Source organism: Pseudomonas sediminis, assembly GCF_002741105.1.
Lineage (GTDB): Bacteria > Pseudomonadota > Gammaproteobacteria > Pseudomonadales > Pseudomonadaceae > Aquipseudomonas > Aquipseudomonas sediminis.
This window is the reverse complement of the sequence record NZ_NIQU01000001.1, coordinates 1-55021: the sequence shown is the minus strand read 5'-3', so window position 1 is coordinate 55021 and position 55021 is coordinate 1. Positions and strand designations below refer to the sequence as shown.

The following is a 55021-nucleotide window of genomic DNA, read 5'->3' as shown; positions in this document are numbered from 1 at the left end:
CAGCCGTAGCACCTGCAGGGCAGTGACCAGCGCTACGGATAGCTGCAAGGCTTCGGCGGTCAGACACAGCTCGGTGATGCCGCCCGGCATCATGCCCAGCATCAGTGACAGATGGTCTTCGCCGGCCAGCCAGCCAAGGGCTTCGCCGAGTGCGGCAGCGGCGAGCATCGCCAGCAGGGTGAAGGCCAGCACGCGGGCGAGAAAACCCGGCGCGCTGCGGAAGAAGGCGCGGTCGAAATGACAGCCCAGGGCGCAACCGATCAGCCATTGGCCAAGCTGGCCCATGCCTTGCGGCAGTCCCAGATGCAGGTCGAAACTGGCACTGGCCACGGCGCAGGCGACCAGTGGACCAAGCATCCAGGGGTTGGGTTGTTTCAGACGTCCCCAGAGCACTGCCAGCACAGCACCAGCGGCGAGCAGACCGGCTAACCAGGTCCAGTCCACCGGTGCGCGAGGTGGTGCGCTGACGTCGGGCAGGCCCCAGGTGAACAGCGCCGGAATCAGCAGCACCACCAGCAGCAGGCGCAGACTATGCGCCGCAGCGACACGTGCGGGTTGCGCGCCGTGACGCAGGGCCAGATTGACCATCTCGCTGGCGCCGCCAGGCATGCTGGCGAAGAAGGCGGTAGCACGGTCTACGCCGGCACGGCGAAGGATGGCGATGCCGATCAGGCTTAGCAGAAGCGTGCCGAAGGCACCCATGACGATAACGGGCAAGTGGCTGAGCACCTGTTCCAGCACGTCGCTGGTGAAATGCAGGCCGATACCGCTGGCCACCAGCCACTGGCCGGCCTTGCGCCCGCCGGGCAGTTCACTGAAGGGGCGATTGGCCAGGCAGCGTACGGCGATCACCGCCAGTAATGAGCCGACCATCCACGGCAAAGGCCAGCCGGCGAGGCTGGCCAGATAGCCGCCGACCACTCCGGCCAGCGGCGTTACCCAGAGATCACGCGGCAGAGGCATCAGCCTGCGCCTTGACCTGCTTGCGTCGACGCATCCAGCGAATGCCCGGCAGAGCCAGCATCAGCGCGACCAGCGCCCACAGTACCAGGGTGATCGGGCTGCCCCAGAGGATGCCCAAGTCACCCGCGGAGATCGACAGGGCGCGACGCAGGTTGTCTTCCATCATCTCGCCCAGGACGAAGCCGAGAATCACGGCCGAGAGCGGGAAGTCCAGCTTGCGCAGGATGTAGCCGAATACGCCGAGGGCGATCATCAGTACCAGGTCGAAGGTGGTGCTGTGTACAGCGTACACGCCGACCATGCTGATCACGGTGATGGCAGGTACCAGCACCCAGTTCGGCACGCTGAGCATGCGCGAGAACAGGCCGACCAGCGGGATGTTCATGACCAGCAGGATAATGTTGCCGATGAACAGCGAGGCGATCAGACCCCAGACCACGTCGGGCTGCTGTTCGAACAGCAGCGGGCCGGGCGTGATGTTATACAGAGTCAGCGCACCGATCATCACGGCAGTGGTGCCCGAACCGGGTACGCCGAGTGTCAGCATCGGGATCAGCGAGCCGCAAGCCGACGCGTTGTTGGCCGACTCTGGCGCCGCAACACCACGCAGGTCACCGTCGCCGAACTTGCCGCTGTCACCCGCCAGGCGCTTCTCGGTCATGTAGGTCATGGCGCTGGCAATGGTGGCACCGGCGCCCGGCAGTACGCCGATGATGAAACCGGCGACCGAGCTGCGAATCATGGTCCAGAAGGTGAAGCAGTATTCCTTGAAGTTGAACAGCACGCGGCCACTGGCCTTCACGGCTTTCTGGCCGTTGTGGGTGTTTTCCAGCATCAGCAGAATCTCGCTGACACTGAAGAAACCGATCACCACGATGACGAACTGGATACCGTCGGACAGGCTGACGCTGTCGAAGGTGAAGCGGTAGACCCCGGTAGTGGAGTCGACCCCGACTGTGGCCAGTGCCAGGCCGATCAGGGCCGAGAGCAAGGTCTTGACCGGCTTGTCGCCGACCATGCCGCCGAGGCAGGCAATCGCGAAGATCATCAGTACGAAGTATTCGGCCGGGCCGAAGGCCACTGCCCATTTCGCCAGGATCGGCGCGAACAGCACCACACCGCAGGTGGCGATCATGCTGCCGGTGAAGGAGCTCACTGCCGACAGCGACAGGGCGATGCCAGCCTTGCCCTGACGTGCCAGCGGGTAGCCGTCGAGGGTGGTCATCACTGCGGCAGCGTCGCCAGGCACGTTGAGCAGAATGGCGGAAATACGGCCGCCATACTCGCAGCCCAGGTAGACGGCGGCGAGCAGAATCAGTGCGGTTTCCGGCGGCAGGCCAAGGGCGAAGGCCAATGGCAGCAGCAGGGCGACGCCGTTGATCGGGCCCAGGCCCGGCAGCAGACCGACGATGGTGCCAACGAAGGCACCGAACAGGGCAACCAGCAGGTTGGTCGGCCGGGTGGCGACGTCAAAGCCCTGCATCAGAAAATGTAATGTTTCCATCTCAGCTCTCCACCAACGCTTCGAACACGCCCAGTGGCAGCGGAACGTCTAGCGCATAATCGAACAATGCATACAGCAGCACGCCCATCAGGGCACCGCTAATCAGGCACGGCAGCACACGACCCGTGAACAGCAAGCCCAGAACGAAGGTTGCCAGTGCGGTACTCAGGACGAAGCCCAGGGGTTCGAAGAGCAGGGCGTAGGCCAACAGGGTCAGGATGCACAGGCCTGCACGCTGCAGCGCCTGGCGGCTGAGCGCCTCGGTATGCGGACCCGGCTTGAATATCAGCCAGGCGGCACCAGCAGCCATCAGTACTAGCAGCAGCAGCGGATAGGCCCTCGGGCCGACAGGGTCGTAGGCGAAGGGTGCCTGGAAACCCCAGGCGATGACTGCGAGAAAGGCGCACAACAGCAGCCAGATCGCAGCGAACAGGCGAACGTACATAGCAGTGGTCTCTTGCGTTGGGACAGGATCGAGCGGCGAGGCGCTCAACTACAGGTTCGGCGTCGGGCGACGCCGAACCTGTCGATGCACTTATTCCTGCATCAGGCCGAATTCACCGGCCAGGGTCTTGTACTCGGCAACCTGCTTGTGCACCAGGGTATTGAGGTCATCACCGGTAACCGACAATGGCAGCAGGTCGCGTTGTTCACGCAGCTTGGCGAACTCTTCGCTGGCCAGCAGGGTGTCGAACTGCTGTTTCCACCAGTTGAACTGCTCGTCGCTGACTTCCGGGCCCATGTAAAAACCGCGGATCACCGGCCAGGTGATGTCGTAGCCCTGTTCCTTGGCTGTCGGGATCTCGGCCAGCTTGCCCGGCAGGCGCTCATCGGAGAGCACGGCGAGGATGCGTACTTTCTTCGCTTCCAGTTGCGGGGTGACTTCACCCAGGCCGCTGCTGGTGACCTGTACATGGCCACCGAGCATGGCGGTGAGGGTTTCACCGCCGCCTTCGAAGGCAACATAGCGCAGGTTCTTCGGTTCGATCCCGGCCAGGCGGGCGATCAGCGCGGTCTGCATCCAGTCCTGGCCGCCGATGGTGGCGCCGGCGCCGAAGACGATGCTGGACGGATCTTTCTTCAGGGCCTGAACCAGGTCGTCGAGGTTCTTGTACGGAGAGTCGGCGCGGACGGTGATTGCGCCGTAGTCGGTACCGACTGCGGCCAGCCAGCGTACGGCGTTCTCGTCATAACGACCGAACTTGCCCTGTGCCAGGTTCAGCAGCGAGCCCGAGGAGAAGGCGGTAATGGTGCCCGGGTCCTTGGCGCGCTGGGCGACCACGGCGTTGTAGGCCACGGCGCCGACACCGCCCGGCATGTAGGTGACGCGCATTGGCGCCTTGAGCAGGCCTTCGTCTTTCAGGCCACTTTGGGCCAGTTTGCAGGTCAGGTCGAAACCACCACCGGGCTTGGCCGGGGCGATGCATTCGGGGCGCTTGGGTTCGGCCGCCAGCAGTTGGCTGGCGAAGGCCAGGCAGGCAGTCGCCAGTGCGGCGCGGTTCAGTACGGATTTCATGATGAATGATTCCTCGTGAGTCTTGTTGTTGTTTACCAAATCGGCAGGGTGTAGCCGACGATGACACGGTTCTCGTCCGCGTCGCGGGCGAAGTCGGAGCGGAAGCTGGCGTTGCGCACGCGTACGTAGAGGTCCTTGAGCGGGCCGGTTTGCACCACGTACTTGAACTCGATATCACGTTCCCATTCGCCGCCACGGTCGTCGGAGCCGGCGATACGTGCGTCGTCACCGCGGATATAGCGGGTCATGAACGTCAGGCCGGGAACCCCGATGCTGGCGAAGTTGTAATCGTAGCGGGCCTGCCAGGAACGCTCGTCCGCGTTGGCGAAGTCGTTGATCTGCACGAAGTTGACCAGAAACGGATCGCTGCCATCGATGTAGGCGAAGCCGGTGTCGCCGCTCATGTCTTGGAAGCCCAGACCGAACTTGTGCGCCCCCAGGCCGTAGCTGACCATGCCGTTGATGGCGCGGTTGTCGACCTTGCCGGCCTTGGCCGCGCCGCTGTCGCTGCTGTAGATCAGGCGCAGATCGCTGCTCAGGGTGCCAGGACCGATCTTGTGGCTGGTGAGCAAGCCGAGGAAGTGCTGACGATAGATGTCATCCAGATCGGCGAAGTAGTAGCGGCCGGTGAAACCCGGGGTGAATTTGTAGTCGACGCCGGCCAGGTCCAGATGATCGGCACTGATGCCACCGGCAAAGCGGCGGTTCTTGCTGTTCAGTACCAGGTCTTCTTCGTCGGTGGATGCGCGGTCGATGACCTTGTCCAGGCGACCACCGGTGAAGGTCAGGCCCTCGAGTTCTGAAGAGGTCAGCAAGCCACCTTCGAATACCTGCGGCAGCAGACGGCTATCGCTGGCCTTGACCACGGGCAGCTCGGGAACGTGCGAGCCATAGCGCAGCTCGGTTGCGGAGACCTTGACCTTGGCGGTCAGGCCTAGGCGGCTGAATTCGTCAGCGGAACGACCATCATCATGTACGGGCAGTAGATCGGTGCCGGTGCGGCCTCGACCGGAGTCGAGCTTGAGACCGAGCAGGCCCATGGCGTCGACACCGAAACCGACTGTGCCTTCGGTGAAGCCGGACTGCAGGTCGAGACGAAAGCCCTGACCCCATTCTTCACGTTTATTCTGGCCGGAACCTTCGCGGAAATCCCGATTGAGATAGATGTTGGTGGCAGTGAGGCTGGCGGTGCTGTCTTCGATGAAGGCGGCGTTGGCGAGGGGGGCAGCGCCGGTGGCGGCGATTGCCAGGCAGAGCAGGCGTACAGGCGGCAGTGCCTGGCGTGAGGCTGCGAGCATCATGTGGTCTCCGTTTTTGTTCTTGTCGCCACCTGGCACCACTGCCAGGTCGCTTGAGCAGGTGGATCGAGCCACCTTTTAACGATGCTATGTGGGCAAGCTTTCACTAGGCTTTCATGGAAAAAAGTTTTTCCGGTGTGGTCAATTAAGGTCAGGCAAGGTCGCCCGGATACCGTTTCGTTTGCCGCTTTGGCATTTGGGCAATTCACAGCAGCCGTAGCGGCGCTAAACTGCGCGCCTTTGAGGATGTTGCAGCTGGAGGTGGCGGTGCGGATTCTGCTGGTCGAAGACCATCCGCAATTGGCGGAGAGCGTGGCCCAGGCGCTGAAAGGTGCCGGCTGGACGGTGGACGTGCTGCATGATGGCGTCGCTGCTGATCTGGCACTGTCCAGCGAGGAGTACGCGCTGGCGATTCTCGATATCGGCCTGCCACGCCTGGACGGATTTGCTGTGCTTGCGCGCCTGCGTGACCGTGGCCAGACCCTGCCGGTGCTGATGTTGACCGCGCGTGGCGAGGTCAAGGATCGCGTGCATGGCCTCAATCTCGGTGCTGATGACTACCTGGCCAAACCTTTCGAACTCACCGAGCTGGAGGCGCGGGTCAAGGCATTGCTGCGGCGTAGCGTGCTGGGCGGTGAGCAATTGCAGCGCTGCGGCGACCTGGTCTACGACCTTGGCGCACGTCGTTTCAGTCTCAAAGGCGAAGCGCTCAGCCTGACTGCCCGTGAACAGGCTGTGCTGGAGGCGATGATCGCCAGGCCGGGGCGGGTGATGAGCAAGGAACAACTGGCGGCGCAGGTGTTCGGCCTGGACGAGGATGCCAGCCCGGATGCCATCGAGATCTACGTCCATCGCCTGCGCAAGAAGCTCGAGGGCAGCGCCGTGCGCATCGTCACCTTCCGTGGTCTCGGCTACCTGTTGGAAGCGGTCGAGGCATGAACCGTGGTGTCAGTCTGCGTGGGCGTCTGCTGCGGCGTCTGGCGCTGCTGTTATCGTTGATCCTGTTGCTGAGCAGCTTCAGTGCCTATTGGAGTGCGCGCCGCGCAGCTGACACCGCCTATGACCGTACGTTACTGGCATCGGCGCGTGCAGTGGCCGATGGTCTCTATGCCGACGACGGTCGGCTGCTCGCCAATATTCCTTATGTGGCACTGGATACCTTTGCCTACGACAGTGCCGGACGCATCTACTACCAAGTGCTCGACCTGCAGGGCAATCAGGTTTCCGGCTATGAGGACCTGCCGCCAGCGCCAGCGGGCACGCCACGCACTGACGATTATCCGGCGCTGGCGCACTTCTACGACGCCGTGTACCGCAACCAGGGCGTGCGAGTGGTCAGCCTGCTGCAGCCGGTCAGCGAACCGCAGCTAAATGGCATCGCTGAAATTCGCGTAGCGGAGACGCAGGGCGCGCGCGAGCGCATGGCCCGTGAGCTGCTGATTGGCACCTTGTGGCGTATGGGCTTGCTTTCGTTCAGTGCACTGCTGCTGGTGTGGTTGGCCGTTAATCTGGCCTTGCGGCCACTGGAGGCGCTACGCCGGGAGGTGGCGGAAAGGGCCAGCGAAGACCTGCAGCCGTTGCCGGATAGTGGTCTGCCGCGAGAGGTGCTGCCGCTTGTGGAGGCCTTGAACCAGTTCAACGAGCGGTTGCGAGGCCTGTTCGAGCGGCAGTCGCAGTTCATTGCCGATGCCGCCCATGAGTTGCGTACGCCTCTGGCGGCGCTGAAAGCGCGTATCACCCTGGGCTTGCGTGCCGAGCAGCCCGAGCAATGGCGTAGCACGCTGGAGCAGGTAGCGCAGCAGGGCGACCGCCTGACGTTGCTGGCTAATCAACTGCTGTCGCTGGCACGTATCGAGAGTGGTGCGCGCGCCATTACCGAAGGCGGTGCTCAGCGTATCGATCTCAGTCAGCTGGCGCGTGAACTGGGGCTGGCCATGGCGCCACTGGCTCATGCCCGTGGTGTCGCGCTGGCGCTGGAGGCTGATCAGTCGGTGTGGATCGATGGCGAGCCCACGTTGCTCAACGAATTACTGAATAACCTGCTGGATAACGCATTGGCGCATACACCGGCCGGCGGCAACCTGATCATCCGCGCACTGGCGCCGTCGGTACTCGAGGTCGAGGATGACGGTCCGGGTATTCCCGAGGCCGAACATGAGAAGGTTTTCGAGCGTTTCTACCGACGTAGCAACCTCGGCAATGGCGCAGGCCTCGGCTTGGCCATCGTTGGTGAGATCTGTCGCGCCCATCAGGCTCGTATCAGCCTGCATCAAGCGCAGCCGCATGGCCTGCGGGTACGTGTCGAGTTTCCGTTATCAGTGGCTGAGGCTTAGCGGCTGCTGAATCTCCAGCAGGTACTGGGAAACCTTGCCACTGCCGCGCAATTGATTCAGGCCACGATTGAAGCGTTGCATCAGTTCGTCATTGCCCGGCACTTCGCGCGATAGCAGCAGATGCAGACTGTCGTTGCGCAGAGGCTTGCGATGAAAGCTCAGGCGCTGGCGTTCGGCAGCGCTGAATTTCTGATAGAGCAGGTCGAAGCCCACCACCTTGTCCACGGGAAACACATCGATGCGCCTGGCCAGCAACTGGCGCAGGCCCTGTTCATCACCGGTCAGGCGTACCACCTCGAGTTCTCCGGCGGCTTCGGCACGCTGAAAGGCTTCGCCGTAGTCATAGCCACGGGTACCCGCAATGCGCAGGCCGCGCAGATCCGTGACATCGCTCCAGTCAAACGCGTGGCTCTTGCGATGAAACAGGTAGTAGCCGCTTTCGACCACCGGCTCGCTGATGTGAAAGTGTTGTTCGCGTTCGGGGTTGGCAAGCCAGACGGCGCTGCCGTCGCGCGTGCCTTGTTCGGCCATTTTCAGCGAGCGTGCCCACGGGTGAAATTCCCATTGCACTTCGACGCCTTGCAGCGCAAATGCCTCGGCAACGATGCGTGAGGCCACGCCATGGTGGGGCAGGGTTTCGCCGAGGTACGGCGGCCATTCGCCGTTGGTCAGGCGCACCTGCTCGGCCGCCTGCGCGCTGCCGAGCATCAGGACGAGCAGGAGAAATGCGTAACGCATGGCTCTACTTCCTCAAGCGGATGGCTCGAGTGTAGAGGCATTTTGCCATCCGTGGCGAGATGCTTTTATTGCAGCATGCCCATGGCTGCTTCCATGGCGGCGGAGAGGTCTTCGTCGGCCTGCATGTCGACCTGCGGGTCCAGGCCAAGTTTGGAGAATGCCGGCACTTTGCTCCAGTCCAGCTGGGTGTAGGGGTGCTCGCTACCCAGGTAGCTTTGCAGCGTGGCGACCTGAACGATATCGACGTAATCGACCTTGGCCGAGTCGCGCGTGAAATCCAGGTACTGGCTCGGCACGATGGCGATCGGCTCGGGAAACTCCCAGGTACGCAGGATCTTGTCGCCGATGATCGGGTGAATCTGCTCGATCACGTGATTGAGGCTGATGGAGTCGGCCAGCAGTTCGTTGTGTTCTTCGGCGTAGGTGAGGATCGGCAGCACGCCGATCTGGTGCACCAGGCCGGCGAGGGTGGCCTGGTCCGGCATCAGGCGGGTGTAGTGACGGCACAACACGTGACAGATACCGGCGATCTCGGTGCTCTTGTTCCACACCTCGCGCATCTTGCGGTCGACCACATCGCTGGTGGCCTGGAACATCTGCTCCATGGCCAGGCCGGTTGCCAGGTTGCAGGTGTAATTGATGCCCAGACGGCTAACGGCCATCTGCAGATCGGTGATTTCCTTGTTGCTGCGCAGCAGCGGGCTGTTGACCACCTTGATGATGCGCGCGGTGAGGGCAGCGTCGTTACCGATTACCTTGCTGATCTGCGGAATACCGACGTCCGGGTCTTCCGCTGCTTCACGCACCCGCAACGCCACCTCGGGCAGGGTGGGCAGTACCAGCTCATCGTTCTCGATGGCGTGGATCAGTTCCTGTTGGACTTTTTCGGCAAGCTTGCTCATGAAATAGCTCTCTTAGGCGATCCGATGCGGCGCCGGGGAAGTTTAGTCAGCGCTGGATTTCCTGGTCGGCATCCAGCTGATAGGGCAGATCGAGCAGGTTCAGCGTCGGGCCTTCACTGCTGCCGAGGTGAATGCGGCCGTCGTTCACGGCATCTTCCTGCAGCACGGCGAGCAACTCGATGGCGTCGCCGGCCTGGGCCGCCAGCACCACTTCGCCAACGCTGGAACCATGCACCGGGGAGAACAATTCTACGCCGACGGCCGGCAGCTCGGAGCCGACTAGGCGCAGGCGCTGCAAGCGGCGCTTGAGCTTGCCCAGGTACTGCATGCGCGCGACGATTTCCTGGCCGGTGTAGCAGCCCTTCTTGAAGCTTACGCCGCCGAGGGCCTGCAGGTTGATCATCTGCGGAATGAACAGCTCACGTGTGGCGCCGAACACCTGGCCCACGCCGGCACGAACCTGAGCCAGTAGCCAGTCGTTCAGCGGCGCTTGCAGCAGCGCCGCGGCCAGGCGGCCTTGCAGTTGTTCTGTTTCGGCGGCCGGAGCCCACAGCTCGGCACGGCCATCGCTCAGGCGCACGGCAATTAACGGTCCAGCGCTGGTGATGGAGTCGCTGGCAGAGCCCAATTGCAGGCCAAGCTCGCCGAGCACGGCGTCGCCGCCGGCCAGGCCGAAACGGACCCAGGCGGCGCTTTCATCGCTGAGCTTGGATTTGGAGAACACCGCATATTTCTGCAGATCGGCCTGCTGTGACTCGATCAGTTCGCGCGCCATGGCCAGCAGATAGCCGTCTTCCACCGGGACGATGCGAAAGCTCGACAACATGCGGCCCTTGGGCGTGCAGCGGGCGCCAAGGCTGGATTGGCTGGCGCTGAGGTAATTGAGGTTGCAGGTCACTTGGCCCTGCAGGAACTTGGCTGCGTCCACGCCGCGAATGGCGAGCAGGCCTTCGTGATCGAGGAGGGTGAAGTAAGCGCTATCGGCCATGATGCAAATCGAATCGCTGAATAAAGGTCAGGGGCATCATCATAGTGGGCAGGGCAGGGCCTTGTCAGCGCAATTGCGCAGTGTCGCGGTGAACAGCGACGCAATTCGCCGTTATACTGCCGGCCTCGTTCGAGGAGTCCGTTGCATGGTTGAGCAAAGTGAACTGAATCGCCTGTTCTGGCATAGCCGCCGTGGCATGCTGGAGCTGGATGTGCTGCTGGTACCTTTCGTCAAGGAGGTGTACCCGAGCCTGGATGCCGAGAACCAGGCGCGCTATCGCAAGCTGCTGGAGTGCGAGGATCAGGACATGTTCGGCTGGTTCATGCAGCGCGGCGAGCCCGAGGATGCCGACCTGCGCCACATCGTGCGCATGATCCTGGATCGTGTCCAACCCAAGTGATGTTTTCGAGTGCCGTTGGCAGCCTTCACGCCGGCTGCTGAGGCTCTATCTGTCGGTCCTGGCGTTGGCCTCGCTGGCGCCGTGGCTGGCCGACATTCCCACCTGGTCGAAGCTGCTGTCATTCGTGGCGTGCCTTGCGCATGCCGCCTGGGTGCTGCCGCGACACGTTCTGCTGACGGCGCCGAAGGCCATCACCGGACTGCGTCGTGATGGATTCGGCTGGCATCTATACAGCGCTGCAACTGGCTGGCAGGCGGTGCAGCTACGTCCTGACAGCCTGGCCTTGCCGCTGGTCGTGGTGCTGCGCTATCGCTTGCCAGGCCAGCGTTTCAGTCGCGGCTCGTGCATTCCGTGTGACGCGTTGGCGCCGGAGCAGCACCGGCGCCTGCGTTTGCGTCTGAAGTTCAGCCGGCGGCGCTGGGCTGAGCCTGGGGCGTCGGCGTCAGGATAGTGTCGCGTGCTTCGGCCAGTTGCTCGGGATAGTCGAGGGTGTAGTGCAGCCCGCGGCTCTCATGGCGTTGCATGGCCGAGCTGATCATCAGCTCGGCGACCAGGGCGAGGTTGCGCAGTTCGATCAGGTCGCGACTGACCTTGTAGTTCGAGTAGAACTCATCGATCTCGTCCTGCAGCAGGCGCACGCGGTGTTGCGCGCGCTGCAGGCGCTTGTTGGTGCGCACGATGCCGACGTAGTCCCACATGAAGCGGCGCAGCTCGTCCCAGTTGTGGGCGATGATCACGTCCTCGTCCGAGTCGGTCACCTGGCTGGCGTCCCAGTCCGGCAGGTCGCTGGGCATTTCGATAGTGTTCAACTGCTCGGTGATATCCGCGCAGGCCGAGCGCGCATAGACGAAGCATTCGAGCAGCGAATTGCTGGCCATGCGGTTGGCGCCATGCAGGCCGGTAAAGCTGGTTTCGCCGATGGCATACAAGCCTGGTACGTCGGTACGGCCATGTTGATCGACCACCACACCGCCGCAGGTGTAATGCGCTGCGGGGACGACCGGGATGGCCTGCTTGGTGATGTCGATGCCAAAGCCCAGGCAGCGCTCGTAGACAGTGGGGAAGTGACTCTTGATGAACTCGGCGGGCTTGTGACTGATGTCCAGGTAGACACAGTCGACACCTAGGCGCTTCATTTCATGGTCGATGGCGCGGGCGACGATGTCGCGCGGTGCCAGTTCGGCGCGCTCGTCGAAGCGCTGCATGAAGCGTTCGCCATTGGGCAGCTTGAGCAAGCCGCCTTCGCCACGCACAGCTTCGGTAACCAGGAAGCTCTTGGCTTGTGGGTGATACAGACAGGTGGGGTGGAACTGGTTGAACTCCAGATTGCCGACGCGGCAGCCGGCACGCCAGGCCATGGCAATGCCGTCGCCACAGGCGCCGTCCGGGTTGCTGGTATAGAGGTAGACCTTGGCTGCGCCGCCGGTGGCGAGAATCACGAAGCGCGCGCTGAAGGTGTCCACTTCACCGCGAGCACGATCCAGTACGTAAGCCCCCAGACAGCGCTCACCATCCAGGCCGAGCCTGCGTTCGGTGATCAGGTCGACGGCGACGCGTTGTTCCAGTAGTTCGATGTTCGAGCGTTGCCGGGCCTGCTCCAGCAGCGTATTGAAGATCGCTGCACCGGTAGCGTCGGCTGCGTGAATGATGCGTCGATGGCTATGGCCACCTTCGCGGGTCAGGTGGAACTCGAAACCGCCATCCTCGCGCGCGGTTTCATCGTCGCGGGTAAAAGGCACGCCCTGGTCGATCAGCCACTGGATGGCCTCGCGGCTGTGTTCTACCGTGAATCGCACTGCGTCTTCGCGGCACAGGCCGGCGCCTGCGTCGAGGGTGTCGGCGACGTGGGATTCGACTGTGTCGGTGTCGTCCAGTACTGCCGCTACACCACCTTGCGCCCAGTAGGTCGAGCCATTGGCGAGATTGCCTTTGCTCAAGACCGCGATGCGCAAGTGGCTTGGAAGGGTGAGGGCGAGGGTCAGGCCGGCGGCACCGCTGCCGATAACCAGAACGTCGTGCTGGAAGTGTTGGCTCATGTCCGAGTTCCGCGTGAAAGCGAGCCCTAGTATATAGAGAGGGGCAGCGGCACAATAGGTGGCTTATGACCGACCGTGGTGCTCGGGAACTTTCTTAGTCATTAAGGTTCCATAGAGGGTCGCCCATATAAGGGAGAGCGCTTGCGCGTGCCTGCATCTGAAGTCAGTGGAGGGTGTGGGAGATGAGCGGCGATAAGATTATTTGCGCGAGCGGAAAGGTTCCGCTGACGCCATTCCCAGCAGAGAAAAGCAATCTCTGCGGGAAGCTTGCTTGGAGGGGAGAACTTTTGCGTAAGACCCGAGTCTATCTTGGCAAGCTGATTCGCTTACGGGCGCAAGCCTCCTCCAAGCCTCATGAGGAGAGTGCATGCTAACCCAGGAAGATGATCAGCAACTGGTCGAGCGAGTGCAGCGTGGTGACAAGCGTGCCTTCGATCTGTTGGTGCTGAAGTATCAGCACAAGATCCTCGGTTTGATCGTGCGATTCGTGCACGACACCCACGAGGCTCAGGATGTCGCTCAGGAGGCGTTCGTAAAAGCCTATCGAGCGCTTGGAAACTTTCGCGGTGACAGCGCGTTCTATACATGGCTGTACCGCATCGCCATCAACACGGCGAAGAATTATCTGGTGTCCCGCGGTCGGCGGCCGCCGGATAGTGATGTCAGTAGCGATGACGCGGAGTTCTACGATGGCGATCACGGCCTCAAGGACATCGAGTCACCGGAGCGGGCATTGCTGCGCGACGAGATCGAAGCCACCGTGCATCGAACCATCGCCCAGTTGCCAGATGACCTGCGCACGGCTCTGACCTTGCGTGAGTTTGAAGGTCTGAGTTACGAGGACATTGCCGGCGTCATGCAGTGCCCGGTAGGAACAGTGCGTTCACGGATCTTCCGTGCACGTGAGGCAATTGATAAATCCCTGCAGCCTCTGCTGCAGGAAACCTAAGGCAGCGGCGACAGCCAAGAGAGGAACACCATGAGTCGTGAAACCCTGCAGGAATCGCTGTCCGCGGTGATGGATAACGAAGCGGACGAACTGGAATTGCGGCGCGTGCTCGCAGCCAGCGATAATGGCGAGTTGCGTGGTACCTGGTCGCGTTACCAGGTCGCCCGTGCAGCCATGCATCGTGAGCTGTTGGTGCCGCAGCTGGACATCGCATCCGCCGTGTCTGCGGCGCTGGCCGACGAAGCCGTTCCAACACGCAAAGCACCCATCTGGCGTAGCGTCGGGCGTGTAGCCGTAGCAGCGTCGGTGACTGTTGCAGTGCTGGCTGGTGTGCGCTTCTACAACCAGGATGACCTGAGCGGGGCCCAATTGGCCCAGCAGGAATCCTCTCCGGTACTTTCGGTACCTCAGGTGCAAGGTCCTGCATTGCTCGCTGGTTACAACAGCAGCGAGGAAGTCGGCGAACCCGCTGAAGCTGGCACTGCCAGTTGGCATGAGCAGCGTCTGCCGAACTACCTGCGTCAACATGCGCAGGAAGCTGTGATGGGTGCCGGTGAAACCGCTCTGCCTTATGCTCGGGCTGCAAGTCTGGAAAACCGCTAAGCGCTAAGGAGTCACATGCGCGCGATTCCCCTCTACCTTCTCGGCGGTCTGCTGGCTCTGCCGGTTCAGGCCTCCGAGGTGCAGGACTTGCTCGGACGCCTCGCTGCGGCGGAGCGCCAGCAAAGCTTCCAGGGTACGTTCATCTATGAGCGCAATGGGAGTTTTTCCACCCATGCCGTGTGGCATCAGGTGGAGGAAGGGGGCGAAGTTCGCGAGCGCCTTCTGCAGCTCGATGGTCCTGCCCAGGAAGTATTCAAGGTCGATGGTCAGGCTCAGTGCGTCAGTGGCGCGTTGGCCGATCAGGTCAGTGAGGGGCAAGCCTGGCCTGCCCGTCAGTTGGATGCCGAGCAACTGAGCAACTGGTACGACATTCGTGTCGCCGGTCAGTCGCGCATCGCCAATCGTCCTGCCGACGTTCTGGTGTTGGCGCCCAAGGATCAGCACCGTTACGGCTTCGAGTTGCACCTGGATCGAGAAACCGGCCTGCCGTTGAAGTCCCTGCTCTTGAACGAGCGCGGTCAGCTTCTGGAGCGATTCCAATTCGCCCAGCTAGATACCTCCGCCCCCGTAGCGAGCGCCATGCAACCGAGTTCGGGATGTCGTCCGGTACGTTTGCGTGCTGCCGACAGCATGGCCGAAGGCAGCTGGCGTTCGGACTGGTTGCCTCCAGGCTTTACCTTGACTGCCGCGCAGCTGCGTCGTGATCCTTCTTCTGATAACTCTGTCGCCTACATGATGTACGGCGATGGTCTGGCACGATTCTCGGTTTTCCTTGAGCCCTTGAAAGGCAGCGTTGTTGATGATGCGCGCAGCCAGCTGGGGCCGACCGTTGCCGTTTCGCGGCGCATGAGCACCGATGCAGGTGACGTGATGGTTACCGTGGTCGGTGAGATTCCTTTGGGTACTGCCGAGCGTATCGCCCTGTCCATGCGTGCCGGGGTGCCTGAACAGGCTAGCCAATGATCGAAGAGCAGGGGCGTGTAGTGGCGCTCGAGCCCGGCGCTGTCTGGGTCGAGACGCTACGCAAGAGCACCTGCTCGAGTTGTTCGGCCAATGCGGCGTGCGGTCAGGGGTTGATGGATCGTCTCGGCGTAGGTCGGCAGCGCGGTTACGTGCGCGCCCTCAGTCAAACGCCGCTGGCCGTCGGCGACACCGTGATCATCGGTGTGCGCGAAGATCTGCTGGTGCGCAGTTCTCTTCTGGTTTATCTGCTTCCTCTTCTGGGTCTGTTCGCCGCTGCGCTGCTGGCGGACGGTCTGGGTCTGTCCGAGCCTCTGGTGATCTTCGCCGGCCTGAGTGGTCTGCTTGCCAGTTGGCTATTGGTTCGCTGGCGCGCTGCTCGCGTTGCCGAGAACCCCTTATTACAGCCCGTTGTCCTACGTGCGCTGCTGGTGCCTGTACCAGCGGCGGGTTGAGAGTGTCCGAGTTTTACATGGGGAGTCGTAGTTCGATGAGAAAACTCAAGTCCATTGCGCCGCTGCTGGCGGTTGCCTTGCTCTGGGGGCAAAGTCTGTTCGCTCAGGCCAGCCTGCCAGACTTCACCAATCTGGTAGAGGAAGCTTCGCCCGCGGTCGTCAATATCAGTACCCGCCAGAAGATGCCCGAGCGCGCCGTTGCCGGGCAGCCAGGGATGCCTGATCTGGAAGGTCTGCCGCCGATGTTCCGCGAGTTCTTCGAGCGCAGCATCCCGCAGGCTCCGCGCAACCCGGGCGGCCGCCAGCGCGAGGCGCAGTCGCTGGGCTCTGGTTTCATCATCTCGCCGGATGGCTACATCATGACTAACAATCATGTGGTCGCCGATGCTGACGAGATCATCGTGCGTCTCTCCGATCGCAGCGAGCTGGAAGCCAAGTTGATTGGCGCCGATCCGCGCAGCGATGTCGCGCTGCTCAAGGTCGAGGGCAAGGATTTGCCTGTGGTGCGTCTGGGCAAGTCCGATGAGCTGAAGGTCGGCGAGTGGGTGCTGGCCATCGGTTCACCGTTCGGCTTCGACCACTCGGTGACCGCCGGGATCGTCAGCGCCAAGGGGCGTAACCTGCCGAGCGACAGCTACGTGCCGTTCATCCAGACCGACGTGGCGATCAACCCGGGTAACTCCGGCGGCCCGCTGTTCAATCTGCAAGGCGAAGTAGTGGGTATCAACTCGCAGATCTTCACCCGTTCCGGCGGTTTCATGGGGCTGTCCTTCGCCATTCCGATGGAGGTGGCCATGCAGGTCGCCGACCAGCTCAAGGCCGACGGCAAAGTCACTCGCGGCTGGCTCGGTGTGGTGATTCAGGAAGTGAACAAGGATCTGGCCGAATCCTTCGGTCTGGACAAGCCCGCTGGCGCGCTGGTCGCGCAGGTGCTGGAAGACGGCCCGGCGGACAAGGGCGGCCTGCAGGTGGGTGACGTCATTCTCAACCTTAACGGCAAGCCGATCATCATGTCGGCCGACCTGCCGCATCTGGTTGGCGGACTGAAGCCGGGCGAGAAGGCCGAGCTGGATGTGGTGCGCGATGGCTCGCGCAAGAAGCTCAGCGTTACGATCGGCACGCTGCCGGAAGAAGGTCAGGAACTGGCGTCGTCCGGTTCGGAGCAGGGTGGCGAGCGTAGCAATAACCGCCTGGGCGTCACGGTGGTGGAGTTGACCGCCGAGCAAAAGAAAGGTCTCGACCTCAAAGGCGGGGTTGTCGTGAAGGAAGTGCTCAACGGCCCGGCAGCGATGATTGGCCTGCGTCCGGGCGACGTGATCACTCACCTGAACAATCAGGCCATCGATTCAACCAGCACCTTCACCCAAGTGGCGCAGGAACTGCCGAAGAATCGTTCGGTGTCCATGCGAGTGCTACGTCAGGGGCGTGCCAGCTTCATCACGTTCAAGCTGGCTGAATAAGCCGGGTACGTTGAAAAGGGCGCTTTCGGGCGCCCTTTTTCGTATCTGCACCAGCGCTGTGCAGACGTGACGCGGTCGCGAGGGATCGGGTACAATCCGCGGCTATTTTCGGCAAGCGTCTTGCCTGTGCCTTCTTTGAGTGTTGATCTGTGAGTGACCTGAGTCATATCCGCAATTTTTCCATCATTGCCCACATTGACCACGGCAAGTCCACCTTGGCTGACCGTTTCATCCAGATGTGCGGCGGTCTCACCGCGCGTGAAATGGAGGCTCAGGTTCTGGACTCCATGGACCTGGAGCGTGAGCGCGGCATCACCATCAAGGCCCACAGCGTCACCCTTCACTACAAGGCTAATGACGGCAAGACCTACCAGCTGAACTTCATCGATACGCCCGGCCACGTCGACTTCACCTACGAAGTCTCGCGCTCGTTGGCTGCGTGCGAGGGCGCGCTGCTGGTGGTGGATGCCGGTCAGGGCGTCGAGGCGCAGTCGGTTGCCAACTGCTACACCGCCATCGAGCAGGGGCTGGAAGTAATGCCCGTGCTGAACAAGATGGACCTGCCGCAGGCCGACCCGGACCGCGTCAAGGACGAGATCGAGAAGATCATCGGCATCGACGCCACCGACGCCGTGGCCTGCAGTGCCAAGAGCGGCATGGGCGTTGACGAGGTACTCGAGCGTCTGGTGCAGACCATCCCTGCGCCCGAGGGCGAAATCGATGCTCCGCTGCAGGCGCTGATCATCGACTCCTGGTTCGATAATTACCTCGGCGTCGTGTCCCTGGTGCGTGTGCGCCAAGGCCGCGTGAAGAAGGGCGACAAGATTCTGGTCAAGTCCACCGGCAAGGTGCACCTGGTCGACAGCGTGGGTGTCTTCACCCCGAAACACACCGCCACTGCGGATCTGAAAGCCGGTGAAGTGGGCTTCATCATCGCCAGCATCAAGGATATTCACGGTGCGCCGGTGGGTGACACCCTGACCCTCTCTTCGACCCCAGAGGTCGAAGTGCTGCCCGGCTTCAAGAAAATCCAGCCGCAGGTCTACGCCGGCTTGTTCCCGGTCAGCTCCGATGACTTCGAGGATTTCCGCGACGCTCTGCAGAAGCTGACGCTGAACGACTCTTCGCTGCAATACATGCCGGAAAGCTCCGATGCCCTGGGCTTCGGTTTCCGTTGCGGCTTCCTCGGCATGCTGCACATGGAGATCATCCAGGAGCGCCTGGAGCGCGAGTACGACCTCGATCTGATCACCACCGCGCCGAGCGTGATCTACGAGCTGGAGCTCAAGACCGGTGAAACCATTGTCGTCGACAACCCCTCCAAGCTACCGGACGTTTCTTCGGTAACCGATTTCCGCGAGCCGATCGTCGACGCGACCATCCTGGTGCCGCAGGAGCACCTGGGTAACGTCATTACTCTGTGCATCGAGAAGCGTGGCGTGCAGCGCGACATGCAATTTCTCGGCTCGCAGGTTCAGGTTCGCTACGACATGCCGATGAACGAAGTGGTACTGGACTTCTTCGACAAGCTCAAGTCCACCAGCCGCGGTTATGCGTCGCTGGATTATCATTTCGATCGCTACCAGTCTGCCAACCTGGTCAAGCTGGATGTACTGATCAACGGCGACAAGGTCGATGCCCTGGCATTGATCGTGCACCGTGATAACGCGGCCTATAAAGGCCGTGCGTTGACCGAGAAGATGAAGGAACTGATTCCTCGGCAGATGTTCGATGTGGCGATTCAGGCAGCCATTGGCGGCCAGATCATCGCCCGGACCACTGTCAAGGCGCTCAGAAAGAACGTACTGGCCAAGTGTTACGGTGGCGACGTGAGCCGTAAGAAGAAGCTGCTCGAGAAGCAGAAGGCCGGTAAGAAACGCATGAAGCAGGTCGGTAACGTGGAGATTCCACAAGAAGCCTTCCTCGCCGTGCTCAGGTTGGATAGCTAAGGCTCTATGTCGATCAATTTCCCGCTCCTGTTGGTTATCGCGGTCGCCGTTTGCGGCTTTCTGGCCCTGGTCGATCTGATTCTGCTGGCTCCGCGCCGCCGTGCGGCAATTGCGGCGTACCAGGGGCGGGTCGACGATCCCGACGACAGGGTGCTGGAGCGCCTGAGCAAGGAGCCCTTGCTGGTCGAGTACGGCAAATCCTTCTTTCCGGTGCTGGCTATCGTGCTGGTACTGCGCTCGTTTCTGGTCGAGCCATTCCAGATTCCATCCGGGTCGATGAAGCCGACCCTGGAAGTGGGCGATTTCATCCTGGTCAACAAGTTCGCTTACGGCATTCGCCTGCCGGTGATCGACGAGAAGATCATCGAGGTGGATAACCCGCAGCGCGGCGATGTGATGGTGTTCCGCTACCCCAGCGACCCGAGCATCAACTACATCAAGCGCGTGGTTGGTCTGCCGGGTGATCGTATCGAGTACACCCAGGGCAAGCGTCTACTGATCAATGGTGAGCCGGTGGCCGAGAAACTGATCGGCGAAGAGGCCGGTAGCCTGGGCAGTGCGACGCTCTATCAGGAGCGCCTCGGCCAGGTCGAGCACACCATCCGCAAGGAAATGACCCGCATGCGCCGCGAACCCGGCGGCCAATGGGTGGTGCCGGAAGGGCACTACTTCATGATGGGCGACAACCGTGACAACTCCAACGACAGCCGTTACTGGCGTGATCGTCATATCCCTCAGGAGCTGTGGGGCATGGTCCCGGACGACCATATCGTCGGCAAGGCCTTCGCCATCTGGATGAGCTGGCCGGAGCCCAAGACCGGCAATCTGCCCAATTTCTCTCGGGTCGGCCTGATTCATTGAGCACTGGCGCGCTGTTCAATGCAGCGCCACAGGCTATAAATAGTCTAGCCGTCAGGCTTTCCAACAAGACCGTCTATTGGGGATACACATGACTTTCGCGCGCTCGCAGCAGGGGCTTTCCATTCTGGGTTGGTTGGTGGCTCTGGCCGTGGTGGCATTTTTCGCCAGCACTGCCTTCAAGGTGATGCCGCACTATCTCGACTACATGTCGCTGGAGAAGATCATTACTTCGGTGGAAACCGACAAGGCGTCGGATGTACGCACCGTCGGTGAGTTTTACAACCATGTGAGCAAAGGCATGCAGGTCAACAACATTCGTGACCTGAACATGCGCGACGCTCTGCAGGTGAAGGTGGAGAACAACGAGTTTCTGGTCCACCTCAAGTATGAAAAACGCGAGCCGCTGATCGAGAACCTCGATCTGGTGGTGAATTTCGACAAAGAATTTCGTGTACGGATGCCGTGACTCCCAATCTGTCCCGCCTCGAGCGCAAGCTCGGCTATAGCTTCAAGGACCAGGACCTGATGGTCCTGGCTCTGACCCATCGCAGTTTCGCCGGCCGCAATAACGAGCGGCTGGAATTTCTCGGTGATGCCATCCTCAATTTCGTCGCCGGTGAGGCGCTGTTCGAGCGCTTCCCGCAAGCCCGCGAAGGCCAGCTGTCGCGCCTGCGCGCACGCCTGGTCAAGGGCGAGACGCTGGCCGTGCTGGCGCGCGGTTTCGAACTGGGTGAATACCTGCGCCTGGGCTCTGGTGAGCTGAAAAGCGGCGGCTTTCGTCGCGAGTCGATCCTGGCCGATGCCCTGGAGGCGCTGATCGGCGCCATCTATCTAGACACTGGTATGGATGCGGCACGCGAACGCGTGCTGGACTGGCTGACCGGCGAGCTGGACGGCCTGACCTTGGTCGACACCAACAAGGACCCGAAAACGCGCCTGCAGGAGTTCCTGCAATCGCGTGCCTGCGAGCTGCCTCGTTACGAGGTGGTGGACGTACAGGGCGAGCCGCACTGCCGTACCTTCATGGTCGAGTGCCAGGTTTCCCTGCTCAATGAAAAGACCCTGGGCCAGGGCGGCAGCCGGCGTATCGCCGAGCAGGTCGCTGCGGCTGCGGCGCTGATCGCCCTCGGGGTGGAGAATGGCAATGACTGATGTACCTGTGACCCGTTGCGGCTACGTCGCCATCGTCGGCCGGCCCAACGTGGGCAAGTCGACGCTGCTCAACCACATCCTCGGGCAGAAACTGGCGATCACTTCGCGTAAACCGCAGACCACCCGCCACAATATGCTCGGGATCAAGACCGAGGGCGAGATTCAGGCCGTCTACGTCGACACGCCCGGCCTGCACAAGCAAAACGACAAAGCGCTCAACCGCTACATGAACCGTAGCGCCTCCACCGCACTGAAGGACGTTGACGTCGTGGTGTTCGTGGTCGACCGCATGCGCTGGACCGACGAAGATCAACTGGTGCTGGAGAAGGTGCAGCACGTCAAATGTCCTATCCTGCTGGCGGTGAACAAATCCGACCGCCTGGAAGACAAGAGCGAGTTGTTGCCGCACCTGGGCTGGTTGGCCGAGCAATTGCCGCAGGCCGAGATCGTGCCGATCTCCGCGCTGCAGGGGCAGAACCTCGACACCCTGGAGAAGCTGGTGGGCGAGCGCCTGCCGGAGTCCGAGCATTTCTATCCGGAAGACCAGATCACCGACCGTTCCAGCCGCTTCCTGGCGGCCGAGCTGATCCGCGAGAAGATCATGCGCCAGCTCGGTGCCGAGCTGCCGTACCAGATCACCGTGGAGATCGAGGAGTTCAAGCAGGAAGGCCGTATCCTGCATATCCACGGTCTGATCCTGGTGGAACGCGACGGACAGAAGAAGATCATCATCGGCGACAAGGGCGAGCGCATCAAACGCATCGGCCAGGAAGCGCGCAAGGACATGGAAACCATGTTCGACTCCAAGGTGATGCTCAACCTCTGGGTAAAGGTCAAAGGTGGCTGGTCCGACGACGAACGCGCCCTGCGTTCGCTGGGTTACCTGGATTGATCGAGGCGCCATGCGCATCCTCGTTGTTGCTCATGGCGCATTCTGGCGGTTACTCATATGACTTCTGCCGCCTACGTTCTGCATAGCCGTCCGTACAAGGAAAGCAGCGCCCTGGTGGACTTCTTTACCGCCCAGGGGCGCGTGCGTGCCGTGCTACGCGCCGCTCGTGGCAAGGTCGGCAGCATTGCCCGGCCTTTTGCTCCGCTGGAACTGGAGCTGCGTGGGCGGGGCGAGCTGAAGACCGTCGGCCGCCTGGAAAGCGCCGGCATTCCTCTGTTGCTAACCGGCGAGGCGCTGTTCTCTGGGCTCTATCTCAACGAACTGCTGATCCGCCTGCTGCCGGCCGAAGACCCGCACCCCGTGATGCTCGAACACTATGGCCTCACCCTGCAGGCACTGGCTGCCGGTCGGGCGCTGGAGCCGCTGCTGCGCGCGTTCGAATGGCGTCTACTGGACGAGCTGGGCTATGGTTTCGCCCTGGATCGTGATCAGCACGACCAACCCATCGTTCCGACTGCACTTTACCGTTGGCAGCAGGACATAGGCCTGGTGCCGGTGGTACAACTGCAACCCGGTGTATTCCAGGGCCGCGAACTGTTGGCCATGGCCGAAGCCGACTGGCAGACCCCAGGTGCGCTGGCTGCCGCCAAGCGCCTGATGCGTCAGGCGCTGGCACCTCATCTCGGCGGCAGGCCTCTGGTCAGCCGCGAACTTTTCATGACGCTCAAGGAGTCCAAGCGTGACTGAGGCCAATCGTATTCTGCTCGGCGTGAACATCGACCACGTCGCCACCCTGCGCCAGGCTCGTGGCACGCGCTACCCGGACCCGGTCAAGGCCGCGCTGGACGCCGAAGAAGCCGGCGCCGATGGCATTACCGTGCACCTGCGTGAAGACCGCCGACACATTCAGGATCGCGACGTGCGTGTGCTGGCCGATGTGCTGCAGACGCGGATGAACTTCGAAATGGGCGTCACCGATTTCATGCTTGGTTTCGCCGAGCAGATACGTCCGGCGCATGTCTGCCTGGTACCGGAAACCCGCCAGGAGCTGACCACCGAAGGCGGTCTCGATGTGGCCGGGCAGGAGGCGCGCATCGCCGCGGCGGTGGAGCGTCTGACGCTGGCGGGTTGCGAGGTATCGTTGTTCATCGATGCCGAAGAGCTGCAGATCGAAGCGGCCATGCGCGTCGGCGCGCCGGCCATCGAACTGCACACCGGTCGCTATGCTGATGCACACACCGCAGAAGAAGCCGCGCATGAGCTTTCACGCATTCGCGATGGCGTTATCTGCGGCCTGAACCACGGGCTGATCGTCAACGCCGGTCACGGCTTGCACTACCACAACGCCGAGGCCGTCGCCGCGATTCCCGGCATCAACGAACTGAACATCGGCCACGCTATCGTCGCCCATGCGTTGTTCGTCGGTTTCAAGCAGGCCGTCGCCGAGATGAAGGCGCTGATCGTCGCCGCTGCCTACCGCGGCTAGCGTACTTTGTGGGAGGGGCTTCAGCCGCGACTTTCGATGGTCTATCGCCGCTGAAGCGCCTCCCACTTCGTTCGTTCAGTCCTGGCTGAAAGCCTGAACCATCTGCCTGGCGAGTACCTCGACGGCGTCATTGCGTTGGTGGCCGAGAATCAGTTTGATGTGGTACTCGCCAAGGGCAGGCAAGCCCTGTTCCGCACCGAGCCGGCGCAGGGGTGGTCTGACCAGACTGCGCGGGAAGGGCGCGATGGCGAGGTCGGCGGTCATTGCCGCTTCCTGGCCGGCGCACTGTTCACAGGAATAGGCGATACGGTACGCCAGCCCTTGTCGGTCCAGCGCATCGAGGGCGGTACGGCGCCAGGCGCAGCCCGGGTTGGCCAGCGCCAGTGGCAGGGGCGAGCGCTGGATGGCCAGGCCGCCGTCCCGTCCAGCCCAGACCAGCTCCTCGGAATAGATCACTTCGCCGCGTGAGTCATCCAGACTGTCATTGCCCGCGTTGATCAGGGTCAGATCCAGCTCGCCTGCATCCAGCTTGGCCACCAGATCCACGCTGCGCCCCACGTTGACCTCGACCTCCACACCCGGATGGCTGCGGGCGAACAGCATGAGTACGCCGGGCAGCACACGGTCGCCTATATCGTTCGGTGTACCGAAGCGCACGCGGCCGGTCAGCGTCGGGGTGAGAAAGCGTGCCACCGCTTCTTCGTTGAGCTTGAGCAGACGTCTGGCGTAGCCCAGCAGCAGCTCGCCTTCGGCTGTCAGTTGCACGCGCCTGGCCTCGCGGGAGAACAGGCGCTGGCCCAGTGTTTCCTCCAGACGCTTGATCTGCAGGCTGACGGCTGCCGTGCTGCGAAACACTTGCGCTGCCGTGCGGGTGAAGCTGCCGCTGTCGGCGATGGCGACGAAGGTGCGCAGCACATCGCTTTCCAGAAGCGGCAGGGCGGTGGTGGCTGTCATGTTCATGATCGTTAAATATTACTTAATTAGATGTTTGGTATTTGTCTTTTGTTTGAACGATAGGCGCGTTTCATTCTGATCGCAAGCCCGGCACACGCCGGCAGCGAAACGGAGGAAATGCCATGAACAGTTCGAGCAAGTACGACAAGTCGCGTCCGGCCATGCCCGAGTTCTACATGCCGGCCATGTGGCCGCTGGATCTGCAGTACGCCATCGTCGACTGGGTTGGCGCCTGGTTCTGGCGTCGGCGCATGCGTCGTCTGCTGGCGCAGGATGTGCAGGGGCAGATTCGCCTGGGCAGCGCGCGTGGCGTGGTAGAGCAGGGCGCCGGTGAACCGCTGCGGCTGATCGCACAGCGGCGGGCGCGTTGGCTGCGACCGTAGGACGGGTGCAACCGCCAATCGCAGTCTGGCAGGGCAGGGTGCTCCCGTCCTGCCAGAGTCGCTGTTCTTAGGGCTTGCGCGCGACCAGTACGGCGCGGGTCGGTGCCGGCAGGCCTTCGACGGTGCGGCTGTGGTCGGCCGGGTCGAGGAACTCCGGCAGCGACTGAAAGCGCATCCACTCGGTGGCACGTTGTTCTTCCACCGAGGTGGTGCTGACGTCGACGCAGCGTACGTCCTCGAAACCGGCACGGCGCAGCCAGCGCTCCAGTGCCGGCACCGAGGGCAGGAACCAGACGTTGCGCATCTGTGCGTAGCGGTCTTCCGGTACCAGCACCTGCTCACTGTCGCCCTCGACCACCAAGGTTTCCAGCACCAGTTCGCCGCCCTTGACCAAGGCATCCTTCAGATCGAGCAGGTGGTCGATGGGCGAGCGGCGGTGGTACAGCACACCCATGGAGAACACGGTGTCGAAGCCCTGCAGTTTGGTCGGCAGCTCTTCGAAGGCCAGCGGCAGGTGCCATACAGGCTGATCCGGCAGGTAGCGCTTCATCGCCAGGAATTGGCAGAGGAACAGCCAGTTGGGGTCGATGCCGACCACGCTGTCTGCGCCCGCGCCGAGCATGCGCCACATGTAGTAGCCGTTACCGCAACCGACATCGAGGATGCGCTTGCCGGCCAGGTCGAGGTGCGGGGCGACACGCTGCCATTTCCAGTCCGAGCGCCATTCGGTGTCGATATGCACACCGAACAGGTCGAACGGCCCCTTGCGCCAGGGAATCAAGCCCTGCAGGGCGGTCTTCAATTGTGCGCGGGTCGCTTCGTCGCTGGCGCCGCCAAAGGCGAAGCGCTGCACCAGCTCTACCTCGCTCACTGGCAGATCCGGCAGTGCCTGCACGGCGCCATACCAGCGCGGCAGGTCACCGTGACCGATGGCCAGTTTGGCATCGAGTTGCCCGGGCAGCTCACAAGCCCAGTCCAGCAGCGGGGTGCCGGCCAGTTGCGCCTGCAGCGCGTCGAGATCCAGGTCGCGCATCATGGCAGGGCCACCAGCGAGGCGAAGTTAAGGCACTGGAACCAGGGCACCACCTTGCTGAAGCCGGCGGCCAGCAGGCGCTCGCGGTGCTGCTGGAGGCTGTCGGGTAGCATCACCTTCTCGATGGCGCTGCGCTTCTGCGCAATCTCCAGGTCGCTGTAGCCGTTGGCGCGCTTGAAGGCGACATGCAGTTCGGTGAGTAGCTCATGCTCGGCGGCGTCTTCGAAGCGCAGTTTCTCCGAGAGGATCAGCGCGCCACCGGGCAGCAGGGCCTGGCGAATGCGTGTGAGCAGTTCCAGGCGCCGCTCCGGCGGGATGAACTGCAGGGTGAAGTTAAGCGTGACCAATGAGGTGGGCTGCAGATCGAGGGCGAGAATGTCGGCCTCGATCACCTCCACCGGCAGCAGTTCCTGGAACATGGCGTTCTGGGCATGCAGGTACTCGCTGCAGCGCGCAACCATGGCCGGCGAGTTATCCACGGCGATCACCTTGCAGCCATCGACGCGTACGTGGCGACGCAGGGCCTGGGTGACTGCACCGAGCGAGGCACCGAGGTCGTAAAGGGTGGTCTGCGGCTGGGCGAACTGACCGGCGAGCACGCCGATGTTCTCGACGATAGTCGGGTAGCCGGGGACCGAACGCTTGATCATGTCGGGGAAGACCCGTACCACATCCTCGTTGAAGGCGAAGTCGGGCACCTCGGGCAGAGGCTGGGCGAATAGGCGATCAGGTTCTTGGCTCACGGCGGTCGCAACGGGTAGCGGAAAAGGCCGGCATTTTAGGCTTTGTACGAAAAGTCGTCGAGCGATGGTCAGGCGAGGCAAAAACGGGTGAGGAAGCGGAGTTTACGAGTTGTAAATGAGCATGACTCGCTGCGCTCGCCCTCCGGGCCGCGCTGAAGCGCGTTAGCCGTAAGCGGCTTGCTGAACCAGTTTTTAACGAAGCATCACCGAGCGCAGGCACTTTTCGTACAAAGCCTAGCCAAGTGCGGGCAATAGTCAGGGCTTTCCCGATTGTTCGTCCGCCCGCTGCAACAGCTCTAGGCCTTGGTGCGTCGAAAGGCCGAGGCGGCGATGCCCCACTGGCCAAGCCAGTAGGTGAGGATGATGGCGTAGGGCGCCGCGTCGAAGCTGGTGACGAAGCGGTCGATGCCGATCAGGCTGTCGGACAGCACGAAGAGCGCCGCACCAACTGCGGCGAGACTGGTGGAGCGCGGCTGTAGGTCCGGGTGGCCGATGCGGGCCAGGGCGCGCCAGAGCATCAGGCAAATCGCGGTGGCATAGCAGGCCACCGGAATCAGCAGCTCGCCCAGACCGCTGCTGGCCAGTATGGCGAACATCGCGCCACCGGCGATCAGCGCCAGCAGCAAGGCGGGTAGGGCCGGCAGCCGGCTATCGGAGACGTAGGCGCGCAGATAGGCCAGGTGGCCGATCAGGAAGGCGCCGAGGCCGAACACGAAGAGGTCGCCAGGCCAGTCCAGAAGGATGTCGCCGGCCAGGGAAAATACCAGGCCGATGCAGATCCAGCGGCGGTAGGTGCCAGCCGGTGCCTGGCGCAGCCAGAGCAGCAGGGCGATCACCGGGATGCCCTTGGTCAGCAGGCTGAGCTGCGCATCGCCGGTGATCCGGCCATAAAGAAATACCGCAGCACCCGCCAGGCCGAGCAGCAACCAACGCATAGCAAGACTCCCTTCGTTATTGGAATGGCGCGACTATGCCCAGCGGCCGTGCGGCTGCCAATGCGAGGGGTGCCAAATCGAGTGGCGGATCGTGCCGCCCCTCGACGTCACGAGCAGTATTGGGCAACGTAGGCATTCGTCGAGGAGAAGCGCATGTCGATATCGCCACCTGTCACCGATCTGATCGCGCGGCTGTACCGCGAGGAGTCGCGTCGGGTGCTCGCCACCCTGATTCGCCTGCTCGGCGATTTCGACCTGGCCGAAGAGGCGCTGCATGAGGCCTTTCGCAGTGCGGTCGAGCAGTGGCCGCAGAGTGGTGTTCCGGACAACCCGCGCGCCTGGCTGGTCTCTGCTGGGCGCTTCAAGGCCATCGACAACCTGCGTAGGCAGCGCCGCTTTCAGCCGCTGGACGAACAGGTCGAGTTGCCAGATGAGAGTGGCGCCGAGGAGGGCGAGCTACTCGAGGACGACCGCCTGCGCCTGATCTTCACCTGCTGCCACCCGGCGCTGGCCAGCGATGCCCAGGTGGCGTTGACCCTGCGCGAGGTGTGCGACCTGACCACCGAGGAGATCGCTCGCGCCTTCCTCTCCAGTCCTTCGACCCTGGCGCAGCGCATCGTCAGGGCCAAGGCGAAGATTCGCGACGCGCGCATCCCTTACGAGGTGCCGGGGCGTAGCGAACTGCCCGAGCGCCTGGAGGCGGTGTTGCGGGTGATCTATCTGGTGTTCAACGAAGGCTACTTTGCCAGCTCCGGCGATTCACTGACCCGCAGCCAGCTGTCTGAGGAGGCGATTCGCCTGGGCCGTTTGCTGCAGGAGCTGCTGCCCGAGCCGGAGGTGCAGGGGCTGCTGGCGCTGATGCTGCTGCATGAATCGCGTCGCGCGGCACGCAGCGGGGTCGATGGCGAGGTGATCTTGCTGGAGGCGCAGGATCGCAGTGTGTGGGACCGCGAACTGATCGCCGAAGGCGAGGCCCTGGTCCTGCAGGCCCTGCATTCACGGCGTTTCGGCCCTTACAGCCTGCAGGCGGCGATTGCCGCGGTGCATGCCGAGGCGGCCAGTCTGGAAGACACCGATTGGGTGCAAATCGTCGGCCTGTACGACGAGCTGCTGCGCCTGAGTCCGTCGCCGGTGATCGAGCTCAACCGCGCCGTGGCGCTGGCCATGCGTGATGGTGAGCAGGCGGGGCTGGTGGAGATCGACCGATTGCTGGCTGCAGGCGAGTTGGACGGTTACCACCTGGCCCATGCGGCGCGGGCCGATCTGCTGCGCAGGCTGGGCCGCCGCGAGCAGGCGATTGCAGCCTACCGTCAGGCCCTGGCGCTGGCGCAACAGGGCCCGGATCGGCAGTTTCTGCAGAGGAGGCTGGAGGAGCTAGGTGACCCGTAGAGTGCGCTGTACGCACCGAAATTCTTCGGTGCACACGCTCGGTGCGCATGGCGCACCCTACGGAGCGGGCATGTTTAACCCGCTACGAGTACGCGAATCGCTTCCAGGCGCAGGGCGGCCTTGTCGAACATCGCCAGGCTCTGTTCGCGCTGCTCGCGCAGGGCGTCGATCTCGCTGTCACGTACGCTTGGGTTGACCGCGCGCAGGGCGACCAGGCGCGCCAGTTCTTCGTCCAGTTCGGCGATCAGGCGGCGTTTGGCCTCGGCGACGCGCTCGACATGGCGCGGCATGACCTTGGCTTCAGCGTCGTTTATCTGTTTGGCCAGCACGTCGCGCTGGGCCTGGACGAACTTGTTGGCGCTGGCGCGTGGCACGCTTTCGAGCTGGTCGTTGAGCGTCTCGAAACCGACCTTGGCGGCCAGGTCATTGCCATTGGCATCGAACAGGCAGCGCAATGCCGCCGGTGGCAGGAATCGACCGAGTTGTAGTTTGCGCGGGCCGACCACTTCACTGACGTAGAGCAGCTCGAGCAGCACGGTGCCGGGCTTGAGCGCCTTGTTCTTGATCAGTGCGACGGCGGTGTTGCCCATCGAACCGGACAGCACCAGGTCCATGCCGCCCTGCACCATGGGGTGTTCCCAGGTGAGGAACTGCATGTCTTCGCGAACCAGGGCCTGCTCGCGGTCGTAAGTGATGGTCACCGCTTCGTCGTCACCCAACGGGAAGCTGGCATCGAGCATCTTCTCGCTGGGGCGCAGGATCAGGGCGTTGTCGGAGTGGTCTTCGCTGTCGATGCCGAAGGCGTTGAACAGCTCTTCCATGTAGATCGGCAGGGTGAACTGGTCGTCCTGCTCGAGGATCGCCTCGACCAGCGTTTCGCCTTCACCGGCGCCGCCGGAATTGAGCTCCAGCAGGCGGTCACGGCCGCTGTGCAGCTCGCCTTCCAGGCGAATGCGCTCGGCAGTGGCTTCGTCGACCAGTTGCTGCCATTCGCCGTCGTCGGCGTTCTCCAGCATCGGCAGCAGACGCGGGCCGAACTGATGCTGCAGGGCGTTGCCGGTCGGGCAGGTGGCGAGGAAGGCATTCAGCGCCTGGTGGTACCACTGGAACAGGCGCTCCTGCGGGCTGTTCTCCAGGTAGGGCACGTGCAGCTGGATGCGGTGCTTCTGGCCGATACGGTCGAGACGACCGATGCGCTGCTCGAGCAGATCCGGGTGTGCCGGCAGGTCGAACAGCACCAGGTGATGGGCGAACTGGAAGTTGCGGCCTTCGGAACCGATCTCGGAGCAGATCAGCACCTGCGCGCCGAACTCTTCGTCGGCGAAGTAGGCCGCCGCGCGGTCGCGCTCGAGGATGCTCATGCCCTCATGGAACACCGTGGCGGGGATGCCGGAACGAACGCGCAGGGCGTCTTCCAGATCCAGCGCGGTTTCGGCGTGGGCGCAGATCACCAGCACCTTGAATTTCTTGAGCATCTTCAGGGTGTCGATCAGCCACTCGACGCGCGGGTCGATGCGCCACCAGCGTTGCTCGTCACCGACCTCTTCCTGGGCCTGATAGCTGACTTCCGGGTACAGCTCGGCATGCTCGCCCAGCGGCAGCTCCAGGTATTCGTCCGGGCTCGGCAGCGGGTAGGGGTGCAGTTCGCGCTCGGGGAAACCCTGCACGGCGGCGCGCGTGTTGCGGAACAGCAGGCGGCCGGTGCCGTGGCGATCCAGCAGTTCGCGTACCAGGCGAGCGCGGGCTTCGCTGTCGCCAGTATCGATGGCGTCGAGCAGTTTGCGGCCTTCATCGCCGAGGAAGCCGCTGATGGCATCACGGGCCTGGGCGCTGAGCCTGTCCTGATCGAGCAGTTCCTGCACGGCTTCGGCAACAGGGCGGTACTGACTGCTTTCAGCGCGGAAGGCTTGCAGGTCGTGGAAGCGGGCGGGATCGAGCAGGCGCAGGCGGGCGAAGTGGCTATCCTGGCCGAGCTGTTCCGGGGTGGCGGTGAGCAGCAGCACGCCGGGGATGACCTCGGCCAGTTGCTCGACCAGGGAATATTCGGAGCTGGCCTGTTCCGGGTGCCAGACCAGGTGGTGTGCTTCGTCGACCACCAGCAGGTCCCAGCCGGCGGCGAACAGCGCGTCCTGGGCCTTCTCGTCGTCCTTCAGCCACTCCAGGGCGACCAGCGCCAGCTGGCAATCCTCGAAGGGGTTGCTGGCGTCGCTTTCCATGAAACGCTCGGCGTCGAACAGGGCGACGTCGAGGTTGAAGCGCCGGCGCATTTCCACCAGCCACTGGTGCTGCAGGTTTTCCGGCACCAGGATCAGCACGCGGCTGGCGCGGCCGGAGAGCAGTTGGCGATGGATCACCAGGCCGGCTTCGATGGTCTTGCCCAGGCCCACTTCGTCGGCCAGCAGTACGCGCGGGGCGATGCGGTCGGCCACTTCACGGGCGATGTGCAACTGGTGGGCGATCGGTTGTGCGCGGGCGCCGCCCAGACCCCAGAGGGACGACTGCAGCAGGCGGCTGTTGTGCTCCAGGCTGTGATAGCGCAGAGCGAACCAGGGAAGGGGATCGATCTGGCCGGCGAACAGACGGTCGCTGGCCAGGCGGAACTGGATGAAGTTCGACAGCTGGGTTTCCGGCATGGTGACCGGCTGATGCTGGGCATTGAGGCCGTGGTAGACCAACAGGCCGTCGACGTCTTCGACTTCCTGCACGGTGAGCTTCCAGTTCTCGAAGTGGGTGATCTCGTCGCCCGGAGCGAAGCGTACACGGGTCAATGGGGCATTGCGCGTAGCATACTGGCGGGTTTCGCCGGTGGCCGGGTAGAGCACGGTGAGCAGGCGGCCGTCCTCGGCGAGGATGGTTCCCAGACCCAATTCCGCTTCGCTGTCACTGATCCAGCGTTGCCCCGGTTGATATTGCGCCATGCCTGTTTGTCTCCCGCGTGAAAAAGCCGGCTATGTTAACGGATGCGGCGCTGCGGCCAAAGCGGTCGTGGCACTATTGCCGTGCGGCTTAGTCGAAAGTGTAGCGAGCGCCGGCTAAAGTCGCGGCTCACGGGGCCGACAGCCTGACCAAAGGAGGTGCTGTAACGTGCTACCGCCTATCCCCCATAGCCTGGTGCCAGTCACTGCCACGCAGGACGTGATCAAGCCCAAGCCCGAGATTCCTCCGGTGACCCCGGCCGAAGGCAGCGCCAAGGAAAGTGCGCTGAGCCTGGACAAGCGTCACCCGCAGGAAACCGAGGAGTTGCTGCGCGAAGAGCAGCGCCGCCGCCAGCGACGTGGCTACACTCCGGAACAGCTGGCCGAGGCCGAGCCGGAAGAGGTAGAGCAGACCCTGGGCGATCTTCCGCGACAAGGACTTTGGGTGGATGTGGAAGTCTGAGAAACTCTTTTCATTCTTTTGTGCGTAGATCGTCATGCTGTTCGCCGACCCCTTGCCCGCACTTGCCGATGCAGAGCTGGACTACCTCCCCGGCTGGATCGACCCCGCGCTCGCCGACAGCTGGCTGCATACGCTGGTCCAGCAGACACCCTGGCAGCAGCCCGAGCTGTTCATCCATGGCCGCTATCACCGAACCCCACGGCTGACCGCCTGGTATGGCGATCCCGAGGCGCGTTACCGCTACTCGGAGAAGATACACGAGCCCTTGCCCTGGACGCCGCTGCTGAGCGAGATTCGCCAACGGCTCGAGAAAGAAGTCGGGCAACCGCTCAATGCCGTGCTGCTCAACCATTACCGCGACGGCCAGGACTCCATGGGCTGGCACAGCGATGCAGAGCCAGAGTTGGGGCGCGATCCGCTGATCGCCTCGCTCAATCTGGGCGGCAGCCGGCGTTTCGACCTGCGCCGCGTCGGTAGTACGCGCATCGAACATTCACTGACGCTGGAACACGCTTCGCTACTAGTCATGCGCGGGCCGACCCAGCATCATTGGCAGCATCAAGTGGCGAAGACGCGGCAAGCCTGCGCACCACGCCTGAACCTGACCTTTCGCCTGATTCGGTTTCCGCTATGAGCAATGACGACAAGCTGATCGACTTCGCCGCCGAGCGCGACAAGCGTATCCACGACCTCAACGACAAGCGCCTCAACGAGATGCGCGATGTCTTCGAGCAGGTTTTGCCGCTGAGCAAGGCCAAGAAGAAGCCGAAGAACAAACCCAAGAAGCGCTGAAACTCCCACCCTTTGTTCGTCATGCACGGCTGCCTGGCCGTGCTTTCCGCCTCGTACCCCCTCGATTTCTTGACCTGGGTCAGTATTCCCTCCGGCCTGGTCGCGCCTGCTCGTCAGCCATTGATCCAGATCAATTTTCCCGCCGCCAGCGCTGATAACGTGAAGCCATCCCAGACAGACAGGCACAACAGGAGGCAGCCATGTTCGTCGATACAGTGGTTCTCGCCGGAGTCGGCACCGTTCTTCTGATGGTCGCGTTTTTCGGGGGTGTTGGTTACTTCATCTGGAAGGATGCTCACAAGCGCAAGCAGAGCTAACCCTTCCAGTTCACTGGGCACGCAAGGCAATTCGGGCGACTTCGGTCGCCCTTTTTTTATTTGCATGTTGCCTGCCTGGGCGTATGGCGCCTTCTGGACATAAATGCTTAGCTAGCTAATAATTGAGTTTCGCACGGAGGCGGAACTCAATCGCTACAGCTATGTTCAGAGTTGAGATTTCTTCAGGTAGCCATCGTGCGTGATTCCTTGCTGGCGTTTCTCGCGCCAAGCTCGCAAGCCATTCAATTTGCCATCAAGACCCTGCTCGGCGGCGGTCTGGCGTTGTGGTGTGCGTTGCGTTTCGGCCTGGAGCAACCGCAGTGGGCGTTGATGACCGCGTTCATCGTCGCCCAGCCGCTGTCCGGTATGGTGGTGCAGAAGGGCCTGGCGCGGCTGCTTGGTACGCTGGTCGGCACCTTCATGGCCGTGGTGATGATGGGCCTGTTCGCCCAGGCGCCATTGCTGTTCATACTGGCGTTCGCCTTGTGGTTGGCGTTGTGTACGGCGTCCTCGACCATGTTGCGCAGCGCCTGGTCGTATTCCTTCGTGCTGGCCGGCTACACCGTAGCGATCATCGCCTTGCCGGCCATCGGCAAGCCGCATGTGGTGTTCGATGAAGCCATCGCCCGCTGCACGGAAATCTGCCTGGGCATCATCTGCGCCACCCTGAGCAGCGCCTTGCTCTGGCCGCAGCGCGTCGAGAGGCAGCTGGCGCAGCAGGCGCGCAACGCCTGGCAGGCCGGCGTCGCCGCCTCGCGCCAAGCATTGGCGGGTGAGGCCGATGCGCGGCAGGGCTTGCTGGAGGTGCTGGCGCGTATCGTCGCTGTCGATGCCCAGCGTGAGCACGCCTGGTTCGAGGGCGCGCGTGGTCGCCAGCGTGCCGTGGCGTTGCGGGTATTGAGTCGTGATCTGCTCGGCATGTTGCGCCTGGCTCGCGGGGTAGCGCGGCAGTGGCGACAGTTGAGCAGCACCGAAGCGCAGGCCGTTGCGCCCTGGCTGCAAATGGTGGATGAGCGCCTGCAGCAGGCGCAACCGGCAGGCTTGCTGGAGCTGGTGGAACAACTGCGTCAGACGGCGCTGGACGAGGAACTGAGCAGTGGCCAGCAATTGTGCCTGGAGCGGTTGATGGTGCTGCTGTTGCGCGTCGAGGATGCCAGCCGTGCCTTGCTCGCGGTCGAAGAAGGCAGGGCTCCGGCCGATGCGCCGCGTGCCTTGTCCTGGCATTACGACTGGCAGAGCGCGTTGGTGTATGGCGCGCGTAGCGCGTTGACCTTCATGACCCTGGCGGCGTTCTGGCTGGCCACAGGCTGGACCCACGCCACCGGCGCGCTGCTCCTGGCCTGTGTGGTCTGCAGCCTGTTCGCCCGGCTCGAAGCGGCGCCGCAGATCGGCATGATGTTTCTACGCGGCATCTTCTACGCGCTGCCGGTGGCGTTCTTCGTCGGCCAGATTCTGATGCCGCAGATCGATGGCTTCGTGATGCTTTGCCTGGTGCTGGGCGTGCCGCTGTTCTTTGGCGTGTTGGGCATGGCCAAGCCGGCGACGGCCGCCACGTCGACCTCGTTCTGCCTGCATTTCATCGTGCTGTGCCTGCCGGCGCCGGGTGTCGGCTACAACGTCGAGTTCTTCCTCAATGAAGCGCCCGGCATGCTGATAGGCGTGGGCTGTGCGGTGATGGCCTTCAAATTGGTGGTGCTGCGTAATCCGGTCTGGCATGGCCGTCGCCTGATGCAGGCGATCCTGGCCGATCTCGGTCGGCTGACCCGCCGCGATCTGGGGCGTGCCGAGAACTGGTTTGGCGGGCGCATGGCTGATCGTCTGATCCAGCTGGCACGGCACTATCCGGCGCGGCCGGATCAAACGCGCAGCCGCTGGGACGATGGCGTGGCCGGTCTCGACCTGGGCGACGAGTTGTTGCATCTGCGCAAGTGCCTGGCCAATGCCGATGCCGGTCTGTCTCGATCGCAGCAGCGTTTCCTGGCGCGCCTCGATGACGCGTTGGAGCGTGGTCCCGCACCAGGCCGTGAAGATGACCTGAACGCAGCGGTGGCCGAGTTGCAGGAGGCCTTGCGCGCCTGCACGCCGAGCATCGACAAGCGCCTGGCTGAGGCGGCTCTGTTGCAACTGCAGAACGGCTGGCGCCACTGGTGCCAACTAAGGGGAGGGGCTGATGGGCTTGCATGAATGGTCGCTGGGCGGCGTGTTGCTTAGCCCGATGGCGGCCTACGCGTTATTGGCGCTGCTGCTGACCGGCGTGTTGCGCCTGGGCTTGCAGCGCATCGGGCTGTCGCGCTGGATCTGGCACGAAGCCCTGTTCGATTGTGCCTTGTATGTCTGCGTGCTGGCGGCGGTAATCGCCGTCCTGGCGCATTGAGGAGAGAAAGCATGCGTTCGACCATTCGAGTCGGCATCACCCTGGCCATGGTGGCGGCGGCGATTTTCGCCGGCTCCTGGATCTGGCAGCACTACATGTATTCGCCCTGGACGCGCGACGCTCGGGTGCGCGCCGACGTGGTGACCATCGCCCCGGACGTGTCCGGCTGGGTGGTAGAGCTCAAGGTACGCGACAACCAGCAGGTCAAGGCGGGTGATCTGCTGATGAGCATCGACCGCGATCGCTATCAGGCGGCGGTGGAGAAAGCCAAGGCGGTGGTGGATATTCGCCGCCAGCACTTGAGCCTGCGCGAGCACGAAGCTTCGCGTCGCTCGCGTCTGGGTGCCCAGGCGATCAGTGCCGAGCTGCTGGAGAACGCGCAGATCAACGCCGAGATGGCGCGTAGCGAGTATCGCGAGGCGCAGGCTGATCTGCGTGTGGCCGAGCTGAATCTGGCGCGCAGCGAAGTGCATGCCCCACGTGATGGGCAGATCACCAATCTGGTGCTGGCGCAGGGTAACTACATCAATGCCGGGCAAGCAGTGATGGCGCTGGTCGATACCGAATCGTTCTACGTGCAGGCGTATTTCGAGGAGACCAAGTTGCCGCGCATACAGGTTGGCGCGCCGGTGGAAGTGTGGCTGATGGGCGGTGATCAGCAGATTCGCGGCGAGGTCGAAAGCATCAGCCGTGGCATCACCGACCGCAACGCCAGCCCGGATGGGCAACTGCTGGCCAATGTCGAACCGACCTTCAACTGGGTGCGCCTGGCGCAGCGCATTCCGGTGCGCATCAAGCTCGATCAAGTGCCCGAAGGCATGGTGCTGAGCGCCGGCATGACCGCAAGCGTGCGGGTGGAGTAGGGCGCGTGGGAGGGGCTTTAGCCGCGAGCCCTTGACAGGTTATCGCGGCTAAAGCCCCTCCCACGTTTGAGCGTCAGGCGCGCTCGATACTGGCCGGCGTACGCCGCATCAGCACCTTGCCATGGCGCACCGAAACCAGCGCGTGGCCCTGGCTGCGCACCATCTCGTAATCGTCCGGCGCCGAGAGAATCAGCAGATTGGCCGGGCGACCCACTTCCAGCCCATAACGATCACCCAATGCCAGCGCGCGCGCCGAGTTGTCGGTGATCAGATCCAGGCTGCGCTTGAGGTCTTCATAGCCGAGCATGTGGCAGATATGCAGGCCAGCTTCGAGGATGCGCAGGATGTTGCCGTTGCCCAGCGGGTACCAGGGGTCGACGATGGAATCCTGACCGAAGCAGACGTTCATCCCGGCGCGGACGATCTCCGCCACGCGGGTCAGGCCACGGCGCTTCGGGTAGCTGTCGAAGCGGCCCTGCAGGTGGATGCTTTCGGTGGGGCAGGAAATGAAGCTGATGCCGCTCATCTTCAGCAGGCGGAACAGCTTGGAGCAGTAGGCGTTGTCGTAAGAGCCCATGGCGGTGGTGTGGCTGGCGGTGACGCGCGCGCCCATGCCACGCACGCGGGCTTCCTCGGCCAGCACTTCGAGAAAGCGCGACTGCGGGTCGTCGGTTTCGTCGCAGTGCACGTCCACCAGGCAGCCTGTGCGCTCGGCCAAGTCCATGAGGAACTTGATCGACGATACGCCCTGGTCACGGGTGTTCTCGAAGTGTGGGATGCCGCCAACCACATCGGCGCCCAGCTCGATGGCTTGCTCCATCAGCGCGCGACCGTTGGCGTAGGACTCGATACCCTCCTGCGGGAAGGCGACGATCTGCAGGTCGATCAGGTGGCGGGTTTCCTCACGTACTTCGAGCATGGCCTTGAGCGCGGCCAGCGTCGGGTCGGTGACGTCGACGTGAGTGCGCACGTGCTGGATGCCGTGGTCGACCAGCATGTCGATGGTCTTCCTGGCGCGGGTCTTGGTGTCCTCATGGGTGACCAGCGCCTTGCGCTCGGCCCAGCGCTCGATGCCCTCGAACAGCGTGCCGCTCATGTTCCAGGCCGGCTCACCAGCGGTGAGGGTGGCGTCGAGATGGATATGCGGCTCGACGAAGGGCGGCACCACGAGATTACCGGCGGCGTCCAGGTCGCCCTCGGCGATGGCATGCAGGGCGTGCTGGGCCTCAATGGCGGCGATACGCTCGTCGTCCAGGGTGATGCGATGCAGGCCGTCGCGGCCGCGCAGGCGGGCATTGTGGATGATCATGGAAGTTCCTCTCAGGCAGGCGACGACAGGCGCCGGATCAACAGCGCGACGCTGATGTTCAAGCGGTCGTGCGGGTCTTCGAACGAGCAGCCGGTCAGCGCTTCGATGCGCTGTAGACGGTAGCTCAGGGTATTGCGGTGAACGTTCAGGCGTTGCGCGGCCAGGGCCAGGTTACCGTTTTCCTGGAACCAGGCTTCCAGCGTCGGCATCAGCACCGGCTGGTGACGCGAGTCGTCGCCGATCAGCGGGCCGACCACGCGCTCGACGAAGCGGTCGAGCAGGCTGCGGTCGCGGATCGCGCCGAGCAGTTCCAGCACGCCCAGCTCATTGAAACTGCACAGGCCCAGGCGCTCGGGAAAACGCTGCGCCACGGCCAGGGCTTGGCGTGCTTCACCCAGGCCCTGGGCGAAACGTGGCGCCTCGCAGCCGGCGCTGCCCAGACCGAGGAACAGCCGTAGCGGGCCGAGCTGTGGACGCAGTTCGTCGAGTAGAGCGGTCATGGCCTGGCGGTTGCGCGCTTCGGCGTGGGCATCGGGGCAAGGCAGCAGGGCGATCCAGTGGCGGCCCTGGCTGACCAGCGGCAGCGCGTCACCGAGTTCGCCGAGGCTCTGCTCCAGGCGCCGTTGCAGCAGTTGTTGGCGAGTCTGTAGCTGACGTTCGGCGTCTTCGTCCGGCAGGTCACCGAACAGTTGCTCGCTGCCATCGAGGCGCAGCAGCGCTACCTGACGCGGTACGTGTAATGCCAGGCCGAGGCTGTCGCCGCGTTGCAGCAGCACGTCGAGTGACTGGTAGTCACCGTCGAGCACCTGCTCCAGCACGTGCTGGCGCGAGCGGCCAAGCTGCTGCGCGTGAACCAGTGCGGTGCCGATGGCCTGGGTGACCACCACCATCTTCAGCGCGTAGGGCTGCTCGATCAGTGGCAGGTTCAGGCGCTCGGCCTCGGCGATGACGCTGGGCGGGATGGTCTGGATGAACTCGGCGCCGGTGAGGATGACCATGCCGGCGACCACGCGCTCATGGCCCTCGCGCACCAGGCGCAGCAGGTTGGCTTCGTCGCGCGGGTGGTTGATGCCGGTGACGAAGATCAGCTCGCCACCCATCACCCAATCGGCGATGCCTTCGTTTTCGGCCACGTAGGGCCAGCGCACGGCATTCTCGCGCCCGGCCTGGCCGGCACGCAGCTGCATGCTGGCCAGGTCGGGCAGGGCGAGTACGTCAGCGACGGTCAGACTCATGCACCGGCGACCTGCTGACGGCCGGCCAGAGCTTTATTCAGTTCGAACAGCACGACATAGGCCAGGGCAGCCACGGCGATGCCTACCAGCGGTGCGACCCAGGGCGAGAAGTAGGCGCTCAGCGCACCGATCAGGTAGGCGCCCAGGCCGACCCAGTTGAACGCTGGCAGGCGTACATCGGCCAGTTTCGGATAGCGCGCGCGGTGGCCATAGAAGAAGTCGGCCATGATCACGCCACCAATCGGCGGGATGACCGAACCGAGCAGGATCAGGAAGGGAATCAGCATCTCGTACATGCCGCCGATGGCCAGCAGCGTGCCGATGGCCGCGCCGGCCAGGGTCACGGTCTTGCGCTTGCCGGTGCGCAGCAGGTTGCAGCCGGCGGCGGCGAAGTTGTAGATGGTGTTGTCCTGAGTGGTCCACAGGTTGAGGAACAGCATGATCACGGCAGCCATGGACAGGCCCTGCAGCACCAGCACTTCGACCACGTCCGGTTGCTGATAGACGATGGCGCCATAGGCACCGGCGATGATCATCAGGCCATTGCCGATGAAGAAGCCGAACAGGCTGGCCAGCACCGCGACGCGGCCGCTCTTGGCGAAACGCGTCCAGTTGGTGGCCTGGGTGGCGCCGCTGACGAAGGTGCCGAACACCAGGGTGATGGCCACGCTCAGACTCATGCTCTCGGACGGTTCCACTGCCAGCAGTCCGGCCAGGCCGCCGATATCACGGGTGGCGATCCACAGCGAAGCCACCAGCAGCACCAGCATGGCCGGCACGGCGACGCGTGAGAGCAGATCCAGACCCTTATAGCCGACGAAGGCGGTGAGGCAGAAACCGAAGCCGAACAGCACCATCAACGGAATGGTCAGGCTTTCGGGCAGGCCAAGGATCTTCACCAGAACGATGGCGATGGTCGCCGTACCCCAGGCGTACCAGCCTATCTGGGTAAAACCGAGCAGCATGTCGGACAGCTTGCTGCCCACCTCACCGAAGCAGAAACGGCCCATCAGCACCGAGTTCAGCCCGCTGCGGCAGGCGATCAGACCCAGCACGGCGGCATAAAGACCGAGCAGCAGGTTACCGATCACTGCAGCCCAGAGCAGGGTGGTGAAGTCGAAGGCCATGCCGATCTTGCCGCCGGCGAACATGGTGGCGGTGAAGAAGGTGAAACCGAACAACAGGATGGCGGTGGAGAACAGCCCTTTGCGTGCGCCGTTGGGCACCTCGCTCAGAGGGTAATCGCTATCGGGGGTGGCGTTGCTCATGGACCTGGCTCCGGTAAGGGTGTGAAGCCTTGGCGATAGCAGGGGACGTGCCAGAAATCAGCGCAGCACGCTGCTTGGCGAGGTGATCAAAGAATTTTGTGCGAAATGCACAACGAAACGCACTTATGCGGCGCCAGGTCGCTCAAGGTTTGTGAGTGTAGAACAAAAGTGGTGCGCGACGCTGCGGTCGCGCACCAGCTTGCAGCGGATTTTTGTCGGCTGCAGGCGTTGGCTCAGCGTGCGCCCCTTGTTTGTCTAAAGTGCAAAACTACTGCGCAGAGTCCGGAGTCATCTCAGGCTCTGGTTCTTCCGGCGTATGCAGATCGGCATAGATGCTCTCTGCTAGCGCAATATCCTCATCCGTCAGGTGCTGGAATAAGCTCGTCCGTTTACGCTTGGAGACACGCCCGCTGTTCTCGTAAATCACCGCAATAAGCAGCTCAAGATCCCGATTCGACAGATCCAGCTCGCGATTCATTTGCTCTTTGAATCTATCGCGGCGGACCAGATGGTTGACCTCATCACGCATGAGTCCATCCAGGACTCGTGCAGCACTTTTATTAATCTCGCCCTGCAGGTTAGTGAAGTCCAGGTGGGCGAACAGATGGGTATGCGCCCCATCCAGTTCAGGGTCGCTGGTCAAGTCCCTCCGGTGGTACTGCGTGGCGCTAAGTAACCGCCGTGACAATGCGTCGAGCGTACCGATGTAGCTGTCCAGGTTGACCAGAAGGCCGGCGGAGATAGGCAGGATGATGCCCTGCAGCTTGAGACCTTCGTTGGCCAGAATGTCCTGCATGATGAAGCGGGACAACCTGCCGTTTCCATCCATGAAAGGATGGATGTAGATAAAGCTGTGCGCGATCGCGTTTAGCTTCACTAGCGCTGGAGCATCACTGCGCATGACGCGTTCACGCATGACGAACCATTCTTCCATCATCTCAGGCACTGTTTCCGGCGCCGGCGGGATCAGATGGATCAGATCCCCACGGCCGAGCCAATTCTGCAGGTGCCTGTATGCACCAATGGACGGATCGGGTCGCCCGGTACCGAGGGCTATCCGGTGGATGTCGAACAGAAACTCCTCATCCAGCGGGCGTTGCCCCGCTTGTTCCAGCACTCTCACAAATCGCAAGATTCGATCGGGAGCAGGCCGCTCGTGCTCGATCTCGTATGAGCTACGAGTCTCGGTCGTCAGTAGGTACTGCGCCGCTCTGGCAATTTCGGTGACCGAGAAATCAACCATCTGGTCATGCATGCGCTCGACTATTTGCGCATTCAACAAACTGTCGTCTGTCCAGCCCTGGTGGGTAATCAGCGCTGAAAGCTGAGGCGTTCCCAGGAGGTTCATCCGCACGCGATGTCTGCGCGACATCTCCTCTGGGCCGGTGAAATATTTATCCGGTGGGAGCAGGTGCTCATAGGGAATGTTCTGGGCTGCGTCAGGTAGAGGCAACTGGTGGCCTGCAATGTTCTCGCAGATATACCAGAGCCGACGCAGATAGCCGCTGGCTGGCTTCTCAGCGATTGCAGCAGCCAGGTCATCCCGGACAGCGGGAATCTGGAATGCGCGCTCCAGGACACCCAGATTCACCCCTTCGTACGAGAGCGCAAACAGCATCTGGTCGATGGGGCGATGCTCTCTGGCGTACCCCTTGGCGAAGACCTCTACTTTCACGCCGCCGGCGGACTGAGAGAGCGCTGGGCGCGAGCCTATGACACACTCATGATCAAGCGACATGCAGCGAAGATCGAGGGCGTTGATCAGCCAGCTGTATCCGGCTCGCTCAATGGGTTGCCGCATGGCAAATTTCCTATAGGAAGCGCGAGAAAACTATAGTTCACGCAGTTTCATGGGAAAAACTTATAACTGATTGCCCGTGCTAAGTGAAGGGTAGAAGAGGGGCTGGAGGATTTAACTGCCTCGCCGCATGCGCAGAAGCCAGGCTTCACTTCCCGGCCATGAATACGTCCTACCTACCAATGCAATTGGCTGGCGTACGGATGCGATTGTGCAGGAGCTCGTCAACCGGCCTCTCTTCAGATGCAGACAGCCCTTAAACCGATCCTAAGCCAGTCATGCGATTGCCCAAGGGATACCCGGTAGTTCAGCGTTTAAACACTATGCACCGACAGTCACCTGCGGCATCGGCGGCATGGTCACGGTCTGCTCAGCGCTGGGGGCGAGCACTTCGGCTTCGCCGTCGACCACTTGCTTGCCGTCCTGGTTGAACACGCGGGTGGCGATGCGCACGCGGTTCTTCGGCAGTTTTTCCAGCACTTCCAGCTTCACGGTCAGGGTGTCGCCGAGTTTTACCGGGCGGGTGAACTTGAGCTGCTGGCCGAGGTAGATGGTGCCCGGGCCGGGCAGGTTGCAGGCGATGGCGGCGCTGATCAGCGCGCCGGTGAACATGCCGTGGGCAATACGCTCCTTGAACATGGTCTCGGCGGCGAAGGCGGCGTCCAGGTGCACCGGGTTGTTGTCGCCGGATACCGCAGCGAACAGTTGCACGTCGCGCTCTTCGACCTGTTTCTCGAAGCTCGCCTGCTGGCCGACTTCGAGGGCCTCGTAGGGGATATTGGTTACCTGGGTCATGGACACTCCTTGATTGGGCTTCGACCATGGCTCAGCGCCTGCTGCAGCCAATCGATCAGGTGGGCGGTGACCTCGTCGCGATTGCTCTCGTTGAGCAGCTCATGACGGGCCTCGGGATAAATCTTCAGTTGCACGTCGCGCACGCCGGCCTCACGCAGGGCGCCCGCCAGATCACCCAGACGCTTGCCGTCGCTGACCGGGTCGCGCGAGCCGCCGATCACCAGCAGCGGCAGGTCGGCATCAATCTGCGCCAGGTTGGCCGTCGGGGTGATGTATTGCAGGCCATCGAGCAGGTCGCACCACAACTGCGTGGTGCAGACGAAACCGCACAGCGGATCGGTCACGTATTTGTCCACTTCCGCCGGGTCGCGGCTGAGCCAGTCGAAGGCCGTGCGGTTGGGCTTGAAGGCCTTGTTGAACGAGCCGAAGGAGAGGAAATCGATGACTTTGCTGCGGCCCTTGGGGCCCAGACGCCAGCGCTCGAAGCCAGCGATCAGTCGGGCTGCCTTGTACAGCACCGTCGGCTGGTAGTTGGAGCCAGACAGCACAGCACCCTGCAAGCTGCAACTGTGCCCCAGCAGGTAGGCCATGCCGATGTAGCTGCCCATGCTGTGGCCGAACAGGAAGATCGGTGCCGTCGGGTAGCGCTGACGGATATGGTGATTGAGCGAGGCCAGGTCGCCGACCACCTTGTCCCAGCCGCCTTCGTCGGCGTAGTGGCCGAGCGTGCCCTGAGCGGCACTCTGGCCGTGGCCGCGCTGGTCCAGCGCATAGAGGTCGAAGCCGGCGGCCACCAGGCTCTCGGCCAGGCGTGCATAGCGCAGACCGTGTTCGGCCATGCCGTGGGACAGCATGACCACCGCGCGTGGTGGTTGATCACCGTGCCAGTGGTTGACGTGCAGGTGCAGGCCGTCATGGGTGGCAAGGGGAAAGGCGTTGTGGCGCATGGCGAATCCTTGTGCCGGAAGTTGGCGGCATTGTGCACCTTGGTCATCAACAGGCATAGCTCCCCGGTTTTCTTCGAAGCGGTAAAGATCGGTTACGAATCACTACATTTATTGCGAAATTCAGCCCATCAATGACGCCTTCGAGCTATTTGCGGCTCGGCCCTAAGCTGCTACTTTCCGGGCAGTCAGATCACTTCAGGGGAAGAGGACAAGAACAATGCAGCCTGATTTCTGGAACGACAAACGCGCCCCTGGCGTGCCCAACGATATCGACCTGTCCAGCTACAAGTCGGTGATCGAAGTATTCGAACGCTCGTGCAAGCGCTTTGCCGACCGTCCGGCCTTCAGCAATCTCGGCGTTACGCTGACCTATGCTGAGCTAGATCGTCTCTCCGCGACCTTCGCCGCCTACCTGCAAAAGCACACCGACCTCAAGCCGGGCGATCGTATCGCGGTGCAGATGCCCAACGTGCTGCAATATCCAATTGCCGTGTTCGGCGCCATGCGCGCCGGGCTGATCGTGGTCAACACCAACCCGCTGTACACCGCGCGTGAGATGCGCCACCAGTTCAAGGACGCCGGTGTGCGTGCGCTGGTGTACCTGAACATGTTCGGCAAGCTGGTGCAGGAAGTGTTGCCGGATACCGAGATCGACTACCTGATCGAAGCCAAGATGGGCGACCTGCTGCCGAGTCTCAAGGGTTGGCTGGTCAACACCGTGGTGAAAAAGGTCAAGAAGATGGTGCCGGACTACCATCTGCCCCAGGCCATTGCCTTCAAGCAGGTGCTCAAGCAGGGCCATGGCCAGGCGCTGGCGCCGGTCAAGGCCAGCCACGACGACATCGCCGTGCTGCAGTACACCGGCGGCACCACCGGCGTAGCCAAGGGCGCGATGCTCACTCACGGCAATCTGGTGGCCAACATGCTGCAGGTCGATGCCTGCCTGTCGCAGCTCGGCCCGGACGGCACGCCGCTGATGAAGCAGGGCCAGGAGATCATGATCGCGCCGCTGCCGCTGTACCACATCTATGCATTCACCGCGAACTGCATGTGCATGATGGTCAATGGCAACCACAACGTACTGATCACCAACCCGCGCGACATCCCCGGCTTCGTCAAGGAGTTGGGCAAGTGGAAGTTCTCCGCGCTGCTGGGCCTGAACACCCTGTTTGTCGCGCTGATGGATAACCCCGAGTTTAAGAGCCTCGACTTCTCCAACCTCAAGGTCACCAACTCCGGTGGTACCGCGCTGGTCAAAGCCACCGCCGAGCGCTGGCAGCAGATGACCGGCTGCACCGTGGTCGAAGGCTATGGCCTGACCGAAACCTCGCCGGTGGCCAGTACCAACCCCTACGGTGACAAGGCGCGTCTGGGTACCGTCGGCATTCCGGTGCCGGGCACGGCGTTCAAGGTCATCGACGACGACGGCAACGAACTGCCGACGGGCGAGCGCGGCGAGCTGTGCATCAAGGGGCCGCAAGTAATGAAGGGCTACTGGCAGCGTGAAGAAGCCACCGCCGAAGTGCTCGATGCAGAAGGCTGGTTCAAGACCGGCGACATTGCCGTGATCGATGCCGACGGTTTCGTGCGTATCGTTGATCGCAAGAAGGACATGATCATCGTCTCGGGCTTCAACGTGTACCCCAACGAAATCGAGGACGTGGTCATGGCCCACCCGAAAGTCGCCAGCTGCGCCGCTATCGGTGTGCCGGACGAGAAGTCGGGGGAGGTGGTCAAGCTGTTCGTGGTGCCGCGTGACGGCGGTGTCACCGCGGAAGAACTCAAGGCCTACTGCAAGGAAAACTTCACCGGCTACAAGGTGCCCAAGCACATCGTGTTCAAGGACTCGCTGCCGATGACCCCGGTTGGCAAGATCCTGCGTCGCGAGCTGCGCGACATCGCTTGATCCAAAGCCCCTCCCCAGCTCAGGGGAGGGGCTTCCCGCCTCAGCTGCCATCGGGCAGTCCAATTGTTGTGATTTGGTAACTACCTTCGCGTGTTTCATACAACCCAGTGCTGCATCGGTGACAGAGACGAGCTAGGCTCTATGCGCTGCAATATGCGAGCTAGAGGCTTTTTGCGGGTTTGCGAAGATAAAGATTGTTTGTGACTTTGCAGTCTTTTTTGGTCACTTTAACGACTCTGCTGGCCATGGTTGGTGCTGGTCGGCCTCTGGCAAAGCTGCTACTCTCGGCGCGCTTCCGGGCCCTGGGGCCAGCGGAAAAGCGAGCTATACACACAACAAACAACCGCCTTCGCGCGGTGAAGATCAGCTGTTGCTTAGGAGTGGGCTTCCATGACCGAAAACTTCTGGAAGGACAAGTATCCCGTTGGGGTTGCTGCCGAAATCAATCCCGATCAGTACCCGAACATCCTTGCGGTACTGAAAGAGTCCTGCCAACGCTTCGCCGACAAGCCTGCTTTCAGCAACCTGGGCAAGACGCTCACCTACGGCGAGATCTACAAACTCTCCGGTGACTTCGCCGCCTACCTGCAGAAACACACCGACCTCAAGCCCGGCGACCGCATCGCCGTGCAACTGCCTAACGTGCTGCAGTACCCCGTCGTGGTATTCGGTGCCATGCGCGCCGGCCTGGTGGTGGTCAACACCAACCCGCTGTACACCGCACGGGAGCTGGAGCACCAGTTCAACGACTCCGGCGCCAAGGCGCTGATCTGCCTGGCCAACATGGCTCACCTGGCCGAGCAGGTCGTGCCCAAGACCGGCGTCAAGACCGTGATCGTCACCGAAGTTGGCGACATGCTGCCGACCTTCAAGCGCCTGCTGGTCAATGCCGTGATCAAGCACGTGAAGAAGATGGTGCCGGCCTACAACCTGCCCAAGGCGGTCAAACTCAATGACGCCCTGGCCAAGGGCCGTGGCCAGAGTTTCACCGAGGCCAGCCCGAGCAACGACGACATCGCCGTGCTGCAGTACACCGGCGGCACCACTGGCGTGGCCAAGGGCGCCATGCTCACCCATCGCAACCTGGTGGCCAACATGCTGCAGGTCAAGGAGCTGATGGGCGCCAACCTCAATGAAGGCTGTGAGGTGCTGATCGCACCGCTGCCGCTGTATCACATCTACGCGTTCACCTTTCACTGCATGGCGATGATGCTGATTGGTGGCCACAACGTCCTGCTGACCAACCCGCGCGACCTGCCGGCAGTGGTCAAGGACCTGGCCAAGTACCGCTTCACCGGCTTCGTCGGCCTCAACACCCTGTTCGTGGCCCTGTGCAATAACGAGGATTTCCGCAAGCTGGACTTCTCCAGCCTTAAAGCGACCTTCTCGGGCGGCATGGCCCTGCAGTTGGCCACCGCTGAGCGCTGGAAGGAAGTCACCGGCTGCGCCATCTGCGAAGGCTTCGGCATGACCGAGACCAGCCCGGTGGCTACGGTCAACCCGTTCAGCGCCATCCAACTCGGCACCATCGGCATTCCAGTGCCATCGACGCTGTGCAAGATCGTCAACGATGATGGTCAGGAACTGGCCATCGGCGAAATCGGCGAGCTGTGCGTGAAAGGCCCGCAGGTGATGAAGGGCTACTGGCAGCGTCAGGAAGCCACTGATGAAATCCTCGACGCCGAAGGCTGGTTGAAGACCGGCGATATCGGCCTGATCCAGGAAGATGGCTACCTGCGCATCGTCGACCGCAAGAAGGACATGATTCTGGTGTCCGGCTTCAACGTCTATCCGAACGAACTGGAAGATGTGCTGGCAACTCTGCCGGGCGTACTGCAGTGCGCCGCCATCGGCATACCGGACGAGAAATCCGGCGAGGCGATCAAGGTGTTCGTGGTGGTCAAACCAGGCGAGAGCGTGACCAAGGAGCAGGTGATGGAGCACATGCGCGCCAACCTCACCGGCTACAAGGTGCCCAAGGCCGTCGAATTCCGCGACATGCTGCCGACCACCAACGTCGGCAAGATCCTGCGCCGCGAACTGCGCGACGAAGAGCTGAAGAAGCTGGGCAAGAAGTGATTCGAGCTTGCTGATGAAAACGCCACCTTCGGGTGGCGTTTTTCATTGTGTCACCTGCCTGTGGGGTGCGCCGAGTGGCCTGGCGGACTGTTCGCTCCGCTACGAGCGGTCGGCGTCCCGATCCGCCCTACGCGCTGACGCTTTACGCCTTGGCGTCCTTCGCCCCGCGCCAGGCCACCAGCAGCACGCCGCCGACGATGCACAGCGCTGCCAGCAGCATGCTCAGGCTGCCCTGTTCGCCGAGCAGGCCGATGGCGATGGCCGCGCCGGTGATCGCCGCCACCGAGCCGATCTGGCTGAGAAACACCGTGCCGGCCAGGTTCTGCAAGACGAAGAACAGCGCATAGACCGCCGCGAACAGCAGCATCTGCAAGGCCAGCAGACCCACGGCCGCAGTACCTTGCAAACGCGGTGCGAGGTCTACGCCGAACAGGCCCAGTGGCACCAGCAGCAGTGCGCCGCCGAGCAGCATGCCGGGTGCCAGGGACAGCGGGCTGGCCCCTTGCGGCCAGTAGCGGGCACGGTAGATGTTGCCGAACGCCAGGAACACCGGCACGCAAAGCGCCGCCAGCACCCACAGCAGGGGGCTGTCACCGGCGTTGAGCTTGCCCAGCGCCAGCAGCAGGCTGCCGGCCAGACCGATGCAGATGCCCAGCAGACGAATGCGGCTCAACCCTTCCATACGTAAGGCCAGGGCCAGCAGATAAGTGATCAGGGGCGGGAAGGCCAGGCACATCGAGGCGAACCCGGCACCGACATGGCCGATGGAGCTGAACAGCAAACCATTCGGCACCGCGATGCTGAGCAGCCCCGAGGCCAGGTAGTAACCCAGCAACCCGGGGCTGATGCCGGGGCGCTCGCCGCGTATCCAGGTGAACAGCAACAGCAGCAAACCGCCGCCCAGCAAGCTCCAGAGCAGGTAGGCCATGGCCGGCCAGCCAACGTTGCCGGCCAGTTTCACCAGGATGCTGGTCAGTCCCATCAGGGCGCCGATGGTCAGCAATAGTGACAAGGCGAGAACGGGACGAAATTGGGAGCCGGGCATGCAGCTGTCTCCTGAGGGGCAATGCGCTACGATGAAAACATTCTTTTTGAAAAGTATCTTGATATCAAGATAAATCGAGGGCGATATGCAAGACCGCGCACAATTGGCTGCCGAGCAATGGCTTCGACAGCGCCCGGATCTGGATGGTTTTTCCATGGCGGTGATTGGCCGCCTGGGTGAGCTGAACCAGGTGATCAGTCGCGATCACCTGTTGCCGTTCTTCGCCGAACACGGGCTGCAGGCCGGGGAGTTCGACCTGCTCGCTACCCTGCGTCGCTCGGGTGAGCCCTATGCGTTGATGCCGACAGCGTTGTACGAGAGCGCGATGATTTCCTCGGGCGGCATGACCAGTCGTATCGATCGCCTGGAAAAAGCCGGGCTGATCGAGCGGCGCAAGCATCCCTCCGACCGCCGTGGCGTGCTGGCGGCGCTGACCCCAGCTGGCTTCGAATTGATCGACGGTATGCTCGCGGCCCATGTGGCCAATCTGCAGCGCGTGCTCACAGGATTGACCGCCGATGAGCAGCGCACGTTGCATGAGTTGCACGGCAAGTTGCTGGCAGGGGTAGCGCAGCAGGGTGCCGAGTGATTGAACTGTGGGAGGCTGTTTTCGATCTCACCCATGCTGCGTGAGTGCGCGTCCATGACGCTCCTCGTGCTGCTACCAGTACGCGGATGTTGGAGCACGTGTAGAGCGTGGAAGTGATCAAAGTGGACTTGAAGGTCGAAGCATCCGAGTTGACGCTTCAGCGTTTTGAGCCACGATCTTCTGGCGGTATAGCGAAAAGGCGCACATATGGAATCGGTCTGGATCGCTGCGGGTGTCTTCGTATGTCTGCTGTCGGCATCCCTGCTCATGATGCATTGGTATCCCAAACTCTCGGCTCGCCACCGAGACGAAGAAACCAACACGGTGGTTCGCCTGGTCGCCAACATCTTTGTGGTCATGACCTCGCTGGTGTTCGGCCTGATGATCAATTCGGCCAAGAACACTTTCGAAGCGATCGACAGCAACATGCACACCTATGCAACCAGCCTGATCATCTTCGATCGAACACTGAAGACCTACGGTGACAAGGCGCAGGACACGCGCCAGCACCTGGCCGCCTACGTGGAGCACGCTATCGCCAATCCTTATCGCGGCGATGAAGCACTGCAGCATCGAGCGAGCCCCGCTACTCAGTTTCTGGATGAGATCGGTGTGGTCCTGGCTGCCATCAAGCCCGAAACCCGTTATCAAGAAACCATGCTCAGCGACCTTCGTCAGCAGTACCACTCACTCATAGAACAGCGTTGGCGAATCGTGGAGCAGTCCGAAGGGACGATACCAATGCCGCTCATCGGCATGCTCGTCGCCTGGATGACGCTGATCTACGCCAGCTTTGGCTATCGCGCGCCGAACAACCCGATGGTGATTGGCATGTTCGCCCTGTCTGCGCTGCTGATTGCCGCTTCCGTGTACCTGGTTCTGGACATGGATATTCCCTTCCATGGGCCGATACAGATATCAGACGCGCCATTGCGCAGAGCCTTGGCGGAAATGCAGATGTAGTGCGGGTTTGCCAGGGCGAGAGTCACCAGGAAAAGCGACTGATTTATTTTCAGTGTGGCTGGTCTGATCCAGTGCTCATTCCCTTTTTTGTTAGCGGTAGGGATCGGTCGCTCTGTTCTCTACGACGAGACTAATGGAAATATGCCATGCATCTTCTACGCATCCACGCCATCGCCTTGGGCGCTATGTTTCTGATCGGCCCTGCCGCGGCACAGGTGAATATCGGTATTTGGGGCAACGGTATTCTAGGCCAGGCCGCTCTTCGGAATGCCCAGGAGGCAGCAGGCCAGAGTGCTGACGATGACGAGTCTGAAACCTCTGCGCGGGCTCGACCGGAAGAGCCTGCCGCGCTGTCCTTTACTCGTTCAGGTGATTTGAGCCGCCAGATCGAAGAGGGTGTCGCACAGCGCCTGCCCGAGATGGTCTCGGTGCAGTTCCAGATGAAAGACCCGTCATCTCTGGTAAGAACGGCAGGCACTCGCGCCATTTACCGGCAAGAGCTGAAGAAACGCGGCCTACCGGAGAATTCTCTCAGTGGCGCTACGGCGCTGTTCCTGGCCGTCGGTTGGGAGTTGGCTAACGGGCGCCCGTTGTCGGAGGCGCAAACAGCAGCCATTTTCCGGCAGACCGCTGGCGGGCTGCAGCGGTCCCCTCTGGCTCGCAAGAGTGGGCCTGAGCTCCAGCAGGAGTCCGAGATACGCTTAATAATCACCGCGCTGTGGCTGGAGGAGGCACGTGTACGTTCATCGTCATCTCGGTCGACACAGGACCTAGCCGACGCGGTCAGGAATGACCTGGAGGCGATCACTCGCAATGACATGCGCGCCTATGAGGTGACCGAGAACGGGTTCACCGGGCGCTAGTGCCTCGGTAGTAGGGCCGCCTCCAGCTCTGGCGATCGCCGCCGCCTACATCCGATGCTGTTCCACCAGGTAATCCACGAACACCCGCACCCGCGCTGGCATTGCCGGGCCGCCGATGAACACCGCATGAATCGGCTCCCGGTCGTCGGGGTTGAAGGCTTGCAGCAGCGGTACCAGATCGCCGCGCTGCAGGTCTTCTGCCACGCTGAATTCGCCGATGCGCGCGATGCCGGCGCCAACACGGGCAAATTGCGCCAGCGCTTCGCCGCTGCTGCATTCGATGTTGCCGCAGACCTTGAGCGAGAACGCCTGGCCGTCGCGGGTAAAGGGCCAGTTGGGTTCGGCGCGGCGGAAATTGAAGCGCAGGCAGTTGTGCTGCAGCAGGTCTTCCGGCTGCTGCGGCGTGCCGTGGCGTTGCAGATAGTCGGGGGAGGCCACCACCACCTGGCCGGTTTCGCCGACTTTTCGTGCGGTCAACGGGCTGTCCGGCAGATGGCCGAAGCGCACGGCCACATCAGCCTGGCCACCGAGAATGTCGACCACCTCGTCGCCCAGGCTGAGGTCGACGGTGATGTTCGGGTAACGCGCGCTGAACGCCGCCACCAGCGGCACGATGGTCATCCGCCCATGGCCGAGCGCGGCACTCACGCGCAAGCGCCCCCGTGGCACGCCCTGGTCGGCAATGGCTTCTTCGACCTCCGCCATATCGGCAAGGATGCGCCGGGCGCCACGCAGGTACGCCTCACCCTCGGCGGTTAAGGTGATCGCGCGGGTGGTGCGCAGCAGCAGGCGCGTGCCGAGGCGTTGCTCGGTGCGCGCGATGATCCGACTGACCGCCGAAGGTGTCAGCCCCAGTGCGCGAGCAGCGGCCGACAGGCTGCCTTCCTCCGCCACGGTGGCGAACACCACCATGTCGCCTGACCTGCCGCCTATGTCCATTTGTGCTCCGTAAGCAAAGGTGTTTGCCAGAAAAGCCATCTACCGCAGTCAAGGTTTGGATCCTAGCATTCGCGGCATAGATGAGGAGACTTTCCATGCGTATCAATCCACCCCTTGTTGCACTCTCCATCGGTGCCTTCGGCATCGGCGTTACCGAGTTCGCCCCCATGGGCATGTTGCCGGGTATCGCCAGCGATCTCGGCGTTTCCATTCCCGCTGCCGGCCTGCTGGTCAGCGCCTACGCGCTGGGCGTGCTGCTCGGCGCGCCACTGATGACCCTGACCACCGGCAAGATTCCCCGGCGCTACCTGCTGATCGGGCTGATGGCCATCTTCACCCTTGGCAACCTGATGTCGGCCCTGGCGACTGACTACTACAGCCTGCTGATCGCCCGGGTAGTGACTTCGCTGAATCACGGCGCCTTCTTCGGCGTCGGCTCCATCGTTGCCGCCAGTGTGGTCGCGCCAGACAAGCGCGCAGGGGCGGTGGCAGCGATGTTCATGGGCCTGACCCTGGCGACCATCGGCGGCGTACCGCTGGCTGCCTGGTTCGGTGAGGTACTCGGCTGGCGCACGGCGTTCTGGGGCATCACCGGGCTCGGTGTGCTGGCGATGGTCTCGCTATGGTTCGCTCTGCCCAACGTGCCGCTGCCGAAAAGCGACGGGGTACTGGCGGAAATCCGCGTGCTGGGCCGTGGCCCGGTGCTGGCAGCACTGGCGCTGACCGTGATCGGCTCCAGCGCGATGTTTACCGTGTTCACCTATATCGCGCCGATCCTCAGCAGCGAGACCCAGGCCTCCACCGCCTTCATCACCGCCATGCTGGTGCTGTACGGCATCGGCCTGACACTGGGCAACGTGTGGGGCGGCAAGGCGGCGGATCGCTCCGTCGATCGCACCCTGATCGTCTCGCTCAGTGCGCTGATCCTGGTATTGCTGGCCTTCACCGTGCTGATGCGCTGGCCGCTACCGGCCGCTGTGGCCATCCTGATCTGGGGCATCGCCAGCTTCGCCATCGTGCCGCCGCTGCAGATGCGCGTGATGGAGGCGGCCAAGGAAGCGCCCAACCTGGCTTCGGCGGTGAATATCGGTGCTTTCAACCTGGGCAATGCCATTGGTGCGGCCCTGGGCGGTGCGGTGATCAAGGCGGGGTTGGGCTACCCAGCGATTTCACTGGCCGGTGCGGCGATGGCCGGGCTGGGACTGCTGATGGTGCTGGGGTTTGCCTGGCGTTCCAGGGCGGTGACGGCTGCGGCGATCTAAGAGAGCGGCAATTGGGAAGGGGCGGATTAAGTGAATCCACCCCTTTCCGGTTTACGCCTTCGCAGCAGGGCTCAAGCGAAAGCTGACACCCATGCGGTTGAACGCGTTCATGGCTGCGATAGCGGCCGTGAGGTCGACCAGATCCTTCGGAGTGAATGCGGACGATGCCGCGGCATAAGCCTCGTCAGAAACATGCGTTTCGCTGACCAGCGTCACTTCTTCCGTCCAGGCCAAGGCGGAACGTTCCTGCTCGGAAAACAGATGCGCGGCCTCATGCCACACCGGCACCAGAACGAGCTTATCTACTGACATACCCCCCTTGATCAGATCTCGCGAATGGATATCGATGCAGTGCGCGCATCCATTGATTTGCGATGCCCGCAGGAACACCAGATGTATGAGCTGAGGTGGCAGGTTCGTTCCGGTGGTGACGTAATGGTGCAGCCCGCCCAGCGCTTTAGCAGCACCGGGTGAAGCCTCAAACCAGTCAAGACGAGTCATAGAGCAGTGCCCTTTGTGGATGGTGATCAGTAAGGTCTGCCCAATTAAAACAATTAAGAGGATCAAGGTATTGATCCAATTAAAGGCTTAATGAGTGGTCCACTTTGCGGCGTGGCCGTTGTGGCTTTTGATGCGCTAGAGCGTGGGAACGATCATGAAGAGGCGAGGGCATGCCCTCGCCTGATTTGTTACAGCCGCAATTCCGTCCGCAAGGCCTGATGCTCGCCGCCCAACGGCGAGCACAACCGCTGGTGGATGCGGCTGAGAAAGCCCAGCTCGAAGGCATGGCGCTGTGCGCCCGGCGGGTACAACTGCCGCTCCAGCAGCAGATTGGCCCATAGCCAGCCGCTGTTGGCGTCGTCCAGCCAGGCCTGCGCGGTTTGTACGCCGTGGCCGAAGCTGGCCTGGCAATCTGCGTTCCAGGCAAATTCGGCAGGCGGTTGCCCGTCATGGCCGGGCAGGTGGGTGAGATAGCGTTGCAGCTCAATCATGCTCGGCCCTCCCGGCTGCCTGGGCGATGGCTCGGCGGTAGAGCACGATCAACTCGCTGAGCAGCGCGCTGGTGGTACTTACTAATTCCGGCTCCGGCACCCGCCGCAGCAGCTTGGCCAGCAATGCCGCCCGATATTCGGCCGCTGCCTGCAAGGGACAATCGTCGGCCACATGGCTATGCAACGGATTGTGTGGTGTGGGGAAGGGGATAACGACGGATTCAGACTTGGTCATGCAGCACCTCCAAAACGGAAGTCGACACGACAGCCAGCAGTGGGCGGAGCCCTTGGGTAAAAGGGGGATAGTGCATTTTCCTTATGCTCCTTCGTGGATTTAAGGAGCCGCGTTCCATTCGCTACCACACGATATGGAGGCGGACCGTGCAAGGGTGGTAGACCGACCCACGAAGGACGCCGGCCAGGCC

At 62.5% G+C, this 55021-nt stretch carries 56 protein-coding genes (1 of these 56 cut by a window edge); 31 read left to right on the top strand and 25 right to left on the bottom strand.

Annotation, left to right across the window (positions count from 1 at the left end; all coding sequences use genetic code 11):
* From CDO35_RS00280 to CDO35_RS00260, 5 genes are all read right to left on the bottom strand, one after another.
* Positions 1-963 carry the 5' portion of an AbrB family transcriptional regulator gene (locus tag CDO35_RS00280; RefSeq protein WP_099522057.1) on the bottom strand. 60 nt of this gene lie to the left of the window's left edge, so only the first 963 of its 1023 coding nucleotides appear in the window; the start codon lies at positions 961-963; its stop codon lies off the left edge, out of view.
* On the bottom strand, positions 947-2467 hold the full coding sequence (locus CDO35_RS00275) for a tripartite tricarboxylate transporter permease (protein ID WP_099522056.1): 1521 nt from the start codon (positions 2465-2467) through the stop codon (positions 947-949). Before CDO35_RS00275 ends, CDO35_RS00280 begins: the two co-directional genes overlap by 17 nt.
* A 1-nt stretch (position 2468) precedes the next feature.
* On the bottom strand, positions 2469-2912 hold the full coding sequence (locus CDO35_RS00270; RefSeq protein ID WP_099522055.1) for a tripartite tricarboxylate transporter TctB family protein: 444 nt from the start codon (positions 2910-2912) through the stop codon (positions 2469-2471).
* 90 nt (positions 2913-3002) lie between these two features.
* A complete protein-coding gene (locus CDO35_RS00265; RefSeq protein WP_099522054.1) occupies positions 3003-3983 on the bottom strand; it encodes a Bug family tripartite tricarboxylate transporter substrate binding protein in 981 nt (326 codons plus the stop codon).
* A 32-nt stretch (positions 3984-4015) separates the two neighbouring features.
* On the bottom strand, positions 4016-5281 hold the full coding sequence (locus tag CDO35_RS00260) for an OprD family porin (protein ID WP_243699042.1): 1266 nt from the start codon (positions 5279-5281) through the stop codon (positions 4016-4018).
* A gap of 267 nt (positions 5282-5548) precedes the next feature.
* Here CDO35_RS00260 and CDO35_RS00255 point away from each other — a divergent pair, with 267 nt between their 5' ends.
* Entirely contained in the window at positions 5549-6220 is a 672-nt protein-coding gene (locus CDO35_RS00255; protein WP_099522945.1) for a response regulator, read from the top strand.
* Positions 6217-7614, top strand: coding sequence for a sensor histidine kinase (locus CDO35_RS00250; protein ID WP_099522052.1), 1398 nt, complete (start codon positions 6217-6219; stop codon positions 7612-7614). The genes CDO35_RS00255 and CDO35_RS00250 overlap by 4 nt, the downstream gene beginning before the upstream one ends.
* Here the strand turns inward: CDO35_RS00250 and CDO35_RS00245 are convergent.
* From CDO35_RS00245 to ygfZ, 3 genes are all read right to left on the bottom strand, one after another.
* Entirely contained in the window at positions 7597-8352 is a 756-nt protein-coding gene (locus tag CDO35_RS00245; protein ID WP_099522051.1) for a substrate-binding periplasmic protein, read from the bottom strand. The two genes, CDO35_RS00250 and CDO35_RS00245, sit on opposite strands and share 18 nt — an antisense overlap.
* A gap of 65 nt (positions 8353-8417) precedes the next feature.
* Entirely contained in the window at positions 8418-9254 is an 837-nt protein-coding gene (locus CDO35_RS00240) for an HDOD domain-containing protein (RefSeq protein ID WP_099522050.1), read from the bottom strand.
* A 46-nt stretch (positions 9255-9300) separates the two neighbouring features.
* Complete coding sequence (gene ygfZ, locus CDO35_RS00235) at positions 9301-10242, bottom strand: CAF17-like 4Fe-4S cluster assembly/insertion protein YgfZ (protein ID WP_099522049.1); 942 nt, start codon at positions 10240-10242, stop codon at positions 9301-9303.
* 145 nt (positions 10243-10387) lie between these two features.
* Here ygfZ and CDO35_RS00230 point away from each other — a divergent pair, with 145 nt between their 5' ends.
* Together CDO35_RS00230 and CDO35_RS00225 are read left to right on the top strand one after the other, a co-directional pair.
* On the top strand, positions 10388-10642 hold the full coding sequence (locus CDO35_RS00230; protein ID WP_017677771.1) for an FAD assembly factor SdhE: 255 nt from the start codon (positions 10388-10390) through the stop codon (positions 10640-10642).
* Complete coding sequence (locus CDO35_RS00225) at positions 10626-11093, top strand: protein YgfX (RefSeq protein WP_099522048.1); 468 nt, start codon at positions 10626-10628, stop codon at positions 11091-11093. The genes CDO35_RS00230 and CDO35_RS00225 overlap by 17 nt, the downstream gene beginning before the upstream one ends.
* Here the strand turns inward: CDO35_RS00225 and nadB are convergent.
* Positions 11047-12678: an L-aspartate oxidase gene (nadB, locus tag CDO35_RS00220; RefSeq protein ID WP_099522047.1), complete on the bottom strand. Its 1632-nt coding sequence runs from the start codon at positions 12676-12678 to the stop codon at positions 11047-11049. The two genes, CDO35_RS00225 and nadB, sit on opposite strands and share 47 nt — an antisense overlap.
* A 367-nt stretch (positions 12679-13045) precedes the next feature.
* Here nadB and rpoE point away from each other — a divergent pair, with 367 nt between their 5' ends.
* The 12 genes from rpoE to pdxJ all read left to right on the top strand — a co-directional run bounded on the left by rpoE (position 13046) and on the right by pdxJ (position 23445).
* On the top strand, positions 13046-13627 hold the full coding sequence (gene rpoE, locus CDO35_RS00215; RefSeq protein WP_017677768.1) for an RNA polymerase sigma factor RpoE/AlgU: 582 nt from the start codon (positions 13046-13048) through the stop codon (positions 13625-13627).
* A 30-nt stretch (positions 13628-13657) separates the two neighbouring features.
* Entirely contained in the window at positions 13658-14230 is a 573-nt protein-coding gene (locus CDO35_RS00210; RefSeq protein ID WP_099522046.1) for a sigma-E factor negative regulatory protein, read from the top strand.
* Between the two features lie 15 nt (positions 14231-14245).
* Positions 14246-15193: a MucB/RseB C-terminal domain-containing protein gene (locus tag CDO35_RS00205; RefSeq protein WP_099522045.1), complete on the top strand. Its 948-nt coding sequence runs from the start codon at positions 14246-14248 to the stop codon at positions 15191-15193.
* The gene (locus tag CDO35_RS00200; RefSeq protein WP_099522044.1) at positions 15190-15645 is read left to right on the top strand and encodes a SoxR reducing system RseC family protein; all 456 of its coding nucleotides are present in this window, start codon (positions 15190-15192) and stop codon (positions 15643-15645) included. The genes CDO35_RS00205 and CDO35_RS00200 overlap by 4 nt, the downstream gene beginning before the upstream one ends.
* Positions 15646-15680: 35 nt before the next feature.
* Positions 15681-17105 (top strand): DegQ family serine endoprotease, encoded by a 1425-nt coding sequence (locus CDO35_RS00195; protein ID WP_099522043.1) that lies wholly within the window; start codon positions 15681-15683, stop codon positions 17103-17105.
* Positions 17106-17254: 149 nt separating this feature from the next.
* Positions 17255-19054: a translation elongation factor 4 gene (gene lepA, locus CDO35_RS00190; protein ID WP_099522042.1), complete on the top strand. Its 1800-nt coding sequence runs from the start codon at positions 17255-17257 to the stop codon at positions 19052-19054.
* A 6-nt stretch (positions 19055-19060) separates the two neighbouring features.
* Positions 19061-19915, top strand: coding sequence for a signal peptidase I (gene lepB / locus CDO35_RS00185; RefSeq protein ID WP_099522041.1), 855 nt, complete (start codon positions 19061-19063; stop codon positions 19913-19915).
* Positions 19916-20003: 88 nt separating this feature from the next.
* Complete coding sequence (locus CDO35_RS00180) at positions 20004-20381, top strand: DUF4845 domain-containing protein (protein WP_099522040.1); 378 nt, start codon at positions 20004-20006, stop codon at positions 20379-20381.
* Entirely contained in the window at positions 20378-21067 is a 690-nt protein-coding gene (rnc, locus tag CDO35_RS00175) for a ribonuclease III (RefSeq protein WP_037000004.1), read from the top strand. The genes CDO35_RS00180 and rnc overlap by 4 nt, the downstream gene beginning before the upstream one ends.
* Positions 21060-21959 carry a GTPase Era gene (gene era, locus CDO35_RS00170; RefSeq protein ID WP_099522039.1) on the top strand — a complete coding sequence of 300 codons (900 nt, stop codon included), beginning with the start codon at positions 21060-21062 and terminating at the stop codon, positions 21957-21959. The genes rnc and era overlap by 8 nt, the downstream gene beginning before the upstream one ends.
* Positions 21960-22016: 57 nt before the next feature.
* Complete coding sequence (gene recO / locus CDO35_RS00165; protein ID WP_099522038.1) at positions 22017-22706, top strand: DNA repair protein RecO; 690 nt, start codon at positions 22017-22019, stop codon at positions 22704-22706.
* Positions 22699-23445, top strand: a complete 747-nt coding sequence (gene pdxJ / locus CDO35_RS00160; protein WP_099522037.1) for a pyridoxine 5'-phosphate synthase — start codon at positions 22699-22701, stop codon at positions 23443-23445. The genes recO and pdxJ overlap by 8 nt, the downstream gene beginning before the upstream one ends.
* 75 nt (positions 23446-23520) lie before the next feature.
* On the opposite strand, the gene CDO35_RS00155 is transcribed toward pdxJ, so the two are convergent.
* On the bottom strand, positions 23521-24405 hold the full coding sequence (locus CDO35_RS00155; protein WP_099522036.1) for a LysR substrate-binding domain-containing protein: 885 nt from the start codon (positions 24403-24405) through the stop codon (positions 23521-23523).
* Positions 24406-24521: 116 nt separating this feature from the next.
* Here CDO35_RS00155 and CDO35_RS00150 point away from each other — a divergent pair, with 116 nt between their 5' ends.
* Complete coding sequence (locus CDO35_RS00150; RefSeq protein ID WP_099522035.1) at positions 24522-24782, top strand: hypothetical protein; 261 nt, start codon at positions 24522-24524, stop codon at positions 24780-24782.
* A gap of 67 nt (positions 24783-24849) precedes the next feature.
* On the opposite strand, the gene cmoB is transcribed toward CDO35_RS00150, so the two are convergent.
* The 3 genes from cmoB to CDO35_RS00130 form a co-directional block, all read right to left on the bottom strand.
* Complete coding sequence (gene cmoB, locus CDO35_RS00145) at positions 24850-25818, bottom strand: tRNA 5-methoxyuridine(34)/uridine 5-oxyacetic acid(34) synthase CmoB (RefSeq protein ID WP_099522034.1); 969 nt, start codon at positions 25816-25818, stop codon at positions 24850-24852.
* Positions 25815-26558, bottom strand: coding sequence for a carboxy-S-adenosyl-L-methionine synthase CmoA (gene cmoA, locus CDO35_RS00140; RefSeq protein ID WP_099522033.1), 744 nt, complete (start codon positions 26556-26558; stop codon positions 25815-25817). The genes cmoB and cmoA overlap by 4 nt, the downstream gene beginning before the upstream one ends.
* A 296-nt stretch (positions 26559-26854) precedes the next feature.
* Positions 26855-27493, bottom strand: coding sequence for a lysoplasmalogenase (locus CDO35_RS00130; protein ID WP_099522032.1), 639 nt, complete (start codon positions 27491-27493; stop codon positions 26855-26857).
* A gap of 153 nt (positions 27494-27646) precedes the next feature.
* On the opposite strand from CDO35_RS00130, the gene CDO35_RS00125 reads away from it, so the two are divergent.
* Positions 27647-28882 carry an RNA polymerase sigma factor gene (locus tag CDO35_RS00125; protein WP_099522031.1) on the top strand — a complete coding sequence of 412 codons (1236 nt, stop codon included), beginning with the start codon at positions 27647-27649 and terminating at the stop codon, positions 28880-28882.
* 74 nt (positions 28883-28956) lie between these two features.
* Here the strand turns inward: CDO35_RS00125 and rapA are convergent, their stop codons facing one another.
* Positions 28957-31800: an RNA polymerase-associated protein RapA gene (rapA, locus tag CDO35_RS00120; protein ID WP_099522030.1), complete on the bottom strand. Its 2844-nt coding sequence runs from the start codon at positions 31798-31800 to the stop codon at positions 28957-28959.
* A gap of 166 nt (positions 31801-31966) precedes the next feature.
* Between rapA and CDO35_RS00115 the strand changes: the two genes are divergently transcribed.
* The 7 genes from CDO35_RS00115 (at position 31967) to CDO35_RS00090 (ending at position 36606) form a co-directional block, all read left to right on the top strand.
* Entirely contained in the window at positions 31967-32260 is a 294-nt protein-coding gene (locus CDO35_RS00115; RefSeq protein WP_099522029.1) for an aspartate-semialdehyde dehydrogenase, read from the top strand.
* Positions 32261-32294: 34 nt separating this feature from the next.
* Complete coding sequence (locus CDO35_RS00110; protein WP_099522028.1) at positions 32295-32894, top strand: alpha-ketoglutarate-dependent dioxygenase AlkB family protein; 600 nt, start codon at positions 32295-32297, stop codon at positions 32892-32894.
* Complete coding sequence (locus CDO35_RS22905; RefSeq protein ID WP_099522027.1) at positions 32891-33052, top strand: hypothetical protein; 162 nt, start codon at positions 32891-32893, stop codon at positions 33050-33052. The genes CDO35_RS00110 and CDO35_RS22905 overlap by 4 nt, the downstream gene beginning before the upstream one ends.
* 200 nt (positions 33053-33252) lie before the next feature.
* Entirely contained in the window at positions 33253-33369 is a 117-nt protein-coding gene (gene ccoM, locus CDO35_RS23065; protein ID WP_017361612.1) for a cytochrome c oxidase subunit CcoM, read from the top strand.
* A gap of 195 nt (positions 33370-33564) precedes the next feature.
* On the top strand, positions 33565-35553 hold the full coding sequence (locus tag CDO35_RS00100) for an FUSC family protein (RefSeq protein WP_099522026.1): 1989 nt from the start codon (positions 33565-33567) through the stop codon (positions 35551-35553).
* On the top strand, positions 35540-35743 hold the full coding sequence (locus CDO35_RS00095; RefSeq protein ID WP_099522025.1) for a DUF1656 domain-containing protein: 204 nt from the start codon (positions 35540-35542) through the stop codon (positions 35741-35743). The genes CDO35_RS00100 and CDO35_RS00095 overlap by 14 nt, the downstream gene beginning before the upstream one ends.
* Before the next feature lie 11 nt (positions 35744-35754).
* A complete protein-coding gene (locus CDO35_RS00090; protein WP_099522024.1) occupies positions 35755-36606 on the top strand; it encodes an efflux RND transporter periplasmic adaptor subunit in 852 nt (283 codons plus the stop codon).
* Positions 36607-36679: 73 nt separating this feature from the next.
* On the opposite strand, the gene codA is transcribed toward CDO35_RS00090, so the two are convergent.
* From codA to CDO35_RS00060, 6 genes are all read right to left on the bottom strand, one after another.
* Complete coding sequence (codA, locus tag CDO35_RS00085) at positions 36680-37915, bottom strand: cytosine deaminase (protein WP_099522023.1); 1236 nt, start codon at positions 37913-37915, stop codon at positions 36680-36682.
* An 11-nt stretch (positions 37916-37926) separates the two neighbouring features.
* Complete coding sequence (locus CDO35_RS00080) at positions 37927-39150, bottom strand: PucR family transcriptional regulator (RefSeq protein WP_099522022.1); 1224 nt, start codon at positions 39148-39150, stop codon at positions 37927-37929.
* Complete coding sequence (gene codB / locus CDO35_RS00075) at positions 39147-40418, bottom strand: cytosine permease (protein WP_099522021.1); 1272 nt, start codon at positions 40416-40418, stop codon at positions 39147-39149. The genes CDO35_RS00080 and codB overlap by 4 nt, the downstream gene beginning before the upstream one ends.
* A 268-nt stretch (positions 40419-40686) precedes the next feature.
* The gene (locus CDO35_RS00070) at positions 40687-42219 is read right to left on the bottom strand and encodes a Fic family protein (protein ID WP_099522020.1); all 1533 of its coding nucleotides are present in this window, start codon (positions 42217-42219) and stop codon (positions 40687-40689) included.
* Positions 42220-42537: 318 nt separating this feature from the next.
* Complete coding sequence (locus CDO35_RS00065) at positions 42538-43011, bottom strand: MaoC family dehydratase (protein WP_099522019.1); 474 nt, start codon at positions 43009-43011, stop codon at positions 42538-42540.
* Entirely contained in the window at positions 43008-43958 is a 951-nt protein-coding gene (locus tag CDO35_RS00060; protein WP_099522018.1) for an alpha/beta hydrolase, read from the bottom strand. Before CDO35_RS00060 ends, CDO35_RS00065 begins: the two co-directional genes overlap by 4 nt.
* Positions 43959-44175: 217 nt before the next feature.
* Between CDO35_RS00060 and fadD2 the strand changes: the two genes are divergently transcribed.
* Positions 44176-45864 carry a long-chain-fatty-acid--CoA ligase FadD2 gene (fadD2, locus tag CDO35_RS00055; RefSeq protein ID WP_099522017.1) on the top strand — a complete coding sequence of 563 codons (1689 nt, stop codon included), beginning with the start codon at positions 44176-44178 and terminating at the stop codon, positions 45862-45864.
* 390 nt (positions 45865-46254) lie between these two features.
* A complete protein-coding gene (gene fadD1, locus CDO35_RS00050) occupies positions 46255-47943 on the top strand; it encodes a long-chain-fatty-acid--CoA ligase FadD1 (protein WP_099522016.1) in 1689 nt (562 codons plus the stop codon).
* 142 nt (positions 47944-48085) lie between these two features.
* Here fadD1 and CDO35_RS00045 read toward each other — a convergent pair whose 3' ends face one another.
* Positions 48086-48988 carry a DMT family transporter gene (locus tag CDO35_RS00045; RefSeq protein WP_099522015.1) on the bottom strand — a complete coding sequence of 301 codons (903 nt, stop codon included), beginning with the start codon at positions 48986-48988 and terminating at the stop codon, positions 48086-48088.
* A gap of 85 nt (positions 48989-49073) precedes the next feature.
* On the opposite strand from CDO35_RS00045, the gene CDO35_RS00040 reads away from it, so the two are divergent.
* From CDO35_RS00040 to CDO35_RS00030, 3 genes are all read left to right on the top strand, one after another.
* Positions 49074-49577 carry a MarR family winged helix-turn-helix transcriptional regulator gene (locus CDO35_RS00040; protein WP_099522014.1) on the top strand — a complete coding sequence of 168 codons (504 nt, stop codon included), beginning with the start codon at positions 49074-49076 and terminating at the stop codon, positions 49575-49577.
* 207 nt (positions 49578-49784) lie between these two features.
* Positions 49785-50540, top strand: a complete 756-nt coding sequence (locus CDO35_RS00035; protein ID WP_099522013.1) for a bestrophin-like domain — start codon at positions 49785-49787, stop codon at positions 50538-50540.
* 146 nt (positions 50541-50686) lie between these two features.
* The gene (locus CDO35_RS00030) at positions 50687-51403 is read left to right on the top strand and encodes a DUF6683 family protein (RefSeq protein ID WP_099522012.1); all 717 of its coding nucleotides are present in this window, start codon (positions 50687-50689) and stop codon (positions 51401-51403) included.
* A 45-nt stretch (positions 51404-51448) separates the two neighbouring features.
* Here the strand turns inward: CDO35_RS00030 and CDO35_RS00025 are convergent, their stop codons facing one another.
* Positions 51449-52342 carry a LysR family transcriptional regulator gene (locus tag CDO35_RS00025; RefSeq protein ID WP_099522011.1) on the bottom strand — a complete coding sequence of 298 codons (894 nt, stop codon included), beginning with the start codon at positions 52340-52342 and terminating at the stop codon, positions 51449-51451.
* 95 nt (positions 52343-52437) lie between these two features.
* On the opposite strand from CDO35_RS00025, the gene CDO35_RS00020 reads away from it, so the two are divergent.
* Positions 52438-53604, top strand: coding sequence for an MFS transporter (locus CDO35_RS00020; protein WP_099522010.1), 1167 nt, complete (start codon positions 52438-52440; stop codon positions 53602-53604).
* A gap of 51 nt (positions 53605-53655) precedes the next feature.
* On the opposite strand, the gene CDO35_RS00015 is transcribed toward CDO35_RS00020, so the two are convergent.
* The 3 genes from CDO35_RS00015 to CDO35_RS00005 form a co-directional block, all read right to left on the bottom strand.
* Positions 53656-54105, bottom strand: a complete 450-nt coding sequence (locus tag CDO35_RS00015; RefSeq protein WP_099522944.1) for a carboxymuconolactone decarboxylase family protein — start codon at positions 54103-54105, stop codon at positions 53656-53658.
* A 188-nt stretch (positions 54106-54293) separates the two neighbouring features.
* A complete protein-coding gene (locus CDO35_RS00010) occupies positions 54294-54596 on the bottom strand; it encodes a LasR-specific antiactivator QslA (protein ID WP_099522009.1) in 303 nt (100 codons plus the stop codon).
* Positions 54589-54831: a hypothetical protein gene (locus CDO35_RS00005; protein ID WP_099522008.1), complete on the bottom strand. Its 243-nt coding sequence runs from the start codon at positions 54829-54831 to the stop codon at positions 54589-54591. Before CDO35_RS00005 ends, CDO35_RS00010 begins: the two co-directional genes overlap by 8 nt.
* Positions 54832-55021: the final 190 nt, after the last annotated feature.

What these genes read in the sequence shown, in the direction of transcription:
- CDO35_RS00275 (WP_099522056.1), bottom strand. Translation starts at nt 2,467, where the DNA reads ATGGAAACATTACATTTTCTGATGCAGGGCTTTGACGTCGCCACCCGG.
- CDO35_RS00270 (WP_099522055.1), bottom strand. Translation starts at nt 2,912, where the DNA reads ATGTACGTTCGCCTGTTCGCTGCGATCTGGCTGCTGTTGTGCGCCTTT.
- CDO35_RS00265 (WP_099522054.1), bottom strand. Translation starts at nt 3,983, where the DNA reads ATGAAATCCGTACTGAACCGCGCCGCACTGGCGACTGCCTGCCTGGCC.
- CDO35_RS00260 (WP_243699042.1), bottom strand. Translation starts at nt 5,281, where the DNA reads ATGCTCGCAGCCTCACGCCAGGCACTGCCGCCTGTACGCCTGCTCTGC.
- CDO35_RS00250 (WP_099522052.1), top strand. Translation starts at nt 6,217, where the DNA reads ATGAACCGTGGTGTCAGTCTGCGTGGGCGTCTGCTGCGGCGTCTGGCG.
- CDO35_RS00245 (WP_099522051.1), bottom strand. Translation starts at nt 8,352, where the DNA reads ATGCGTTACGCATTTCTCCTGCTCGTCCTGATGCTCGGCAGCGCGCAG.
- CDO35_RS00240 (WP_099522050.1), bottom strand. Translation starts at nt 9,254, where the DNA reads ATGAGCAAGCTTGCCGAAAAAGTCCAACAGGAACTGATCCACGCCATC.
- ygfZ (WP_099522049.1), bottom strand. Translation starts at nt 10,242, where the DNA reads ATGGCCGATAGCGCTTACTTCACCCTCCTCGATCACGAAGGCCTGCTC.
- CDO35_RS00230 (WP_017677771.1), top strand. Translation starts at nt 10,388, where the DNA reads ATGGTTGAGCAAAGTGAACTGAATCGCCTGTTCTGGCATAGCCGCCGT.
- nadB (WP_099522047.1), bottom strand. Translation starts at nt 12,678, where the DNA reads ATGAGCCAACACTTCCAGCACGACGTTCTGGTTATCGGCAGCGGTGCC.
- rpoE (WP_017677768.1), top strand. Translation starts at nt 13,046, where the DNA reads ATGCTAACCCAGGAAGATGATCAGCAACTGGTCGAGCGAGTGCAGCGT.
- CDO35_RS00210 (WP_099522046.1), top strand. Translation starts at nt 13,658, where the DNA reads ATGAGTCGTGAAACCCTGCAGGAATCGCTGTCCGCGGTGATGGATAAC.
- CDO35_RS00205 (WP_099522045.1), top strand. Translation starts at nt 14,246, where the DNA reads ATGCGCGCGATTCCCCTCTACCTTCTCGGCGGTCTGCTGGCTCTGCCG.
- CDO35_RS00200 (WP_099522044.1), top strand. Translation starts at nt 15,190, where the DNA reads ATGATCGAAGAGCAGGGGCGTGTAGTGGCGCTCGAGCCCGGCGCTGTC.
- CDO35_RS00195 (WP_099522043.1), top strand. Translation starts at nt 15,681, where the DNA reads ATGAGAAAACTCAAGTCCATTGCGCCGCTGCTGGCGGTTGCCTTGCTC.
- lepB (WP_099522041.1), top strand. Translation starts at nt 19,061, where the DNA reads ATGTCGATCAATTTCCCGCTCCTGTTGGTTATCGCGGTCGCCGTTTGC.
- CDO35_RS00180 (WP_099522040.1), top strand. Translation starts at nt 20,004, where the DNA reads ATGACTTTCGCGCGCTCGCAGCAGGGGCTTTCCATTCTGGGTTGGTTG.
- era (WP_099522039.1), top strand. Translation starts at nt 21,060, where the DNA reads ATGACTGATGTACCTGTGACCCGTTGCGGCTACGTCGCCATCGTCGGC.
- recO (WP_099522038.1), top strand. Translation starts at nt 22,017, where the DNA reads ATGACTTCTGCCGCCTACGTTCTGCATAGCCGTCCGTACAAGGAAAGC.
- CDO35_RS00155 (WP_099522036.1), bottom strand. Translation starts at nt 24,405, where the DNA reads ATGAACATGACAGCCACCACCGCCCTGCCGCTTCTGGAAAGCGATGTG.
- CDO35_RS00150 (WP_099522035.1), top strand. Translation starts at nt 24,522, where the DNA reads ATGAACAGTTCGAGCAAGTACGACAAGTCGCGTCCGGCCATGCCCGAG.
- cmoB (WP_099522034.1), bottom strand. Translation starts at nt 25,818, where the DNA reads ATGATGCGCGACCTGGATCTCGACGCGCTGCAGGCGCAACTGGCCGGC.
- CDO35_RS00130 (WP_099522032.1), bottom strand. Translation starts at nt 27,493, where the DNA reads ATGCGTTGGTTGCTGCTCGGCCTGGCGGGTGCTGCGGTATTTCTTTAT.
- CDO35_RS00125 (WP_099522031.1), top strand. Translation starts at nt 27,647, where the DNA reads ATGTCGATATCGCCACCTGTCACCGATCTGATCGCGCGGCTGTACCGC.
- rapA (WP_099522030.1), bottom strand. Translation starts at nt 31,800, where the DNA reads ATGGCGCAATATCAACCGGGGCAACGCTGGATCAGTGACAGCGAAGCG.
- CDO35_RS00110 (WP_099522028.1), top strand. Translation starts at nt 32,295, where the DNA reads ATGCTGTTCGCCGACCCCTTGCCCGCACTTGCCGATGCAGAGCTGGAC.
- CDO35_RS22905 (WP_099522027.1), top strand. Translation starts at nt 32,891, where the DNA reads ATGAGCAATGACGACAAGCTGATCGACTTCGCCGCCGAGCGCGACAAG.
- ccoM (WP_017361612.1), top strand. Translation starts at nt 33,253, where the DNA reads ATGTTCGTCGATACAGTGGTTCTCGCCGGAGTCGGCACCGTTCTTCTG.
- CDO35_RS00095 (WP_099522025.1), top strand. Translation starts at nt 35,540, where the DNA reads ATGGGCTTGCATGAATGGTCGCTGGGCGGCGTGTTGCTTAGCCCGATG.
- CDO35_RS00090 (WP_099522024.1), top strand. Translation starts at nt 35,755, where the DNA reads ATGCGTTCGACCATTCGAGTCGGCATCACCCTGGCCATGGTGGCGGCG.
- codA (WP_099522023.1), bottom strand. Translation starts at nt 37,915, where the DNA reads ATGATCATCCACAATGCCCGCCTGCGCGGCCGCGACGGCCTGCATCGC.
- CDO35_RS00080 (WP_099522022.1), bottom strand. Translation starts at nt 39,150, where the DNA reads ATGAGTCTGACCGTCGCTGACGTACTCGCCCTGCCCGACCTGGCCAGC.
- codB (WP_099522021.1), bottom strand. Translation starts at nt 40,418, where the DNA reads ATGAGCAACGCCACCCCCGATAGCGATTACCCTCTGAGCGAGGTGCCC.
- CDO35_RS00070 (WP_099522020.1), bottom strand. Translation starts at nt 42,219, where the DNA reads ATGCGGCAACCCATTGAGCGAGCCGGATACAGCTGGCTGATCAACGCC.
- CDO35_RS00065 (WP_099522019.1), bottom strand. Translation starts at nt 43,011, where the DNA reads ATGACCCAGGTAACCAATATCCCCTACGAGGCCCTCGAAGTCGGCCAG.
- CDO35_RS00060 (WP_099522018.1), bottom strand. Translation starts at nt 43,958, where the DNA reads ATGCGCCACAACGCCTTTCCCCTTGCCACCCATGACGGCCTGCACCTG.
- fadD2 (WP_099522017.1), top strand. Translation starts at nt 44,176, where the DNA reads ATGCAGCCTGATTTCTGGAACGACAAACGCGCCCCTGGCGTGCCCAAC.
- fadD1 (WP_099522016.1), top strand. Translation starts at nt 46,255, where the DNA reads ATGACCGAAAACTTCTGGAAGGACAAGTATCCCGTTGGGGTTGCTGCC.
- CDO35_RS00045 (WP_099522015.1), bottom strand. Translation starts at nt 48,988, where the DNA reads ATGCCCGGCTCCCAATTTCGTCCCGTTCTCGCCTTGTCACTATTGCTG.
- CDO35_RS00040 (WP_099522014.1), top strand. Translation starts at nt 49,074, where the DNA reads ATGCAAGACCGCGCACAATTGGCTGCCGAGCAATGGCTTCGACAGCGC.
- CDO35_RS00035 (WP_099522013.1), top strand. Translation starts at nt 49,785, where the DNA reads ATGGAATCGGTCTGGATCGCTGCGGGTGTCTTCGTATGTCTGCTGTCG.
- CDO35_RS00030 (WP_099522012.1), top strand. Translation starts at nt 50,687, where the DNA reads ATGCATCTTCTACGCATCCACGCCATCGCCTTGGGCGCTATGTTTCTG.
- CDO35_RS00025 (WP_099522011.1), bottom strand. Translation starts at nt 52,342, where the DNA reads ATGGACATAGGCGGCAGGTCAGGCGACATGGTGGTGTTCGCCACCGTG.
- CDO35_RS00020 (WP_099522010.1), top strand. Translation starts at nt 52,438, where the DNA reads ATGCGTATCAATCCACCCCTTGTTGCACTCTCCATCGGTGCCTTCGGC.
- CDO35_RS00015 (WP_099522944.1), bottom strand. Translation starts at nt 54,105, where the DNA reads ATGACTCGTCTTGACTGGTTTGAGGCTTCACCCGGTGCTGCTAAAGCG.
- CDO35_RS00010 (WP_099522009.1), bottom strand. Translation starts at nt 54,596, where the DNA reads ATGATTGAGCTGCAACGCTATCTCACCCACCTGCCCGGCCATGACGGG.
- CDO35_RS00005 (WP_099522008.1), bottom strand. Translation starts at nt 54,831, where the DNA reads ATGACCAAGTCTGAATCCGTCGTTATCCCCTTCCCCACACCACACAAT.